The sequence below is a fragment of the Staphylococcus sp. HMSC034C12 genome (assembly GCF_001835895.1).
Taxonomy (GTDB): Bacteria; Bacillota; Bacilli; order Staphylococcales; family Staphylococcaceae; genus Staphylococcus; species Staphylococcus hominis.
In genome coordinates this window covers 115343-173013 of record NZ_KV826331.1, presented here as the reverse complement: position 1 = coordinate 173013, position 57671 = coordinate 115343, and the positions used below count along the sequence as shown (strand labels likewise).

Annotated in this window: 58 protein-coding genes, 1 other RNA gene and 3 other annotated features (2 of these 62 running past the window's edge); of the genes, 55 read left to right on the top strand and 4 right to left on the bottom strand. The window is 31.1% G+C overall.

Annotated features, from left to right (window positions below; genetic code table 11):
- The 16 genes from HMPREF2629_RS07525 to HMPREF2629_RS07450 all read left to right on the top strand — a co-directional run.
- Window positions 1-484, top strand: partial view of an amino acid permease gene (locus tag HMPREF2629_RS07525; protein WP_002448996.1) — the end only. The gene continues 1010 nt to the left of window position 1, outside the view; only the last 484 of its 1494 coding nucleotides appear in the window; the start codon falls outside the window, past its left edge; it ends in the stop codon at window positions 482-484.
- A 62-nt stretch (window positions 485-546) separates the two neighbouring features.
- Window positions 547-674 (top strand) — a sequence feature (ribosomal protein L20 leader region).
- Window positions 675-697: 23 nt separating this feature from the next.
- Window positions 698-1225: a translation initiation factor IF-3 gene (infC, locus tag HMPREF2629_RS07520; RefSeq protein ID WP_029376817.1), complete on the top strand. Its 528-nt coding sequence runs from the start codon at window positions 698-700 to the stop codon at window positions 1223-1225.
- A gap of 27 nt (window positions 1226-1252) precedes the next feature.
- Window positions 1253-1453, top strand: a complete 201-nt coding sequence (gene rpmI, locus HMPREF2629_RS07515; protein ID WP_002448990.1) for a 50S ribosomal protein L35 — start codon at window positions 1253-1255, stop codon at window positions 1451-1453.
- Window positions 1454-1506: 53 nt separating this feature from the next.
- Window positions 1507-1863 (top strand): 50S ribosomal protein L20, encoded by a 357-nt coding sequence (gene rplT / locus HMPREF2629_RS07510; RefSeq protein WP_002448983.1) that lies wholly within the window; start codon window positions 1507-1509, stop codon window positions 1861-1863.
- Window positions 1864-2044: 181 nt separating this feature from the next.
- On the top strand, window positions 2045-2656 hold the full coding sequence (locus HMPREF2629_RS07505) for an NUDIX domain-containing protein (RefSeq protein WP_017176142.1): 612 nt from the start codon (window positions 2045-2047) through the stop codon (window positions 2654-2656).
- A 12-nt stretch (window positions 2657-2668) separates the two neighbouring features.
- Window positions 2669-3586: a hypothetical protein gene (locus HMPREF2629_RS07500; protein WP_017176143.1), complete on the top strand. Its 918-nt coding sequence runs from the start codon at window positions 2669-2671 to the stop codon at window positions 3584-3586.
- Between the two features lie 154 nt (window positions 3587-3740).
- Entirely contained in the window at window positions 3741-5057 is a 1317-nt protein-coding gene (gene tig / locus HMPREF2629_RS07495; RefSeq protein ID WP_048761550.1) for a trigger factor, read from the top strand.
- 156 nt (window positions 5058-5213) lie between these two features.
- Window positions 5214-6476, top strand: coding sequence for an ATP-dependent Clp protease ATP-binding subunit ClpX (gene clpX / locus HMPREF2629_RS07490; protein WP_002448985.1), 1263 nt, complete (start codon window positions 5214-5216; stop codon window positions 6474-6476).
- A gap of 151 nt (window positions 6477-6627) precedes the next feature.
- Window positions 6628-7218 carry a ribosome biogenesis GTP-binding protein YihA/YsxC gene (yihA, locus tag HMPREF2629_RS07485; RefSeq protein WP_002448982.1) on the top strand — a complete coding sequence of 197 codons (591 nt, stop codon included), beginning with the start codon at window positions 6628-6630 and terminating at the stop codon, window positions 7216-7218.
- A gap of 136 nt (window positions 7219-7354) precedes the next feature.
- Window positions 7355-8692, top strand: a complete 1338-nt coding sequence (gene hemA / locus HMPREF2629_RS07480; RefSeq protein WP_002488006.1) for a glutamyl-tRNA reductase — start codon at window positions 7355-7357, stop codon at window positions 8690-8692.
- Window positions 8693-8713: 21 nt separating this feature from the next.
- Window positions 8714-9526 carry a cytochrome c biogenesis protein CcsA gene (ccsA, locus tag HMPREF2629_RS07475; protein ID WP_002448932.1) on the top strand — a complete coding sequence of 271 codons (813 nt, stop codon included), beginning with the start codon at window positions 8714-8716 and terminating at the stop codon, window positions 9524-9526.
- 28 nt (window positions 9527-9554) lie between these two features.
- Complete coding sequence (hemC, locus tag HMPREF2629_RS07470; RefSeq protein WP_017176145.1) at window positions 9555-10487, top strand: hydroxymethylbilane synthase; 933 nt, start codon at window positions 9555-9557, stop codon at window positions 10485-10487.
- Between the two features lie 31 nt (window positions 10488-10518).
- Window positions 10519-11190, top strand: coding sequence for a uroporphyrinogen-III synthase (locus HMPREF2629_RS07465; protein WP_002448958.1), 672 nt, complete (start codon window positions 10519-10521; stop codon window positions 11188-11190).
- Window positions 11190-12164, top strand: a complete 975-nt coding sequence (gene hemB, locus HMPREF2629_RS07460; RefSeq protein WP_054105790.1) for a porphobilinogen synthase — start codon at window positions 11190-11192, stop codon at window positions 12162-12164. The genes HMPREF2629_RS07465 and hemB overlap by 1 nt, the downstream gene beginning before the upstream one ends.
- A 21-nt stretch (window positions 12165-12185) precedes the next feature.
- A complete protein-coding gene (gene hemL, locus HMPREF2629_RS07455; RefSeq protein ID WP_017176147.1) occupies window positions 12186-13469 on the top strand; it encodes a glutamate-1-semialdehyde 2,1-aminomutase in 1284 nt (427 codons plus the stop codon).
- A 103-nt stretch (window positions 13470-13572) separates the two neighbouring features.
- On the top strand, window positions 13573-14643 hold the full coding sequence (locus HMPREF2629_RS07450; RefSeq protein ID WP_070519275.1) for an AbrB family transcriptional regulator: 1071 nt from the start codon (window positions 13573-13575) through the stop codon (window positions 14641-14643).
- 48 nt (window positions 14644-14691) lie between these two features.
- On the opposite strand, the gene HMPREF2629_RS07445 is transcribed toward HMPREF2629_RS07450, so the two are convergent.
- Complete coding sequence (locus tag HMPREF2629_RS07445) at window positions 14692-15249, bottom strand: DNA-3-methyladenine glycosylase I (RefSeq protein WP_002448956.1); 558 nt, start codon at window positions 15247-15249, stop codon at window positions 14692-14694.
- Window positions 15250-15307: 58 nt separating this feature from the next.
- Window positions 15308-15534 (top strand) — a binding site (T-box leader).
- Between the two features lie 39 nt (window positions 15535-15573).
- Here HMPREF2629_RS07445 and HMPREF2629_RS07440 point away from each other — a divergent pair.
- From HMPREF2629_RS07440 to HMPREF2629_RS07425, 5 genes are all read left to right on the top strand, one after another.
- On the top strand, window positions 15574-18204 hold the full coding sequence (locus HMPREF2629_RS07440) for a valine--tRNA ligase (protein WP_054105788.1): 2631 nt from the start codon (window positions 15574-15576) through the stop codon (window positions 18202-18204).
- An 11-nt stretch (window positions 18205-18215) separates the two neighbouring features.
- Window positions 18216-19484, top strand: a complete 1269-nt coding sequence (locus HMPREF2629_RS07435) for a bifunctional folylpolyglutamate synthase/dihydrofolate synthase (protein ID WP_017176149.1) — start codon at window positions 18216-18218, stop codon at window positions 19482-19484.
- Window positions 19485-19733: 249 nt separating this feature from the next.
- A complete protein-coding gene (locus HMPREF2629_RS10915) occupies window positions 19734-20423 on the top strand; it encodes a prepilin peptidase (protein WP_083318392.1) in 690 nt (229 codons plus the stop codon).
- A 23-nt stretch (window positions 20424-20446) separates the two neighbouring features.
- Window positions 20447-21124: a RadC family protein gene (gene radC, locus HMPREF2629_RS07430; protein WP_017176150.1), complete on the top strand. Its 678-nt coding sequence runs from the start codon at window positions 20447-20449 to the stop codon at window positions 21122-21124.
- A gap of 77 nt (window positions 21125-21201) precedes the next feature.
- The gene (locus tag HMPREF2629_RS07425; RefSeq protein WP_017176151.1) at window positions 21202-21483 is read left to right on the top strand and encodes a hypothetical protein; all 282 of its coding nucleotides are present in this window, start codon (window positions 21202-21204) and stop codon (window positions 21481-21483) included.
- Window positions 21484-21573: 90 nt separating this feature from the next.
- Here the strand turns inward: HMPREF2629_RS07425 and HMPREF2629_RS07420 are convergent, their stop codons facing one another.
- Window positions 21574-21753: a hypothetical protein gene (locus tag HMPREF2629_RS07420; RefSeq protein WP_002455241.1), complete on the bottom strand. Its 180-nt coding sequence runs from the start codon at window positions 21751-21753 to the stop codon at window positions 21574-21576.
- A gap of 167 nt (window positions 21754-21920) precedes the next feature.
- Between HMPREF2629_RS07420 and HMPREF2629_RS07415 the strand changes: the two genes are divergently transcribed.
- The 24 genes from HMPREF2629_RS07415 (at window position 21921) to HMPREF2629_RS07305 (ending at window position 45143) form a co-directional block, all read left to right on the top strand.
- Window positions 21921-22391 (top strand): DUF4930 family protein, encoded by a 471-nt coding sequence (locus HMPREF2629_RS07415; protein WP_017176152.1) that lies wholly within the window; start codon window positions 21921-21923, stop codon window positions 22389-22391.
- A gap of 80 nt (window positions 22392-22471) precedes the next feature.
- Complete coding sequence (locus HMPREF2629_RS11305) at window positions 22472-22600, top strand: hypothetical protein (protein ID WP_017176153.1); 129 nt, start codon at window positions 22472-22474, stop codon at window positions 22598-22600.
- Window positions 22601-22768: 168 nt separating this feature from the next.
- The gene (gene mreC, locus HMPREF2629_RS07410; protein ID WP_017176154.1) at window positions 22769-23602 is read left to right on the top strand and encodes a rod shape-determining protein MreC; all 834 of its coding nucleotides are present in this window, start codon (window positions 22769-22771) and stop codon (window positions 23600-23602) included.
- Window positions 23602-24102: a rod shape-determining protein MreD gene (gene mreD, locus HMPREF2629_RS07405; RefSeq protein ID WP_017176155.1), complete on the top strand. Its 501-nt coding sequence runs from the start codon at window positions 23602-23604 to the stop codon at window positions 24100-24102. The genes mreC and mreD overlap by 1 nt, the downstream gene beginning before the upstream one ends.
- Before the next feature lie 54 nt (window positions 24103-24156).
- Window positions 24157-24240 (top strand) — a sequence feature (ribosomal protein L21 leader region).
- A gap of 13 nt (window positions 24241-24253) precedes the next feature.
- Window positions 24254-24562, top strand: a complete 309-nt coding sequence (gene rplU, locus HMPREF2629_RS07400) for a 50S ribosomal protein L21 (protein WP_002448968.1) — start codon at window positions 24254-24256, stop codon at window positions 24560-24562.
- Between the two features lie 2 nt (window positions 24563-24564).
- Window positions 24565-24885 (top strand): ribosomal-processing cysteine protease Prp, encoded by a 321-nt coding sequence (locus HMPREF2629_RS07395; protein WP_017176156.1) that lies wholly within the window; start codon window positions 24565-24567, stop codon window positions 24883-24885.
- 11 nt (window positions 24886-24896) lie between these two features.
- Window positions 24897-25181, top strand: a complete 285-nt coding sequence (gene rpmA, locus HMPREF2629_RS07390; RefSeq protein WP_002449010.1) for a 50S ribosomal protein L27 — start codon at window positions 24897-24899, stop codon at window positions 25179-25181.
- A gap of 143 nt (window positions 25182-25324) precedes the next feature.
- Complete coding sequence (obgE, locus tag HMPREF2629_RS07385; RefSeq protein ID WP_070813252.1) at window positions 25325-26617, top strand: GTPase ObgE; 1293 nt, start codon at window positions 25325-25327, stop codon at window positions 26615-26617.
- Window positions 26618-26629: 12 nt separating this feature from the next.
- Entirely contained in the window at window positions 26630-27085 is a 456-nt protein-coding gene (locus tag HMPREF2629_RS07380; protein ID WP_017176158.1) for an ACT domain-containing protein, read from the top strand.
- Window positions 27086-27096: 11 nt separating this feature from the next.
- A complete protein-coding gene (ruvA, locus tag HMPREF2629_RS07375) occupies window positions 27097-27702 on the top strand; it encodes a Holliday junction branch migration protein RuvA (protein ID WP_070813251.1) in 606 nt (201 codons plus the stop codon).
- A gap of 29 nt (window positions 27703-27731) precedes the next feature.
- Window positions 27732-28727 carry a Holliday junction branch migration DNA helicase RuvB gene (gene ruvB, locus HMPREF2629_RS07370; protein WP_017176160.1) on the top strand — a complete coding sequence of 332 codons (996 nt, stop codon included), beginning with the start codon at window positions 27732-27734 and terminating at the stop codon, window positions 28725-28727.
- Between the two features lie 9 nt (window positions 28728-28736).
- Window positions 28737-29762 carry a tRNA preQ1(34) S-adenosylmethionine ribosyltransferase-isomerase QueA gene (gene queA / locus HMPREF2629_RS07365; protein ID WP_017176161.1) on the top strand — a complete coding sequence of 342 codons (1026 nt, stop codon included), beginning with the start codon at window positions 28737-28739 and terminating at the stop codon, window positions 29760-29762.
- Between the two features lie 19 nt (window positions 29763-29781).
- On the top strand, window positions 29782-30921 hold the full coding sequence (gene tgt / locus HMPREF2629_RS07360) for a tRNA guanosine(34) transglycosylase Tgt (protein ID WP_070813250.1): 1140 nt from the start codon (window positions 29782-29784) through the stop codon (window positions 30919-30921).
- Window positions 30922-30937: 16 nt separating this feature from the next.
- Complete coding sequence (gene yajC / locus HMPREF2629_RS07355; RefSeq protein WP_002448938.1) at window positions 30938-31198, top strand: preprotein translocase subunit YajC; 261 nt, start codon at window positions 30938-30940, stop codon at window positions 31196-31198.
- Window positions 31199-31393: 195 nt separating this feature from the next.
- The gene (secDF, locus tag HMPREF2629_RS07350) at window positions 31394-33679 is read left to right on the top strand and encodes a protein translocase subunit SecDF (protein ID WP_054105787.1); all 2286 of its coding nucleotides are present in this window, start codon (window positions 31394-31396) and stop codon (window positions 33677-33679) included.
- Window positions 33680-33804: 125 nt separating this feature from the next.
- Window positions 33805-36078, top strand: a complete 2274-nt coding sequence (gene recJ, locus HMPREF2629_RS07345; protein ID WP_070813249.1) for a single-stranded-DNA-specific exonuclease RecJ — start codon at window positions 33805-33807, stop codon at window positions 36076-36078.
- Between the two features lie 21 nt (window positions 36079-36099).
- Window positions 36100-36618 (top strand): adenine phosphoribosyltransferase, encoded by a 519-nt coding sequence (locus HMPREF2629_RS07340; protein ID WP_054105785.1) that lies wholly within the window; start codon window positions 36100-36102, stop codon window positions 36616-36618.
- 333 nt (window positions 36619-36951) lie between these two features.
- On the top strand, window positions 36952-39141 hold the full coding sequence (locus HMPREF2629_RS07335) for a RelA/SpoT family protein (RefSeq protein ID WP_049419709.1): 2190 nt from the start codon (window positions 36952-36954) through the stop codon (window positions 39139-39141).
- A gap of 15 nt (window positions 39142-39156) precedes the next feature.
- Window positions 39157-39609 (top strand): D-aminoacyl-tRNA deacylase, encoded by a 453-nt coding sequence (dtd, locus tag HMPREF2629_RS07330; RefSeq protein WP_049414958.1) that lies wholly within the window; start codon window positions 39157-39159, stop codon window positions 39607-39609.
- The gene (locus HMPREF2629_RS07325) at window positions 39606-40481 is read left to right on the top strand and encodes an N-acetylmuramoyl-L-alanine amidase family protein (protein ID WP_017176168.1); all 876 of its coding nucleotides are present in this window, start codon (window positions 39606-39608) and stop codon (window positions 40479-40481) included. Before dtd ends, HMPREF2629_RS07325 begins: the two co-directional genes overlap by 4 nt.
- A 351-nt stretch (window positions 40482-40832) precedes the next feature.
- On the top strand, window positions 40833-42110 hold the full coding sequence (gene hisS, locus HMPREF2629_RS07320; protein WP_019835425.1) for a histidine--tRNA ligase: 1278 nt from the start codon (window positions 40833-40835) through the stop codon (window positions 42108-42110).
- Entirely contained in the window at window positions 42110-43876 is a 1767-nt protein-coding gene (gene aspS / locus HMPREF2629_RS07315; protein WP_017176170.1) for an aspartate--tRNA ligase, read from the top strand. Before hisS ends, aspS begins: the two co-directional genes overlap by 1 nt.
- A gap of 211 nt (window positions 43877-44087) precedes the next feature.
- A non-coding RNA gene (gene ssrS / locus HMPREF2629_RS07310) (6S RNA) lies at window positions 44088-44278 on the top strand.
- An 88-nt stretch (window positions 44279-44366) separates the two neighbouring features.
- Entirely contained in the window at window positions 44367-45143 is a 777-nt protein-coding gene (locus tag HMPREF2629_RS07305) for a tRNA threonylcarbamoyladenosine dehydratase (protein ID WP_061544556.1), read from the top strand.
- Between the two features lie 55 nt (window positions 45144-45198).
- Here the strand turns inward: HMPREF2629_RS07305 and HMPREF2629_RS07300 are convergent, their stop codons facing one another.
- On the bottom strand, window positions 45199-46467 hold the full coding sequence (locus HMPREF2629_RS07300) for a replication-associated recombination protein A (RefSeq protein WP_048681291.1): 1269 nt from the start codon (window positions 46465-46467) through the stop codon (window positions 45199-45201).
- A gap of 83 nt (window positions 46468-46550) precedes the next feature.
- Between HMPREF2629_RS07300 and cymR the strand changes: the two genes are divergently transcribed.
- Window positions 46551-46973, top strand: coding sequence for a cysteine metabolism transcriptional regulator CymR (gene cymR / locus HMPREF2629_RS07295; protein ID WP_070813248.1), 423 nt, complete (start codon window positions 46551-46553; stop codon window positions 46971-46973).
- A gap of 109 nt (window positions 46974-47082) precedes the next feature.
- Window positions 47083-47226, top strand: a complete 144-nt coding sequence (locus HMPREF2629_RS11040) for an SAS049 family protein (RefSeq protein WP_017176172.1) — start codon at window positions 47083-47085, stop codon at window positions 47224-47226.
- Between the two features lie 98 nt (window positions 47227-47324).
- Here HMPREF2629_RS11040 and HMPREF2629_RS07290 read toward each other — a convergent pair whose 3' ends face one another.
- Window positions 47325-48329, bottom strand: a complete 1005-nt coding sequence (locus HMPREF2629_RS07290) for an LLM class flavin-dependent oxidoreductase (RefSeq protein ID WP_070813247.1) — start codon at window positions 48327-48329, stop codon at window positions 47325-47327.
- A gap of 199 nt (window positions 48330-48528) precedes the next feature.
- Between HMPREF2629_RS07290 and HMPREF2629_RS07285 the strand changes: the two genes are divergently transcribed.
- The 8 genes from HMPREF2629_RS07285 to HMPREF2629_RS07250 all read left to right on the top strand — a co-directional run.
- Window positions 48529-49668 carry a cysteine desulfurase family protein gene (locus tag HMPREF2629_RS07285; RefSeq protein WP_017176174.1) on the top strand — a complete coding sequence of 380 codons (1140 nt, stop codon included), beginning with the start codon at window positions 48529-48531 and terminating at the stop codon, window positions 49666-49668.
- A 3-nt stretch (window positions 49669-49671) separates the two neighbouring features.
- Window positions 49672-50784 carry a tRNA 2-thiouridine(34) synthase MnmA gene (gene mnmA, locus HMPREF2629_RS07280; protein WP_017176175.1) on the top strand — a complete coding sequence of 371 codons (1113 nt, stop codon included), beginning with the start codon at window positions 49672-49674 and terminating at the stop codon, window positions 50782-50784.
- 86 nt (window positions 50785-50870) lie between these two features.
- Window positions 50871-51542, top strand: coding sequence for a tetratricopeptide repeat protein (locus tag HMPREF2629_RS07275; RefSeq protein ID WP_017176176.1), 672 nt, complete (start codon window positions 50871-50873; stop codon window positions 51540-51542).
- A 1-nt stretch (window position 51543) separates the two neighbouring features.
- Window positions 51544-53967 (top strand): SF1B family DNA helicase RecD2, encoded by a 2424-nt coding sequence (locus HMPREF2629_RS07270; protein ID WP_061544555.1) that lies wholly within the window; start codon window positions 51544-51546, stop codon window positions 53965-53967.
- 279 nt (window positions 53968-54246) lie between these two features.
- On the top strand, window positions 54247-56877 hold the full coding sequence (gene alaS, locus HMPREF2629_RS07265) for an alanine--tRNA ligase (protein WP_019835422.1): 2631 nt from the start codon (window positions 54247-54249) through the stop codon (window positions 56875-56877).
- A gap of 64 nt (window positions 56878-56941) precedes the next feature.
- On the top strand, window positions 56942-57202 hold the full coding sequence (locus HMPREF2629_RS07260) for an IreB family regulatory phosphoprotein (protein ID WP_002448947.1): 261 nt from the start codon (window positions 56942-56944) through the stop codon (window positions 57200-57202).
- Window positions 57203-57631: a Holliday junction resolvase RuvX gene (ruvX, locus tag HMPREF2629_RS07255; RefSeq protein WP_017176179.1), complete on the top strand. Its 429-nt coding sequence runs from the start codon at window positions 57203-57205 to the stop codon at window positions 57629-57631.
- A 14-nt stretch (window positions 57632-57645) separates the two neighbouring features.
- Window positions 57646-57671, top strand: the start of a protein-coding gene (locus HMPREF2629_RS07250; RefSeq protein ID WP_017176180.1) for a DUF1292 domain-containing protein. 289 nt of this gene lie beyond the right edge of the window; the window shows 26 of its 315 coding nt (coding positions 1-26); its start codon is at window positions 57646-57648; its stop codon lies beyond the right edge, outside the window.

The window sequence follows — 57671 nt, the reverse complement described above, 5'->3', positions numbered from 1 at the left end:
TTCATTTGGTAAAACGAATAAACATGGCGTGCCATATTTATCATTGATTGCTACTGGTGTACTTGTAGTCGTTATTTTCTTAGTACAAAAATTAAGCGGAAATGCTTATGAATATATTGTAGCTGCCAGTGGTATGACAGGGTTTATTGCTTGGGTAGGTATTGCAGTAAGTCATTATCGCTTTAGACGAGCATTTAATGTTCAGCATCATCGTAAATCAGAATTGAAATATAAAGCGAAATGGTTCCCATTCGGTCCAATATTTGCAGGTATATTGTGTGTGATTGTGATTGTTGGACAAGATGTAGATTTCATTAAAACAGGGCACTTTGATCTTAATCGATTTATTATTACGTATATGGGTATTCCAGTATTTTTAGTATTCTTTATTTATCATAAATTAAGATATAAAACTAAAAAAATACCTCTTGAAGAAGTTGATTTAAGCCAAGATGTCTCAATGAATGAAGTAAAACATCACTAATTTTAAAAAACAATTGACATGCTTAATAAAACTTGATATGATTAGTATCGTTGATTACGAAACGAACCAAGTAGAAACACCCGTTTCTCACCTGTAGCGACGCAAAAAGCTGTTGGCAGGTTAATCATGTCACACAATTATTGTGTATGAGTGAAGAGCGGGCAAATATTGTCCGCTCTTTTTGCTTGGGAAAATTTCGTAAAATTTTGGGAGGTGTCAACCATAGCAAAAGATCAAACGCAAGTTAACGAAAAAATTCGCGCAAAAGAATTACGTTTAATTGGCCAAAATGGTGACCAAATTGGTGTTAAATCTAAAAGAGAAGCTCTTGAGATGGCTGAAAGAGTTGAATTAGATTTAGTAGTTGTTGCACCAAATGCTAAACCACCTGTTGCAAGAATTATGGATTATGGTAAATATAAATTCGAACAACAGAAAAAAGAAAAAGAAATGAAGAAAAAACAAAAAGTTATCAATGTTAAAGAAATTCGTTTAAGTCCAACTATTGAGGAACACGATTTCCAAACTAAGTTGAAAAATGGACGTAAATTCTTAACTAAAGGTGACAAATGTAAAGTTTCTATTCGTTTCAGAGGTCGTGCAATTACACACAAAGAAATTGGTCAACGTGTTTTAGAAAAATTTGCAGACGAATGTAAAGATATTGCCACTGTTGAACAAAAACCTAAAATGGAAGGGCGCCAAATGTTTATTATGTTAGCGCCTATAAACGAAAAATAATTTACTTTTATTAGGAGGAAATGAATCATGCCAAAAATGAAAACTCACCGTGGAGCAGCTAAACGTGTTAAAAGAACTGGTTCAGGTCAATTAAAACGTTCTAGAGCTTTCACATCTCACTTATTTGCAAATAAAAATACTAAACAAAAACGTAAATTACGTAAAGCTAAACTAGTATCTAAAAGCGATATGAAACGCGTAAAACAATTATTAGCTTACAAAAAATAATTAATATTACTTTCGAACGATGATAAAGCGATATATTTAAGGAGGAATTTAACATGCCACGAGTTAAAGGTGGAACAGTAACAAGAGCACGTCGTAAAAAAACGATTAAATTAGCTAAAGGTTACTTCGGTTCAAAACATACATTATATAAAGTAGCAAAACAACAAGTGATGAAATCAGGTCAATACGCATTCCGTGACCGTCGTCAACGTAAACGTGATTTCCGTAAATTATGGATTACACGTATTAATGCAGCTGCACGTCAACATGACATCAGCTATTCTCGTTTAATGAACGGCTTGAAAAAGGCTGACATTAACATTAACCGTAAAATGCTTTCTGAAATTGCTATTTCAGACGATAAAGCTTTCGGTGAATTAGTATCAAAAGCTAAAGATGCTTTAAAATAATTAATATTTAAAAGCCAATAAGGTAACTATAAAACCTTATTGGCTTTTTTATTTACTTTTATTCATCAAATATTCTTTAATAGAATTATGATAAGTAAACGAACCAGTTAAATATCATTGTGATTTAAATCATTGGTTTGTTAAACTATTAAAAAAGAATATTAATTTCAAGGAGTTAACTATGTCTAAATTTGATGAACAAATCATCGTCGTATCAAGAGAATTATTATTTGATAATGAAAAAAATGCATTTAATGGATTCTTATCGAAAAACGATGTTCAAGGTGAAGAAATATTTAATACGTTTAAAAACTATGAAGTAAAAAGACGTGGAGATATGGAAGAAGATCCATCTTATAAACAACTTATTTCATATTGTCTTTTAGAAAATGAAAATGATGAAATCTTAGTATATCAACGTTTAAGTGGTGGCGGAGAAGAACGCTTACACGGACAGTCTTCAGTGGGTGTTGGTGGACATATGAATAATGTTGTTGGTGCCGATTCAATTAATGAAGTTTTAAGAGTGAATGCACAAAGAGAACTTAATGAAGAAGTAGGATTATCTGAAGATAGATCTCAAAATATGGAATATATTGGTTTTATTAATGATGATACTAATGCAGTAGGTAAAGTTCATATAGGTGTTGTTTTCAAAATTAAGGTGAAATCTAGTGATGTAGAAGTTAGAGAAACTGACACTTTAAAAATTAATTGGGTATCACAAGATGAAATAAATGATTTAAATCATTTTGAATCATGGAGTGCGTTAATTTTAAAAGATTTAAAATAAAGGGGGCTCAATATGTCTGATATTATCCCTTTTCCTCAATCAAAGCAAAAATTATATCATAATATTTTAAATGCACAACAACAAAATAAATATAAAGAAATGTATCAATTGTTTGATATATATGAAGCCTCATTCGAGTTAGATAATCAATTATCTTTGATTAAATGTGACATGTTAAATGAATTAGGGTTATATTTAGAATTAAGAGAAGAAGCAATTATTTTCTTAAAAAAAGGTATACCTCATTACGACGAATTAATTATTTTCTATATTAAAGCATTAATAGGTTTAAATCAGAATTATGAAGCAATTGAAGTCATTAATCAAATCATTAACGAAGTGAAAGAACATAAAACTAGAATGGCACTCTTTCCATTAAAAGAATATGCCCAATCTAAATTAGATGAAGACAAGAAACTTTCTAGTCAATTATTATCAGAATTTACTAGTTTAGATTTAAATCGTCAAACTAAATTAATGATTAAACTCATTGATAACGGACATTATGAATTCAGAAAGACGGTTGCTTTTTTATTATCTAATCAAGTAGAATCTTATAATTTAAAAAGTCTCATGCTTGAGTATTTACGTTTTTCAAATTATGATAGTGAAATAAAAATTGAGAAGTATGGTTATGAAGTCAACATCCTCCCTACAACATTAAAAGGTTTAGAACACACAGATATGAAAACTACTGTTATTCCCAAAGTTCTCGATAGATTAGAAAATGGAGCTTTGAATATACAAAATGAAGCTCAGTATGTGATGAATAATCATTCAATAAAACTATATCCACTTGATATATTTTCACTTTTTAATGAAGAAGATTGGATAATAGCTTATGATGTTTATTTTAAGTCAATGATTGGTATAGAAGTAAGTGAAGCAAATCAAGAATTATTAACATTAATTTATCAGTTAGATAATTAAATGTGAGCAAATCATTTTAGTTTACTTAAATGATTCTGTAAAGTTGAATTACTATTTAAAATCCCCTATAAAACATTGTTTGTGTCCATATTGGACCTATGATATAATAGGGAAGTTGAAAAAATTAAAAATGTAAGCATGGAGGTATTTATACATGACAGCAACTTGGGAAAAAAAAGAAGGTAACGAAGGTTTATTAAAAGTTACTGTTCCAGCAGAAAAAGTAAATAAAGCATTAGATCAAGCATTTAAAAAAGTGGTTAAACAAATTAACGTGCCTGGTTTCCGTAAAGGTAAAGTGCCTCGTCCAATTTTCGAACAACGTTTTGGCGTTGAAGCATTATATCAAGATGCAGTAGATATTCTTTTACCTGAAGCTTATGGTGAAGCCATTGAAGAAACTAAAATCAATCCAGTCGCTCAACCTGAAATTAATGTAACTCAAATTGAAAAAGGTAAAGATTTCGAATTTGAAGCAACAGTGACTGTTGAACCTGAAGTTAAATTAGGAGATTATAAAGGTCTTGAAATTGAAAAACAAGATTCTGAATTAACTGATCAAGATTTACAAGATGAAATTGATCATAGTTTAGGTCATTTAGCTGATATGGTTGTTAAAGAAGATGGTGCAGTTGAAGAAGGAGACACTGTAAATATTGACTTTGATGGTTATGTAGATGGCGAACAATTTGAAGGTGGCCAAGCTGATGGTTATGATTTAGAAATCGGTTCAGGTTCATTTATTCCAGGATTTGAAGATCAATTAGTAGGCGTTAAAACTGGAGAAGAAAAAGACGTTGTTGTAACATTCCCAGAAGAATATCACGCTGAAGAATTAGCTGGTAAAGAAGCTACATTCAAAACTAAAGTAAATGAAATTAAATACAAAGAAGTACCCGAATTAACTGATGAAATTGCAAATGAATTAGATTCAGATGCTAATTCAGTAGATGAGTATAAAGAAAACTTACGCAAACGTTTATCAGAACAAAAAGCACAAGATGCTGAAAATGTGGAAAAAGAAGAAGCAATTAATAAAGCAACTGAAAATACAACAATTGATATTCCACAAGCTATGATTGACACTGAATTAGATCGTATGGTTCAAGAATTTGGTCAAAGAATCCAACAACAAGGTTTAGACTTACAAACTTACTTCCAAATTTCTGGTCAAGATGAATCTCAATTAAGAGAACAAATGAAAGATGATGCAGAGCAACGTGTTAAAACAAACTTAACATTATCAGCAATTGCAGATGAAGAAAATATCAAAGTCACAGATGAAGATATTGATAAAGAATTAGAAAAAATGAGCAGTCAATTTAATATCTCAGTAGAAGATATTAAACAAACTCTTGGTAATACTGATATCATTAAAAATGATGTACGTATTCAAAAAGTAATTGACTTATTAAGAGACAATGCTAAATATGTTGATTCAGCTAAAGAAGATAAAAAAGAAGACAAATAATAAACTTTTAAATTGATATAAAGTTTAAAAATAAGTAGCAGGTGCATCATTATATGTATCTGCTACTATATGTTTTAAGCATTTTAGTTGTTAACTATCAATTTGCATTGTAGAATGCTATCTAGTATAGTCGTTTAAGGATAGAGGTGTAAATGAATGTTTAAATTTAATGAAGATGAAGAAAATTTAAAATGTTCTTTCTGTGGTAAGGACCAAGATCAAGTTAAAAAATTAGTAGCAGGTAGTGGTGTATACATTTGTAATGAATGTATCGAACTATGTTCTGAAATTGTTGAAGAAGAATTAGCTCAAGCTACTTCAGAAGAATTTACTGAATTACCGACGCCTAAAGAAATTATGGACCATTTAAATGAATATGTTATTGGCCAAGAAAAAGCTAAAAAATCTTTAGCAGTGGCAGTTTACAATCATTACAAACGTATTCAACAATTGGGTCCAAATGAAGATGATGTTGAGTTACAAAAAAGTAATATCGCCTTAATTGGACCAACGGGTAGCGGTAAAACTTTACTTGCACAAACACTTGCTAAAACATTGAATGTACCATTTGCTATTGCAGATGCAACAAGTTTAACTGAAGCAGGTTATGTTGGTGATGATGTTGAAAATATTTTATTACGTTTGATTCAAGCTGCTGATTTTGACATTGATAAAGCAGAAAAAGGAATTATTTATGTAGATGAAATTGATAAAATTGCTAGAAAATCTGAAAATACATCAATTACGCGTGATGTTTCTGGTGAAGGTGTACAACAAGCATTACTTAAAATCTTAGAAGGTACAACAGCAAGTGTACCACCTCAAGGTGGTCGTAAACATCCTAACCAAGAATTGATTCAAATTGACACAACTAATATTCTATTTATATTAGGTGGTGCGTTTGATGGTATTGATGAAGTCATTAAACGCCGTTTAGGTGAAAAAGTTATCGGTTTTGCTAGCAATGAAGCAGATAAGTATGATGAAGAAGCTTTATTAGCACAAATTCGTCCTGAAGATTTACAAGCATATGGTTTAATTCCAGAATTTATTGGACGTGTACCAATAGTTGCTAATTTAGAAACATTAGATGTTGAAGCGCTTAAAAATATTTTAACGCAACCTAAAAACGCGTTAGTTAAGCAATATACAAAAATGTTAGCTCTTGATAACGTTGAATTAGAATTTACTGAAGAAGCTTTGGCAGCAGTCAGTGAAAAAGCAATTGAACGAAAAACTGGAGCACGTGGATTACGATCAATTATAGAAGAATCTTTAATTGATATTATGTATGATGTACCTTCAACAAGTGATGTTGCTAAAGTTGTAGTAACTGCTCAAACAATTAATGAGGAAATCGAGCCTGAAATGTATGATTCAGAAGGTAATTTATTGAACGGTACTAAAACTTCAGCTTAATTATCAACCATATAATAAGGAAGTGGTGATAGAATTCATTTGAGTTCGAAACTGCTTCCTTATTTTTATACATATCATTTTTTTAAAATTTTAGATTTTTAAACATTTATATTATAATAAAGCAGCTATAATAATGAAGAGGTGTTTGAATATGAATATTAACCCAAATAATATAGAATTAATGATTAGTGCAGTGAAAGAAGAACAATATCCTGAAACCAATTTAACTGAAATCGCTTTAAGTGGACGTTCTAATGTGGGTAAGTCCTCTTTTATTAATAGTATGATTGGTAGAAAAAATATGGCTCGTACTTCACAACAGCCTGGAAAAACGCAAACTCTAAACTTCTATAATATTGATGAACAACTTATTTTTGTTGATGTTCCTGGATATGGATATGCAAAAGTAAGTAAATCACAGCGTGAAAAATTTGGGAAAATGATAGAAGAGTATTTAACTAAACGAGAAAATCTAGGTTTAGTCATTCAACTTGTAGATTTACGACATAATCCTACCGAAGATGATGTATTAATGTATAATTATTTAAAACATTTCGATCTGCCAACACTAGTCATTTGTACTAAGGAAGATAAAATTGCGAAAGGTAAAGTTCAAAAACATATAAAAAATATAAAACAAAAATTAGATTTAGATCCAAACGATACAATTATAAGTTACTCTTCTATTCAAAATTCTAAACAGCAATACATTTGGGATATTATTGCTAATTATATAAATTAAAAGAAATATCTTGTAATTAAGTGACGAAATTTTGACTTCACATTAGAATGTTTCTAATTTATTTGAGCATCAAACTTAAATTCATTCTAAAATGTGTTATACTAACGATATTGTTAGTATATGGAGGGCGTTATAAATGCATTTTATTGCTATTAGCATAAATCATCGTACTGCTGATGTAGCTTTAAGAGAGCAAGTTGCTTTTAGAGATGATGCCTTACGATTAGCCAATGAAGATTTATTCGAAACTAAAGCAATTTTAGAAAATGTAATATTATCGACATGTAATCGTACAGAAGTATATGCTGTAGTGGATCAAATTCATACAGGACGATATTATATTCAACGATTTTTAGCTCGTTCATTTGGATTTGAAGTAGATGATATTAAAGCAATGTCTGAAGTTAAAGTGGGGGACGAAGCAGTAGAACATCTATTGCGTGTAACTTCAGGTTTAGATTCAATTGTGTTAGGAGAAACACAAATTTTAGGCCAAATGCGTGATGCATTTTTCTTAGCGCAAGATTTAAAAACAACTGGAACTATCTTTAATCATCTATTTAAACAAGCAATTACTTTTGCTAAAAAAGCACATAATGAAACAGATATCGCAGATAATGCTGTAAGTGTTTCATATGCTGCTGTGGAATTATCAAAAAAAGTATTAGGTAAATTAAAAAATAAACATGCTGTTATTATTGGTGCAGGCGAAATGAGTGAATTGTCGTTATTAAATTTACTCGGCTCAGGCATTAATCATATTACAATTGTAAATCGAACAGAAAGTAAAGCTAGAATTTTAGCTGAAAAACATCAAGTTAGTTATGATAAGCTAGAATCTTTACCTAGTTTATTAACTTCAACTGATATTGTTATTAGTTCTACTAGTTCACCAGATTATATTATTACTAAAAGTATGATTAATCAGGCACTATCATATAGAAAATCTAAATTATTATTATTAGACATTGCAGTACCACGAGATATTGAACCATGTCATAATTTAAGTGATGACGTATTTAATTATGATGTAGATGATTTAAAAGGTTTAGTTGATGCTAATTTAAAAGAACGACAAATGGCGGCTGAAGCTATTTCTAATGAAATTCCTGCTGAAATTAAAGCACATAATGATTGGGTAAATATGTTGGGTGTAGTTCCTGTAATAAGAGCTTTACGTGAAAAAGCAATGACTATTCAAGCTGAAACAATGGATAGTATCGATAGAAAATTACCGAATCTATCTGAACGAGAACGAACAGTCATTTCTAAACATACTAAAAGTATTATTAATCAAATGTTGAAAGATCCAATTAAACAGGCTAAGGAATTGAGTAACGATAAAAAAAGTAATGAAAAATTAGAGCTATTTCAAAATATATTTGATATTGAAGCCGAAGATCCTTATAAAGCAGTGAAAGAACGTAAAAAAGAAAAGGAACTTTCAGTACGACATATCTTTAGTTTTGAATAAGCATATTAAAATGGTGATAATATGCAAGAAACGCTATTTATTAGATTTCATGAAATTATATTAATTGTATATTTAATTAGCATTCTTTGTTATTTTATAGACTTTGTTCGGAAGAGTCATAAGATTAGAGTACTTGGAATTTATGCCTTAGGGATTGTTTGGTTTTTACAAACAATCTCTTTGTCTATGTATATTACTTCGCATAGTGATGTATTGTTTAATTCCATATTTGATGTTTTTTTCTTCTTGTCATGGATGATTATTTCTATTTCTTTAGTTTTAAATATTATTAAAGTTCTAAGTTTTTCTGTGTTTTTTTTGAATGTAATTGGATTTATCTTATTAACGATGAATACATTTAGACCTGAACACTATACAAACAGTATACAAAAAGTACAAGTTATAAATGAATTATTACTTGTACATGTAGGGCTTGCAGTATTGAGTTATGCTTTTTTTGCACTTGCATTTGTAAATGCATTGCTATATATCATTCAATATAAAAACCTTAAAGAAAAAAACTTTAATCAGAAATATTTTAGAATTGGCAGTGTAGCAACTCTTGAAAAAATTATATTTTTTTCAACTTTGGGCGGTTTAGTAATATTAATATTGAGTGTAATTTTAATTGCTCAATGGGGAATCTATGCGGTTGGTATAGCAATATTTAAAGATCCGAAGGTTATGTTGTCTGTCATTATTACGCTTCTTTATACAGTATATATCGTTATGTATTTAAAAAAGAAAATCATCTCAATTAATTTAATTTATTTTAATATTATGATATTTTGCCTATGTATGGTGAATTTATTCTTCACTACTCATTTTAATTAAAAGAAAACTTATGTAGGAGGCCTTGTTTATGCGTAAATTAGTTGTGGGTTCACGTAGAAGTAAACTTGCTTTAACACAAAGTAAACAATTCATTGATAAATTAAAAGCCATTGATCCATCTTTAGAAATCGAAATTAAAGAGATTGTCACAAAGGGAGATCGAATTGTGAATCAACAACTATCTAAAGTTGGAGGAAAAGGCCTATTTGTTAAAGAGATTCAAAATGAACTATTTAACAACGATATCGATATGGCAATACACTCATTAAAAGATGTTCCTAGTATTATTCCAGAAGGTTTAACATTAGGTTGTATTCCTGATAGAGAAATACCATTTGATGCCTATATTGCCAAAAATCACGTACCATTAGAAGAACTTCCTAAGAATAGTATAGTTGGTACAAGTTCATTAAGAAGAGGTGCACAAATATTATCTAAATATCCTCATCTAAAAATTAAATGGATTCGTGGTAATATTGATACACGTTTAAATAAATTAGAAACAGAAGATTATGATGCGATTATTTTAGCAGCAGCAGGACTCAAACGTATGGGTTGGTCTGATGACGTAGTAACAACTTATTTAGATAAAGACACATTACTACCTGCAATCGGTCAAGGTGCTCTTGGCATTGAGTGCCGTAGTAACGATATTGAACTTCTCGAGTTACTTCAAAAAGTTCACAATAATGAAGTTGCAAATTGTGTAACGGCCGAACGAACATTTTTAGCTGCAATGGATGGAAGTTGTCAAGTTCCAATTGGTGGATATGCGAATTATAACAATAACAATGAAATTGAGTTTACAGGCTTAATCATGACACCAGATGGTAAGGAACGTTATGAACATACTGAAGTAGGAACTGACCCTGTAAAATTAGGGAACAGAGTAAGTGAGATACTTAAAGAACAAGGTGCGTATGAAATTATAAGAAAATTAAACGAAGAAGCATCACATTAATACTAAATCTTAGTAGAGGTGTTACAGTTAGATGAAACCAGTGATAGTTATGACGCAAACGAGTAAAGTACAGAGTGATATGGTAGAAGTCATTCATAAGCCATTTATTAAAATTCAATCACTTGAATTTGATACTCAACTCTTGCATGATAATTATGACTGGCTTATTTTTTCTTCAAAAAATGCCGTACATTTATTTTATAAATATTTAGAGTACGTGAATGTAAAACATATTGCAGTAGTAGGCGCTAAAACTGCGCAGTTATGTAAACAATTAGGTATAAATATAGATTTTATACCTAACGATTATTCTCAAGAAGGTTTATTAGAAGGATTAAATCTAGAAAAATCTTCTATTTTAATTCCGAGCAGTGCACAGGCAAGACCAAAATTACAACAAACTCTCGCTGAACATAATAATGTTGTGAAAATTGACTTGTATACACCTATAGCGGATAGAGAGAATATTATTGAAGTTATCAATCTAATTCAACATAATCAAGTTGAAGCATTAACATTTTCAAGTTCATCTGCAGTGCGTTATTATTTTAGTGAGGCATTTCCTAAGCATTTTAAAAATTACTATGCTATAGGTCAACAAACTGCAAATAGCATTAGAGCCTATGGTTATGAACCTTATATTGCAGATAAACAAACTTCTGAAGCATTAATAAACACATTTTTAGAAAGTAGGAATAAATAATGAAATTCGATAGACATAGAAGATTACGCTCTTCAGCTACAATGAGAAGTTTAGTAAGAGAAAATCATGTTAGAAAAGAAGATTTAATTTATCCAATTTTTGTAGTAGAAAAAGATAATGTTAGAAGCGAAATTAAATCGTTACCTGGTGTATATCAAATAAGTTTAAATCTATTAGATGATGAAATTAATGAAGCATATGATTTAGGTATTAGAGCGATTATGTTCTTTGGCGTACCTAATGAAAAAGATGATGTGGGTTCTGGTGCATACGATCATAATGGCATTGTTCAAGAGGCAACACGTAAAGCAAAAAAACTTCATAAAGATTTATTAATCGTTGCTGATACTTGTTTATGTGAATATACGGATCATGGTCATTGCGGTATCATTGATGATCATACGCATGATGTTGATAATGACAAATCTTTACCATTATTAGTTAAAACAGCAATTTCTCAAGTCGAAGCTGGCGCTGACATTATTGCTCCAAGTAATATGATGGATGGTTTTGTTACCGAAATTCGACAAGGTTTAGATGAAGCTGGTTATTATAATATTCCAATTATGAGCTATGGCATTAAATATGCTTCTAGTTTCTTTGGACCATTTAGAGATGCTGCAGATTCAGCTCCTTCATTTGGAGATAGAAAAACGTATCAAATGGATCCAGCTAATCGTTTAGAAGCACTAAGAGAATTAGAAAGTGACTTAAAAGAAGGCGCAGACATGATGATTGTCAAACCAGCTTTAAGTTATTTAGATATTGTTAGAGATGTAAAAAATAACACTAATATTCCTGTTATTGCTTATAATGTTAGTGGTGAATATGCTATGACTAAAGCAGCATCTCAAAATGGTTGGATAGATGAAGAACGTGTGGTTATGGAACAAATGGTATCAATGAAACGTGCGGGCGCAGATATGATTATTACTTATTTCGCGAAAGATATTTGTCGTTACTTAGATAAATAATGGTTAAGGAGGAACAAGTTAATGACTTATGAAAAATCACAAGAAGCAATGCGCATTGCTGAAACACTTATGCCTGGTGGTGTCAATAGCCCTGTAAGAGCATTTAAATCAGTAGATACACCAGCAATTTTTATGGATCATGGTGAAGGTTCGAAGATTTATGATATAGATGGCAATGAATACATTGATTATGTATTAAGTTGGGGACCATTAATTTTAGGTCATAAAAATAAACAAGTCATTAGTAAATTACATGATGCTGTAGATAAAGGCACTAGTTTTGGTGCTTCAACACTAGAAGAAAATAAATTAGCTGAACTTGTTATTGAAAGAGTGCCTTCAATTGAAAAAGTAAGAATGGTTTCTTCAGGTACTGAAGCTACTTTAGCGGCATTAAGACTGGCTAGAGGTTACACTGGTAGAAATAAAATTGTTAAGTTTGAAGGATGCTATCACGGACATAGCGATTCATTGCTTATCAAAGCAGGTTCAGGTGTAGCAACTTTAGGTCTTCCAGATTCACCAGGAGTACCTGAAGGCACAGCTAAAAACACAATTACAGTACCTTATAATGATTTAGATGCGATTAAAGTAGCATTTGAAAATTATGGAGATGATATTGCTGGTGTGATAGTAGAACCAGTTGCAGGAAATATGGGTGTTGTACCCCCTAAAAAAGGTTTCTTAGAAGGATTAAGGGAAGTCACTAAAGAATATGGTTCTTTACTTATCTTTGATGAAGTCATGACAGGTTTCCGTGTAGGGTATAACTGTGCTCAAGGTTATTTTGGTGTGACACCAGATATCACATGCCTAGGAAAAGTGATTGGCGGTGGCTTACCTGTAGGTGCTTTTGGAGGCAAAAAAGAAATTATGGATAAAATTGCTCCAGTAGGTAATATTTATCAAGCGGGAACTCTATCTGGTAATCCTTTAGCAATGACAAGTGGTTATGAAACACTAAGTCAATTAACGCCTGAATCATATGAGTATTTCCAAGAATTAGGCGATATATTAGAAAAAGGACTTAAAGAGGTATTTGCTAAACACAATGTTCCTATTACAGTAAATAGAGCTGGTTCTATGATTGGTTATTTCTTAAATAAAGGACCTGTAACCAACTTTGAAGAAGCGAATCAAAGTGATTTAGAGTTATTTAGTAATATGTATAGAGAAATGGCTAAAGAAGGCATATTTTTACCACCTTCTCAGTTTGAAGGAACATTCTTATCTACCGCACATACCAAAGAAGATATTGAAAAAACGATTCATGCTTTTGATAATGCATTAAGTAGAATTGTTTAATATTTAAAAGTTAATATAATAAAAGTGGAACAAAGATGAGATAATATCATCGTTCCACTTTTTTTAATTTAAATGCTTTTAATCTAGAAAGAAGTGATGATTTTTGAGGCGAATTTGGCTAAATAATATTATATTATTAATAATAGCGATGATCATGAGTTTAATATTAAAATTATCTCATATGCTTTTACCCTTTATGTTTGGGCCCATTATAGCCTCAATTATTGTGGTTAAAGTACTAAAACTAAATATTAAATGGCCTTTTTGGATTAGTCAGATTGGCTTAATATTACTTGGAGTACAAATAGGATCTACGTTTACGTCACAAGTCATTAATGATATCAAAAATGAGTGGTTAACCATTGTGACGGTGACTGTTTTACTCATCACGTTATCATTATTGATTGCTTATTTTTTCAAAAAAATTGCAAGAGTTAATACTGAAACTGCTATCTTGAGTGTAATACCTGGCGCTTTAAGTCAAATGTTAATTATGACTGAAGAAGATAAAAAAGCGAATATCTTAGTAGTAAGTTTAACCCAAACTTCTAGAGTTATTTTTGTAGTCGTACTTGTACCACTTATTTCTTTTTTATTTAGCAATTCATCATCAAGTGAAGAGATGATTCATAAAGCTACACCATTAACAAGAGCTTTAAATGTGCCCCAAATTGCTTTAATTATGATTGCTATAGCTTTTGTTTATTTCTTAATGTCAAAAATAAATTTTCCAACAAAACAATTACTCGCTCCAATTGTCGTTTTAATTGTTTGGAATTTATCAACTCATCTGACTTTTACTTTAGATAATTATATTCTTGCTTTTGCACAAGTGATTTATATGATTAGAATTGGTTTACAAATTGCACATTTATTAGGTGATTTAAAAGGTCGCATTGCTATAGCAATTATGTATCAAAATATAAGTTTAATTTTAGGATCATTTTTGATGGTCTTTATTGTTCATTTGTTTACTCATAATTCATTAAACGAATTATTTTTAGGTGGAGCTCCTGGAGGTATGAGTCAAATTGTACTAGTTGCCATAGCTACTGGTGCAGATGTTGCTAAGATATCAAGTTTTCATATCTTTAGGATATTTTTTATATTATTTTTAGTAGCACCAATAATTAATTACTTTTTAAAACGAAAAAAAAGTGATAATCAATCATAAGGAGTAGAACTACGAATTCAAAATAATCTGTTCTACTCCTTTTAATATTTAATGATTAGGTTTTGAAGGACATCCTTCTAAGTGAGCATCATATAGACCAGCCGCTTCCATAAACGAGAATACAGTCACAGGTCCTAAAAATTTAAAACCATAAGCTTTTAAATCTTTTGAAAGTTGTTTTGCTCTTTCATCAACTGTAATACGTTCTGAGGGAGTTTTATAGTGCAAGTCAATAGGATGTCCATCAACATATGACCATAAAAACTTACTGAAGCTACCATATTCTTTTTCAATTTGTAAATAACCCTTAGCTTGAGATACTATGGCTTCTAATTTCTTTCTATTATGTACGATATTTGGAAAGGTCATTAAAGCATTAATATCTTTCTCTGTCATTTTAGAAATTTTTATAGGATCAAATTGATGAAATGCTTTTTCATAAGCCTCTTTCTTTTTTAATATAGTTAACCAAGATAAACCAGCATGTTGAGATTCAAGTGCAAGTAATTTGAAAAGTGAAAGACTATTAAAATCTGGTTGTCCCCATACTTTATTATGATAATCTAAATAAATAGGGTCTGTAGTTCCAAAGGCACATGCGTTCATAAATATTCCTCCAAAAGATTGACTTATCATTGTTTTCTATTATACTATTAATTAGTAATTAAATATATTTTTTGGGAAGAGTACGTTTGATACTTATCAAAGAGAGCATATGGACGGTGTAAATATGTATAATGATCAAACTGAAGGTAGCCCACAAGTTCTTTTATTGAATACACATATAATAGTAGATAGAAGCGTGTATGAGCGTTAATCATAAATAAGTGCAAGAAGATATGGAGGTATCGTCTTGAATTTAGGTGGTACCACGGAGCATCCGTCCTATATATTAGGAAGGATGCTTTTTTATTTTAGGAGGTTATTTCAATGAAAATGGAATCAAAGTATAATCCTCGTGAAGTTGAAGCGGGGCGTTATGAAGAATGGGTAAAAAATGAATACTTTAAACCTCTAGAAGATGAATCTAGAGAAGCATATACAATTGTTATTCCGCCGCCGAATGTGACTGGTAAATTACATTTAGGACATGCTTGGGATACAACATTACAAGATATTATTACTCGAATGAAACGTATGCAAGGATACGATACGCTTTATTTACCTGGTATGGATCATGCGGGTATTGCAACACAAGCTAAAGTAGATGCTAAATTAAAAGAACAAGGTATTTCTCGTCATGATATAGGACGTGAAAAATTTTTAGAACATGCTTGGTCTTGGAAAGAAGAATATGCATCTTTTATTCGTAAACAATGGGCTAAATTAGGCTTAGGTCTTGATTATAGTAGAGAACGTTTTACTCTTGATGAAGGCTTAAGTAAAGCGGTTAGAAAAGTATTTGTTGATTTATATAATAAAGGAATTATTTATCGTGGAGAGCGAATTATAAATTGGGATCCAGTCGCACGTACAGCATTGTCAGATATAGAAGTGATTCATGAAGATGTGCAAGGTCATTTTTATCATTTTAAATATCCTTATGCTGATGGTAATGGATATATTGAAATTGCCACAACTCGTCCTGAAACAATGTTAGGGGATACTGCTATAGTCGTTAATCCAAATGATGAACGTTATAAAGATGTCATAGGAAAAAAAGTGATTTTACCAATTATAGGTAGAGAATTACCAATTTTAGCAGATGAGTATGTTGATATTGAATTTGGTAGTGGAGCTATGAAAGTTACACCTGCACATGATCCTAATGACTTTGAAATTGGTCAGAGACATCATTTAGAAAACATTATCGTAATGGATGAAAATGGAAAAATGAATGACAATGCATCTCAGTATGCTGGTTTAGACCGTTTCGAATGTCGTAAAAAATTAGTAGAAGATTTAAAAGCTCAAGATTTAGTGATTAAAATTGAAGAACATATGCATTCTGTAGGTCATTCAGAACGTTCTGGTGCAGTAGTAGAACCTTATTTATCTACACAATGGTTTGTAAAAATGAAACCACTTGCGCAACAAGCACTAGATAATCAAAAAACAGATAATCGAATTGATTTTTATCCACCACGTTTTGAAAATACATTTAATCGTTGGATGGAAGAAATTAGAGATTGGACTATTTCTAGACAATTATGGTGGGGTCACCAAATTCCAGCTTGGTATCATAATGAAACAGGTGAAGTATATGTTGGAGAAGAAGCACCTGCTGATATCGAAAATTGGACTCAAGATGAAGATGTGTTAGATACATGGTTCTCAAGTGCGTTATGGCCATTCTCAACTTTAGGTTGGCCTAATGAAGAAGCAAAAGATTATCAACGTTACTATCCAACGAATGTTCTTGTAACCGGTTATGATATTATCTTCTTCTGGGTAGCAAGAATGATTTTCCAAGGATTAGAATTTACTGGTAAACGACCATTTAATGATGTACTTCTTCATGGTTTAGTAAGAGCTGAAGATGGTCGTAAAATGAGTAAATCACTTGGTAATGGTGTAGATCCAATGGATGTCATCGAAAAATACGGAGCAGATAGTTTACGCTACTTCTTAGCAACTGGTTCTTCTCCAGGTAATGACTTACGTTATTCTACCGAAAAAGTTGAATCTGTATGGAACTTTATTAATAAAATTTGGAATGGTGCTCGCTTTAGCTTGATGAATATTGGAGAAGACTTTAAAGTGGAAGACATTGATTTATCTGGTAATTTATCTTTAGCGGATAAATGGATTTTAACACGACTAAATGAAACAATAGAGACCGTTACTAATCTGAGTGAAAAATATGAATTTGGTGAAGTTGGACGTGCTTTATATAACTTTATTTGGGATGAATTCTGTGATTGGTATATTGAAATGAGTAAAATACCAATGAATGGTGAAGATGAAGCTCAAAAACAAACAACACGTTCTGTTCTAAGTTATACACTTGATCAAATAATGAGAATGCTACATCCATTTATGCCATTTGTAACTGAAAAAATTTGGCAAAGTTTACCGCATGAAGGAGAAACAATTGTAAAAGCAGCATGGCCGACAGTTAAAGAAGAGTTTGTGTTTGATGAAAGTAAACAGACAATGGAACAATTAGTTGAAATTATTAAATCTGTGAGACAATCACGCGTAGAAGTAAACACACCACTTTCTAAATCAATCCCTATTCTCATTCAAGCTAAAAATGAAGAAATTAAAACAATCTTAGAAAAAAATGCGGATTATATTCATAGATTTTGTAATCCAAGTGAATTAACCATCGATACAAATGTAGATATTCCTGAAAAAGCGATGACAGCGGTAGTAGTTGCTGGTAAAGTCATTTTACCGTTAGAAGGACTTATTGATATGGATAAAGAAATTGAACGTTTAGAGAAAGAGTTAGACAAACTTCAAAAAGAATTAGACCGTGTTGATAAAAAATTATCAAATGAGAATTTTGTTAATAAAGCACCTGAAAAAATTATAAATGAAGAGCGCGAAAAACAACAAAAATATCAAGAAAAATATAATGGTGTTAAAAACAGAATTGAACAATTAAAAGCATAGGAGAATTGTCAATGAATTACCTAGATAGCTTATATTGGATACATGAGCGCACTAAGTTTGGTATTAAACCTGGTGTTAAAAGAATGGAATGGATGCTTAACCACTTAAATAATCCTCAATTAAATATTCGCGGTATTCATGTGGGTGGAACAAATGGTAAAGGTTCTACAGTAGCTTATTTAAGAGCTGCATTAGTTGAGAATGGATATGAAGTTGGAACATTTACTTCTCCTTTTATTGAAACGTTTAATGAACGAATTAGTTTAAATGGTTATCCGATCTCAAATGACGAAATAGTTGAATTAGTAAAGCGAGTTAAACCAGTAAGTGAAGCGTTAGAACAAGAAACCGAACTCGGTTCTGCAACAGAATTTGAAATTATAACAACAATGATGTTTTTATATTTTGGAGAGATACATCCTGTAGATTTTGTTATTGTAGAAGCGGGACTAGGAATTAAAAATGATTCAACTAATGTGTTTACTCCTATTCTTTCAATTTTGACAAGTATAGGATTAGATCATACTGATATTTTAGGAAGTACGTATTTAGATATCGCAAAAGATAAAGGTGCTATCATAAAACCTAATGTACCCGTCATCTATGCAGTCAAAAATGAGGAAGCTTTAAAATACATTAGAGATTTAGCGGAAAATCAGAATGCAAAGCCAATTGAACTAGATAGAGAAATCATTATTGTATCTGAAGATGATGAATTTACTTATAGATATAAAGATTATGAGTTAGAAACAATCATCTTAGATATGATAGGTGATCATCAAAAAGAAAATGCTTCATTAGCTATTACAGCTTTAATAGAGTTGAACGAAGAAAATATTATTGAATTAGATTTTAATAAAATGATTGATGCTATTGAAAGTGTTTGTTGGACAGGACGTATTGAGCAAGTTAAAGAAAAACCTCTTATTATTATTGACGGAGCACATAATAATGAAAGTGTTGAAGCATTAGTTTCAACAATCAAAAATTATTATGATCTTGAGAAAATGGATGTTTTATTTTCAGCCATTAAAGGTAAACCTGTAAACGAAATGTTAAGTAAATTACAAAATTTAGCTGGTACATTTTATTTTACTGAATTTGATTTTCATAAAGCCTTATCTAAACAAGAATTACTTGAGAGTATAGATGCTGATAACATCGAATATATTGATGATTATGTAGATTTTATAAATCATTATGATGGTGAGGGCTTATTGATTACAGGCAGTTTATATTTTATAAGTGAAGTAAAATCGAAAGTTGAATTTAATTCATAATATATAGTATGTTAAATATCTAAATATAGCTATGAAGAAAGTTACAAATTAAACTTCTTCATAGCTTTTTTATTAGTTATATAATTGATAGATTAAGAGTGGACTGATTATTTTTAATAAAGGTTTTATTCATTTTATTGAATTTAAAATGCTTTAAAGAAGATATATTTATTTATTGAAATGAATTTAATCTAATCCTCGTTATTCCATTTACTTAGACCATATTTTAGTTATAATGAATGATATGAGGTGATCAGTATAATAGTAGTATTAGCATTTACGTGTAGTGTAATATTTAGTTTTTTATATCAATTTTCAAGTATAGAGAAAGTGAATCTTCAATATTTCAAGCGACGATCACAATGTGATTATTGTCATACATCATTAAAGTGGTTTGATACTATACCATTATTAAGTTTCATATTCTTAAAAGGACGCTCGAGATGCTGTTCAAATCCTTTAAAACGCTCCTATATTATAGGTGAAATATTATCGTTTCTTATTGTCCCATATTTAATATTTATCGATATACATATAAATTATTCTCTCTTTATATTAACTTGTTTAATGTTGATAACGATGTCTCTAACCGATATTCAAACATTAACAATCAACAGTAACTTAATCCTCGTTTTTTTCTTTGTCGGTATCTATATTTCTTCATTACATTTGATTTCATTTATATTTATTTTCTTTCTATTACATACATTTTTTCTGTTAAATTCTAAAAGTATAGGGTACGGTGATATTTTATTACTTAGTATACTTTCTATATTTTATACTTATGAATTTATACTTCATCTAATATTATTAACTTGTGCAATTGGTCTTATGTTTTATATCATCTTGTTTCGTTTTAAGATACGTAAAATCCCACTTATTCCTTTTATTTCAATCTCATATATTTTATTAATTAATTTTTCCAACAATATTATGTAACTAATAAAGAAAAGGTGATGTTTTTGAAAATTAAAGATATGGCCAAAAGTGAGCTTCCTAAAGAGAGACTCATTCAATATGGTGAAAAAAGTTTGTCTAACAGTGAATTATTAGCAATTTTAATTAACACTGGACGACAAGGGGTTTCAAGTATTGATATTGCAAATGAAATGATTAATAAAGTAAATAATTTAAAAGAATTAAAATTACTTTCAATACATGATTTGTTAAAAATAAAAGGTATAGGATTGCATAAAGCAGTGACACTAAAAGCCGCTTTCGAATTGGGAGAAAGAATAAATAAACGTAATTCAATTGAAAAAGTAAAGATTAAATCTCCTAAAGATGTCGCAGATATGATGATGTCTAAAATGAAAGATTTAACTCAAGAGCATTTAGTTGCTTTATTTTTAAATACTAAAAATATAGTGATAAAAGAAGAAACTATATTTATAGGAACATTAAACTCTTCAGTGATACACCCAAGAGAAGTCTTTAATGCTGCCATTAGAGCTTCATGTAATGCAGTAATTGTGATTCATAATCATCCATCTGGAGATGTGACGCCTTCAAAAGAAGATATTGCTACTACCATTAGACTTAAAGAATGTGGACAAATTCTTGGCATTGAATTACTTGACCACATTATTATCGGTGATCAAAAATTTACTAGTTTAGTAGAGGAGGGGTATTTCGTATAAAAGATTAAAAATTATTTATAGTCTCATTGTTAAAATTTTAGTATAATAAGCCTTAATTATATATTTAGAGGTGTATGATGACTTTAATTTTAATCATAGGGGTGTTAATACCTATTATTTACATAATGAGATTGAATATTAAACAAAAAACAATTCGTTTAAAAGAAACGCTTAATACCGTGTTATTATCGATTGTTGGTATTACAATTTTTTCTTTTATTGGAGTATTCGTCAACCATACGCATACTCAATTATATATTTTACTCATTAGTGATATAGTAACTGGAACGATATTTGGGTTACTATTAGCAACAATATATAAAATTTATGAATACTTGTCTCAAAGCAATCGTAAATAAAGCTAGTTAACTTTTCATACAATACAATCATAAACGAATTAATAAAGGGTAGATTGTATTAATTACATTGAAAAGTAACTAGCTTTTTCATTATCTTATATAAGCTGAAAGCACATTAAAATTTTCTAAAATCCAAAGAACACCTTGATAGGCTAAATACAGTCCGAGAATAATAAAAGCAGCAGAGATTAAAAATCTTAAAAGTGCAAATCCTACTTTAAAAAGTATAACTGCAAGCAAGATAAGTAAAATAATTGTAAGAATGTTCATTTCTCACACTCCTCTAAATTTATTTTACGAGTGATATTAATTATTATAATATATTTTAAGAAAATGTTAATCAGTCTTAAGAATTTACTTAATTTACTTCTTTAGACCGATGGATAAAATCTATTTTATATTTATAATAATTTAGATTTAAAATTGGAGGGATTTTATTGCGAATGGTTTTTAGTATTTTTAAAAATATAGTAGCAGTTATTGCAATCCTTAGTATTGTTTATTTTGCATTAAAATATGCCCCGTTTTTAAGAGAACAGGACTGGAATCCTATGAATCAACCTCCCAATAACCAATTCGAGCTCTTGCCAAGTAATCAAACATCAACACCAGTGCCTACTAATGGAAAAAGTTATACTATAGAAGAAAATCATTTACTTCAGAATATTCCTGCTAGTCAAACAAAAAATGTGTTTAAATTTATAGATAAAAAAGAATTTATGGAAGTTTCAGGTATAGTTAGAATGGGATATAATGATAATTACATTGTAGGGCAAAGAGATAATGAATTTATCATCTATAAATTCGGAAGTGATACGATTAAAGTCTTTAGTACGGAAATTGAAATGGAACAGGAATTAAATCGCCTAGGACAATCAATCACTTTAAAACCTCAGAATGAGTATTAAAAAATATAATTTGAAAAAAATAAATAAATGCGTTAATGTCTAAAATAGATACAATAATCTTTTGAAGGTTGGTGTAATGTATGTCTGAACAATCTAAAGAAAAACAGGCAAATGAACAAGCAAAAGCACAAAATTTATTTTCTAAATGGAGAAAAGACGAAACGCTCTATGAAGAAGATAAAAAAGATAAGCCGAATAAAGAATCGTAAAATTAAATAAGATGACATTTGATAGGAGCAAGTACTAGAATTCAATGAAGATTCTAACTTGTTCCTTTTTTTCTTTGAAGATAATATTTAATATTATTCTTTATTTCAATCCTAGAGTAATATAAAATAGAATATAATAATTTAAAATAAATAGTAGAGGTGTTATGAGTGTTAAATTTTTTTAAAAATAACAAGTTAATTGTTGTTTTTTGTGCAATAATTATTTTTATTGCATTGATTGGTTTGTCCATTCGTTCACAAACTCAATCACCTCCTGAGCAATATGTGGGGGACTCAGTGTCATTTGGTCAGAGAGTAATTAGTTACCCTGTCAATTTTGTGACTGGAGCTATAGGTAACTTCTTTCAATCTAACAAATCAAATCATAATGAAGTTAATCAATTAAAAGCAAAAAACGAAGCATTAGAAGCGGAAAATAAAAACTTAAAAAAAGAACTTGATATGACTGATGCTTCAAAATACGATGCAATTTCAGGTGCCATCATAGCACGTAATCCAGATCAATGGATGAATACTGTGATTATTGATAAAGGTAAAAAAGCTGGTGTAAGCAATAATATGGCAGTGTTTACTAGTGATGGTTTAATTGGAAGAGTAACTAGAGTGAATCAATTTTCTTCTCAAGTTGATTTACTTTCAACGAATACAAGAGCTGGAAAACTATCAGTCAATATTCAACATCATTCTAAAAATGTTTTTGGATTAATTGATCACTATGATAATAAAACTCAGGAATTAATTATTAGTAATATCAATAATAAGGATAAAATTTCAAAAGGTGACAAAGTAGTAACAAGTGGATTAGCCGATCAATTGCCAAGTGATTTATACATAGGAGAAGTGACGAAGGTAGAAAATGATGAATATGGTTTAGCAAAAGAAGTGAGGGTGAAAACTGGAGCAAATTTATCAGATATTCAACATGTATACATAGCGAAAAAAAGTAATAACACGGATTTCAATGAAAGAGAGACTCGATAATGAAAGCGTTCGTTTATATAATGATCGGTATCATCGTTTTTTATCTTGATACACTTATTGGTTTGGTTATTCCTTTTCATATAGGCAACCTAACATTTATCTTAGTTCCTCATTTAACTCTAATGTATTTATTACTTTTATCAATTTATAGACCATTTATGGTCACATTATTACTAAGCATTTTTTTAGGTATGATAACTGATATCTACTTTGGCAGTGTATATGGTTTATATTTGTTTGGTTATATATTCTTAATAACAATATTTAATAAGTTCTTGAAGATTTTTTACCGAGACTATATTATGGTATATTGGTTCAGTATCATTGGTGTAATGATTCTTGAAATATTTGTAGCAATTATATATTCTGTTATTAGCTATGTAGAATTTGATTTACTAAACTTTATATTACTACGTATTATCCCAACACTTATATTAAATATTATTTTATTAATTATTTTGATGCCTATATTCTTTAAATTCTTTAAAAAGCCAATATAATAGATTGACATTGAATATAAGTAATGGTAAGATGCAATAGTTGAGTAGTTTTATAGCTACATACAACCGCTCAAATACAGGTTTAAGCGTTAAAATGTTATATTTTATCACCTGTATATGGCGTGACTTATAATTATAGGAGGTGCAAGGTATGTTTGCTATTATCGAAACAGGCGGTAAACAAATTAAAGTAGAAGAAGGTCAAGAGATCTTCGTTGAAAAATTAGATGTTAATGAAGGTGATTCATTCACATTTGATAAAGTATTATTTGTAGGTGGAGATTCAGTTAAAGTTGGTGCTCCAACTGTTGAAGGAGCTACAGTAACTGCTACTGTGAACAAACAAGGTCGCGGTAAAAAAATTACTGTTTTCACTTACAAACGTCGTAAAGATTCAAAACGTAAAAAAGGTCATCGTCAGCCTTATACTAAATTAACAATTGATAAAATCAACGCTTAATTATGATTACTGTTGATATTTCAATTAATGATGAAGGTAAAGTAACAGACGTCATCATGGATGGCCATGCTAATCATGGTGATTATGGCTATGATATTGTTTGTGCAGGGGCTTCAGCTGTTCTTTTTGGAAGTGTGAATGCTATTTTAAGTTTAACTTCTGAAAATCCGGATATTGATTATGATGATGACGGTGGTCATTTTCACATTAGATCAGTAGACACTAACAATGAGCAAGCACAATTAATTCTTCAAGCAATGCTTGTGTCTTTACAAACGATTGAAGATGAATATAATGAAAATATAAGATTAAATTATAAGTGAGGTGTATCCCGATGTTAAAATTAAACTTACAATTCTTCGCATCTAAAAAAGGGGTAAGTTCTACAAAAAACGGTCGTGACTCAGAATCAAAACGTTTAGGTGCTAAACGTGCAGACGGTCAATTCGTAACAGGTGGCTCAATTTTATATCGTCAACGCGGTACTAAAATTTATGCTGGTGAAAATGTAGGTCGTGGTGGCGATGATACATTATTCGCTAAAATCGACGGCGTTGTTCGTTTCGAACGTAAAGGTCGCGACAAAAAACAAGTTTCTGTATATGCAGTAGCTGAATAATTTTTGTCTAATTAACACCAGAAGTGAAGACTTCTGGTGTTTTATTTTTGTTTAAAAATGATTATAATAGAATCTAACGTTTTAGAGTTAATGATATAATATTAGCGATGAATTAATAAAATATATAAAAAGAGGTGAGATATATGTTTGTCGATCAAGTAAAAATATCTCTAAAAGCAGGCGATGGAGGTAATGGTATTACTGCTTATCGTAGGGAAAAATATGTACCATTTGGTGGCCCTGCTGGTGGCGATGGAGGTAAAGGTGCTTCAGTCATTTTTGAAGTTGATGAAGGTTTAAGAACACTTTTAGACTTTAGATTTCAACGTCATTTTAAGGCTAAAAAAGGTGAAAATGGTCAAAGTAGTAATATGCATGGTAAAAATGCGGAAGACTTAGTTTTAAAAGTGCCTCCTGGTACCATTATTAAAAGTGTAGAAACTGAAGAAGTTTTAGCAGATTTAGTTGAAGAAGGTCAACGTGCAGTTATTGCTCGTGGAGGTCGTGGAGGTCGTGGAAATTCACGTTTTGCAACCCCTCGCAATCCAGCTCCAGACTTTAGTGAAAATGGAGAACCTGGAGAAGAACTAGATGTTACCTTAGAATTAAAGCTACTTGCTGATGTGGGACTCGTTGGATTCCCAAGTGTAGGGAAATCAACATTGTTATCTATTGTATCTAAGGCAAAACCTAAAATTGGAGCTTATCATTTTACAACAATTAAACCAAATTTAGGTGTGGTTTCAACACCTGATCATAGAAGTTTTGTGATGGCGGATTTACCAGGTTTAATTGAAGGAGCTTCAGAAGGAGTCGGTTTAGGTCATCAATTTTTACGTCATGTTGAAAGAACAAAAGTTATTGTTCATATGATAGATATGAGTGGTTCTGAAGGAAGAAATCCACTTGAAGATTATCAAATCATCAATAATGAACTGATAAATTATAAACAAAGATTAGAAGATAGACCTCAAATTATAGTGGCAAATAAAATGGATATACCGGAATCAAACGATAACCTAGAATTATTTAAAAAAGAAATTGATGAAGATGTAACTATTGTTCCAGTTTCTACAATTACAAGAGATAATATTGATCAATTACTATATACAATTGCTGATAAATTAGAAGAAGTAAAAGATATTGATTTTAGTGTAGAAGAAGACGAAGATGCAGGTGTTAATCGCGTATTATATAAACATACACCATCTCAAGATAAATTTACGATTACAAGAGATGATGATGGTGCCTATGTAGTAAGCGGTAATGCAATCGAACGCATGTTTAAAATGACAGACTTTAATAGTGATCCAGCAGTAAGACGTTTTGCACGTCAAATGCGCTCTATGGGTATTGATGATGCATTAAGAGAACGTGGATGTAGTAATGATGATATTGTTAGAATACTTGGGGGAGAATTTGAATTCGTCGAATAGGAGGGCTTTTTAGTGGACAGCAAAGATTATAAAAAGTTTTATTTAATACGTGAAGACGTTTTACCAGAATCAGTGGTTAAAACGCTTAAAATTAAAGACGCTTTAAAAAATGATGCCACACTGTCCATTTATGAAGCAGTTAAGCAGTTTAATCTATCAAGAAGTGCTTTTTATAAATATAGAGATACTATTTTTCCTGTAGATGAAAAGATTTTTGAACACCGTGAATTCACCTTAATTCTCTATGTTAATGATATAGTAGGAATGCTTGCTCAAGTATTACAAACTATTTCAAAATTAGCGTTATCCGTTTTAACTATTCATCAAAGTGTTCCAATGGAAGAAAAAGCAACGATTACACTCTCTTTGAGTGCAAAAGATCAATCATTATCAATAGAAAAGGTCATGGGCACTTTGAGAAATATTCAACATGTTTATAAAGTTGAATTAATTAGTATGAGTATGTAAGGAAGGTATCTATGTACGCTTATATAAAAGGACATTTATCTCAATTGTTTCCAACACATATTGTTGTAGAAACGTCTAATGGTATCGGTTATGAAATTCAAACTCCAAATTCATATCGATTTCAAAAATATTTAAATCAAGAATGTAAAGTCTTTACTTCACTGATTGTAAGAGAAGACGCACAATTATTATATGGTTTTATTAGCGAAGAAGAAAAAGAGATGTTCTTAAGCTTAATAAAAGTTACAGGTATAGGCCCTAAATCAGCTTTAGCTATTCTAGCAACAAGTACACCTAACGAAGTTAAACGTGCAATTGAAAATGAAAATGATACTTATCTAACTAAATTTCCTGGTATAGGTAAAAAGACTGCACGACAAATTGTATTAGATTTAAAAGGTAAAGTTAAGATTACAGAAGAGACTAGTGAGACCTTATTACAGGTTGAGGGACAAGTTGAAGAAAATGACAATATAATTAAGGAAGCGTTATTAGCGCTTGCAGCTTTAGGATACTCTAAGAGAGAGCTTTCTAAAGTTGGGAAAGTGCTTAATAAAACATCCATCCACTCTGTTGATGAAGCAGTTAAGATTGGTTTAAAAACGCTTATATCTTAATATTATGAACGATAACTGGGGGGATAAATATGGATGATAGAATGGTAGATCAATCATTACACAATGAAGAATCTTCTTTTGAATTCTCACTCAGACCAACTAAATTAAAACAATATATTGGGCAATCATCAATAAAGAATAATTTAGAAGTTTTTATAAAAGCGGCTAAACTAAGGGATGAGCCATTAGATCATGTATTACTTTTTGGTCCTCCAGGATTAGGTAAAACAACACTTTCAAATATTATTGCTAATGAAATGGAAGTCAATATAAGAACTGTATCTGGTCCATCATTAGAGCGACCCGGAGATTTAGCGGCAATTTTATCAGGTTTACAGCCTGGAGATGTTTTATTTATTGATGAAATCCATCGCTTAAGTAGTGTAGTAGAAGAAGTTTTATACTCTGCTATGGAAGATTTTTTCTTAGATATTATTATCGGTAAAGGTGATGAAGCACGTAGTATACGTATTGATTTACCACCTTTTACTCTAGTAGGCGCGACAACACGTGCTGGAAGTCTAACAGGCCCTTTAAGAGATCGATTTGGTGTTCATTTAAGATTAGAGTACTATTCGGAATCAGATTTAAAAGAAATCATTATTCGAACTGCTGAAGTATTAGGTACAAAAATTGATGATGAAAGTGCAGTTGAGCTTGCTAAGCGTTCAAGAGGAACACCTCGTGTTGCAAATCGACTACTAAAAAGAGTAAGAGATTTTCAACAAGTAAATGAAGATGAACAAATTTATATCGAAACAACAAAGCAAGCTCTAAACTTATTACAAGTGGATGATGAAGGCTTAGATTACATTGATCATAAAATGATGAATTGTATTATTAATCAATATAATGGAGGTCCTGTGGGACTGGATACGATAGCAGTGTCAATTGGAGAAGAACGTATTACAATCGAAGATGTCTATGAACCCTTTTTAATACAAAAAGGATTTATAGAACGAACACCAAGAGGTAGAAAAGCGACACCATTTGCCTATGAACATTTCAAAAAAATTAAAGAATGAGGGAATAATATGAACGTTGAGGAGTTTGATTATCATTTACCTGAATCATTGATTGCTCAGACACCTTTAAAAAATAGAGATCAAAGTAGATTACTTGTGCTAGGTAGAAAGACCGGAAATATTGCACATAAACACTTTACAGATATTATGGATTATTTTGAACCTGGAGATACATTAGTATTAAATGATACACGTGTTATGCCAGCACGTTTATTCGGTTTAAAAGAAGAAACAGGTGCAAAGGTAGAAATGTTAATGCTTACTAGAATAGAGGACAATGACTGGGAAGTATTATTAAAACCAGCAAAACGTATTAAAGTAGGTAATACTTTATCATTTGGTAACGGCAAAATCATTGCTGAATGTATAAAAGAATTAGAACAAGGTGGGCGCATTATGCGTTTACATTATGAAGGTATTTTAGAAGAACGCTTAGATGAGTTAGGTGAAATGCCTTTACCACCTTATATTAAAGAACGTTTAGATGATCCGGATAGATATCAAACTGTGTATGCTAAAGAAAATGGTTCCGCTGCAGCGCCTACTGCAGGGTTACATTTTACAGATGAGCTTTTACAGAAAATAAAAGACAAAGGTGTCAATATTGCATTTATTACACTACATGTTGGCCTAGGTACCTTTAGACCAGTAAGTGTGGAGGATATTGATGATCATGAAATGCATAGTGAGTACTATCAAATGACTAAAGAAACGGCAGATATGCTGAATAAAACTAAAGAAAATGGGCATAGAATTATTTCTGTAGGTACGACGTCTACTAGAACGTTAGAAACAATTCGTCGTGATCATGAACAATTTGTCGCTACAAGTGGTTGGACAGATATATTTATTTATCCAGGGTTTGAATATAAAGCAATTGATGGGTTAATTACTAATTTTCATTTACCCAAATCAACATTAGTGATGTTAGTCTCTGCTTTTAGTAGTCGTGAATACATTTTGAATGCTTATAAAGAAGCGGTAAAACTTAAATATAGATTCTTTAGTTTTGGAGATGCAATGTTAATAATTTAATGAATGAGAGGTACAGATTATGCCAGCAGTAACTTATGAGCACATTAAAACATGTAAGCAATCAGGTGCCCGTTTAGGGATTGTTCATACACCCCATGGCTCATTTGAAACACCCATATTTATGCCAGTAGGTACGAAAGCAACAGTTAAAACAATGAGTCCAGAAGAGTTAAGACAAATTGAAGCTAGAATTATATTAGGAAATACGTATCATTTGTGGTTACAACCTGGAAATGATATTATCAAACAAGCTGGGGGCTTACATAAGTTCATGAATTGGGATGGCCCTATTCTTACAGATTCTGGTGGTTTCCAAGTGTTTAGTTTGAGTAATCTTAGAAAAATATCAGAAGAGGGTGTCGAATTTAGACATCATACAAATGGCTCTAAGTTGTTTTTAAGTCCAGAAAAATCAATGCAAATTCAAAATGACTTAGGTTCAGATATTATGATGGCATTTGATGAGTGTCCGCCTATGCCTGCCGAATATAAATACGTAAAAGATTCAATTGAACGTACAACAAGATGGGCTAAACGATGTCTTGAAGCACATCAACGTCCAGAGGACCAAGCATTATTTGGTATTATACAAGGTGGAGAGTACAAAGACTTAAGAGAACAAAGTGCTAAAGAACTTGTATCATTGGATTTTCCTGGATATGCTATTGGTGGTTTATCTGTAGGTGAACCAAAACCAGTGATGTACGATATGGTTGAACATACGGTTCAATTTATGCCAGAAGACAAACCAAGATACTTAATGGGAGTAGGATCACCTGATGCATTAATAGAATGTAGCATTCGCGGTATGGATATGTTTGATTGTGTGTTGCCAACACGCATAGCTAGAAATGGAACATGCATGACATCTCAAGGACGATTGGTTATAAAAAATGCTAAATATGCAGATGATTTTAGTCCTATAGATGCGAATTGTGATTGCTATACTTGTAAGAATTATACACGTGCATATATTAGACATCTAATTAAAGCAGAGGAAACGTTTGGTATCCGTCTTACTACTATTCATAATTTACATTTTCTGCTAAAATTAATGGAAGATATTAGACAGGCCATTCGAGAAGATCGTTTATTAGATTTTAAAGAAGAATTTTTCGAACAATATGGGCTAAATGTAGAGAACCCTAAAAACTTTTAATAAGGAGAACAATATAATGAATGTTTCAGCATTAATCTTGCCTATAATTTTAATTATAGTATTTTATTTCTTTTTAATTAGACCGCAACAAAAACGTGCGAAAGAACATCGTGAAATGATTAGTCGTATCGAAGCAGGTCAAAAAATTACAACTATTGGTGGAATCAAAGGAACTGTTAAAGCTGTGGATGAAACAGCAGTTGTAATCACAGTAAATGGTCATGGTACTGAAATGACATTTGAAAAACCTGCGATTAAACAAGTTGACCCATCATAAATTATAATAACAAGACATTCCAGACAACAAATTGTCGTGGAATGTTTTTTTATTAACTAGCTATCGTGATTACACTAATAAAAAGGTTATGTTAAGATAGATAAGTCTTGTCACATAGATGTAATCTTTAATTCACTTGCACATGGTTTATTAAAAGATTATTCTAATTACATAATTAAATAATGAGGTGTTCATGTGAAAAAAACAAGTAGAATAATTGCATTCATACTCATTGTAGCGCTACTATTTGTAGGTATGGGCTTTACATATAAGAATGTAGTTAAGAATGTAAATCTAGGTTTGGATTTACAAGGTGGTTTTGAAGTATTATATCAAGTTAAACCACTTGGCGGTGATGGTAAAATCGATGATAAGGCTTTACAATCTACTGCTCAAACTTTAGAAAATCGTGTTAATGTATTAGGCGTATCTGAGCCTCATATTCAAGTTGAAGACCCTGATAGAATTAGGGTACAGCTCGCAGGGGTAAAAAATCCTGATGAAGCTCGGAAAATTTTGTCTTCACAAGCAAATCTGACTATACGTGATGCTAATGATCATGTTAAATTAACAGGTAAAGATATTGTACAAGGTTCTGCAAAACAAGAATTTAAACAAGGTACAAACGAACCTGCAGTCACTTTTAAATTAAAAGACCGCGCGAAATTTAAAAAAGTTACAGAAGAAATTTCTAAAAAACAAGAAAACATGATGGTAGTGTGGTTAGATTATAAAAAAGGTGATAGCTATCATAAAGAGTTGGATAAACCTGAAGATAAACGGAAATACGTTTCAGCCGCTTCGGTGGATCAACCTATTAATTCAGACAGTGTAGAAATTTCAGGTGGCTTCCAGGGTCAACAAGGCGTAGAACGTGCTAAGCAAATTGCAGAATTGTTAAATGCAGGTTCATTACCAGTTGATTTAAAAGAAGTTTATTCTAATTCTGTAGGTGCACAATTTGGTCAAGATGCATTAGATAAAACAATCTTTGCATCAATGATTGGTGTTGCAATTATCTATTTATTTATGGTAGGTTTTTACAGATTACCAGGTATTGTGGCAGTGATTGCTTTAACAGTATATGTTTATTTAACATTAGTAGCATTTAACTTTATTTCAGGTGTACTTACATTACCAGGTTTAGCTGCCTTAGTATTAGGTGTAGGTATGGCTGTAGATGCAAATATCATCATGTATGAACGGATTAAAGATGAACTTAGAGTAGGACGAACGCTTAAACAGGCTTATTCTAAAGCAAATAAAAGTTCTTTCTTAACGATTTTTGATTCAAACTTAACAACTGTTATAGCAGCAGCAGTGTTATTCTTCTTTGGTCAAAGTTCAGTTAAAGGATTTGCTACGATGTTATTATTAGGTATTTTAATGATATTCATCACAGCTGTCTTTTTATCAAGAGGACTATTATCACTTTTAGTTTCTTCTAATTACTTTAAGAAGAAATATTGGATGTTTGGTGTAAATAAAAATAATCGCCATGATATCAATGAAGGTGTAGATGTTCATGACTTAAAAACAGCTTTTGAAAAATGGAATTTTGTTAAATTAGCAAAACCATTAATTGGAGTAAGTATTTTAATTTTAGTAATTGGTATAATTATTCTAAGTATATTTAAACTTAACTTAGGTATTGATTTCTCATCTGGTACAAGAGTAGATCTTGATTCTGATACGAAGTTATCTCAAACGAAAGTTGAACGTACGATTAAAGATGTTGGTTTGACACCTGATCAAATTCAAATTAATGGTAATGACAATAAACAAGCAACAGTTCAATTTAAAAATGATTTATCTAAAGATGAAACTTTGAAACTTAATAAAGTCATTAATGATCAATATGGTCATAAACCGACAGTGAACACAGTCTCTCCAATGATTGGTCAAGAGTTAGCTAAAAATGCAATGAAAGCATTAATTTATGCAGCTATTGGTATTATTATCTATGTTTCATTAAGATTCGAATGGAGAATGGGGCTTTCTGCTGTCTTAGCATTACTTCATGACGTATTTATTATCATTGCTTTATTCAGTTTATTAAGACTTGAAGTAGATATTACATTTATCGCTGCAATCTTAACGATTGTAGGTTACTCAATAAATGATACAATTGTTACTTTCGACCGTGTAAGAGAAAATCTTCATAAAATTAAAGTCATAACAGAACCTCATCAAATCGATGATATTGTTAACCGATCTATTAGACAAACGATGACTCGTTCTGTTAATACAGTTCTTACAGTCGTTGTAGTAGTTATCGCCATACTGATCTTTGGTGCATCAAGTCTGTTTAACTTCTCATTAGCATTACTTATTGGATTATTATCTGGTGTATTCTCTTCTATCTTTATTGCAGTTCCACTATGGGGCATCATGAAGAAACATCAGTTGAAAAAATCTGTGAACGGTAAGCTTGTAGTTTATAAAGAGAAAAAATCAAATGATGAAAAAATCTTAGTATAATTAAATACATGATATAAAATTAGTGGAAGAAACAAAAGAATTCTAATTGAATTCAGTGTTTCTTCCTCTTTTTATTTATTCTTTTTTTAGGTATAATTGCTTGTGGAAAAAGGAAGGATAACTTTATGATTCAATCTAAATATAAATGGCTTTATGAAGCACCTAAACAAGATATATCGTCTGAGATTATTAAGGAATTTAATTTATCTCCTATTGTAAGAAAGATTTTAGAAAGTAAATCGATTACACAGTATGATGAGATAAATACATTAATTAATGGTACAAATAAAAAGCATGATTCATGGCTAATGAGTGATATGCGAAAAGCTGTTGATCGAATTAATTTAGCGATTGATAAACATGAAAGAATATTAGTATATGGAGACTATGATGCTGATGGCGTAACATCTACAACGATATTAGTTCAAACACTGCAAAAATTGGGCGCTGAAGTCGGTTGGTATATTCCTAATCGATTTAGCGAAGGTTATGGTCCGAATAAATATGCCTTTCAAAATGCTTACGATGAAGGCGTATCACTTATTATTACAGTTGATAATGGAATACAAGGTCATGAAGAAATTGAAATGGTACAAGCATTGGGAGTCGATGTAATTGTTACAGACCATCATGAAATAGGCCGTACATTACCAAAAGCATATGCCATTATTCATCCTATGCATCCAGAATTTGAATATCCATTTAAATATTTATGTGGAGCTGGTGTCGCATACAAATTATCGCAATGTTTAATAGATCATCCTCCAGAATATTTCATAGCGCTTGCAACTATTGGGACGATTGCAGATTTAGTGTCACTGACTGATGAAAACAGAACGATTGTTCAAGAAGGTCTTAAATATTTAAATCAATCCTGTCCATTTCAAATTCAATCATTATTAAATCAAGCAGGATTTAATGATGAAATAGATGAAGAAACAATTGGTTTCATTATTGGACCTCGTTTAAATGCGGTAGGTAGATTAGAAGATGCGTCATTAGCAGCGGAATTACTGATGGCAGAAGATTCTGAAGAGGCGAATTTTTTAGCTGAACAAGTAGAAGCTTTTAACATTGAACGTAAAGATATTGTCGCTCAAATAACAGAAGAAGCACTATTGATGGCTAATGAAAAAGTTGAAAATGGCGACAAATTTTTACTTTTAGCTAAAGAAGGATGGCATGAGGGAGTATTAGGTATTGTGGCTTCAAAAATTGTAGAAACTTATGCTTTACCCACTCTTATTTTAAATATAGATTTAGAACAACATCATGCAAAAGGTTCAGCTAGAAGTATTGAACAAGTGTCTATGTTCGAAATTTTAAGTGCACATCAAGACTTGATATCTAAATTTGGTGGTCATCATATGGCAGCTGGAATGACGATGGAGATTAATAATATTGATGCATTATCAAAAGGATTAAATGAATGGATGGTTCAGCTTTCTAAACATACTTCTTTAGAACCAACAAAACATATTACGACTAAACTTTCAGAAGATGACATTACTGTATCAAATATTCATGATATTAAAATACTGAAACCGTTTGGTACTGATTTTGAAAAACCTTTATTTGAATTGGATGATACAGAAGTTAATGACGTTAAAGCGATTGGAAAAGATAAAAATCATTTAAAATTAGTAACTGGTCAAGCTAAATTACAACATTTATTTTGGAAAAATGGTGATTTAATGACACAAATAGAATTAGGCCAACCTGTCAATATCATAGGACATTTACAAATAAATAAGTGGAATAACAATCAGACACCTCAAATGATGATACAAGATTTAGCGACTCAAAATGAGCAAATATTAGATTATAGAAGTAAACGTAAACAACTTAACATTGATACGTCATCTAAAAATGTTGCTTTTGTCATTCATTCTAAAAAAGAGAAGCTAGGGGAGAATTATTTCCACTACGGTGAAACAATTGATTCATCATATAATACGATTGTATTTCGTGATTTACCAACTGATTTAGATAGTGTTACACAATCTCTAAAACATTTAGAATACTCACAACTCTATTTAGTATTACACCATCAACATTCAATTTATTTCGAGGGGTTACCGAGTAGTCATCTATTTAAACAAAGTTATAGGGCACTATTTACTAAGAAAGAAATGAACTTAGAAAAAGAAGGGTTACAATTATGTCAATACTTAAATATTAAGCCAAATACTTTAAAGTTTATTTTAAAAGTATTTCTTGACCTAAGTTTTATTTACGAAGAAAATGGTATAATTAAAATAAATGATAATCCAAGTAAACAATCTATTGAGTCGAGTCAAGTTTATAAATCGAGACAGTCAAGAATTGAAGTTGAAAAATTAATGCTTTATGATGACTTTTCACATCTTAAGAATTGGATTAAAGCTCAAAAAGCGTAACGCATAGGAGGAAATTTTTAAATGGATTTAAAGCAATACGTATCTGAAGTACAAGGCTGGCCTAAACCAGGTGTTAGTTTCAAAGATATTACAACTATTATGGATAATGGTGAAGCATACGGTTATGCAACTGATCAAATTGTAAAGTATGCAAAAGATCGTAACGTTGATATTGTTGTAGGCCCTGAAGCAAGAGGATTTATTATTGGCTGTCCAGTTGCGTACTCAATGGGAATTGGATTTGCACCTGTAAGAAAAGAAGGAAAATTACCACGTGAAGTTATTCGCTATGAATACGACTTGGAATATGGGACAAATGTTTTAACAATGCATAAAGATGCAATTAAACCAGGACAACGTGTTTTAATCACTGATGATTTATTAGCGACAGGTGGAACAATCGAAGCGGCTATTAAATTAGTAGAAGAATTAGGTGGTATTGTTGTTGGAATAGCTTTTATTATTGAATTAAAATATTTAAATGGTATGGAAAAAATTAAAGACTATGATGTCATGAGTTTAATTTCTTACGATGAATAGTCATTAATTTAGTAACTAGATTAATATATATTAAAGCGAGTGTAGGAATTCAGATTGAATACTATCTCGCTTTTTTTATTATCGTTGCATCATCATTAATCTAATCACATTTATTTATTTAAAAACTTGTAGTATTATATAACTATTATTTAAACCAAAGTTAATCTTTTAGAGATTTTAATACTTTTGTTAAAATTACATTAATACTCACGCATCTTTAATTAATAGGAGTGGTACTCGGATTAATTAAGTAATGAAAAGAAATTTCTTGATTTTCAATGATTCGGTTATCGGTAGAGTATTTGAAATATTAAAAAGTCGGGGTGTCATATATTGAATAACGAGTATCCATATAGTGCTGATGAAGTACTAAATAAAGCTAAATCCTATTTATCAGCAGATGATTATCAATATGTTTTAAAAAGTTATCATATTGCTTATGAAGCACATCAAGGACAGTTTCGAAAAAATGGGCTACCTTATATCATGCATCCAATTCAAGTAGCAGGTATATTAACAGAAATGCGCTTAGATGGACCAACAATTGTAGCTGGCTTTTTACATGATGTGATAGAGGATACACCATATACATTTGAAGATGTAAAGAATATGTTTAATGAAGAAATTGCACGAATTGTAGATGGTGTAACTAAGTTAAAAAAAGTTAAATACCGTTCTAAAGAGGAACAACAAGCTGAAAATCATAGAAAGTTATTTATTGCGATAGCTAAGGATGTTCGTGTCATATTAGTTAAATTAGCTGACCGCTTACATAATATGAGAACGTTAAAAGCAATGGCTAGAGAAAAACAAATTCGTATTTCAAAAGAAACATTAGAAATCTATGCACCTTTAGCACATCGTCTAGGTATTAATACCATTAAATGGGAATTGGAAGATATTGCATTACGTTATATTGATAGTGTACAGTATTTTAGAATTGTTAATTTAATGAAGAAAAAACGTAGTGAACGTGAAGCATATATTCAAAATGCTATGGATAAAATTCAAACTGAAATGAATAAAATGAATATCCAAGGTGAAATAAGCGGTCGCCCTAAACATATTTACAGTATTTATCGTAAGATGATAAAACAAAAAAAACAATTTGATCAAATATTTGATTTATTAGCTATACGAGTGATTGTGAATTCAATTAATGATTGTTATGCTATTTTAGGCCTGGTTCATACATTATGGAAACCGATGCCAGGTCGTTTTAAAGATTATATCGCTATGCCAAAGCAAAATATGTATCAATCATTACACACTACTGTTGTTGGACCTAATGGTGATCCTTTAGAGATTCAAATTCGAACATTTGAAATGCACGAAATTGCTGAGCATGGGGTGGCAGCGCATTGGGCATATAAAGAAGGTAAAACAATAAATTCTAAAACACAAGATTTCCAAAATAAACTTAACTGGTTAAAAGAACTTGCAGAAACTGACCATACATCTTCAGATGCACAAGAATTTATGGAATCACTTAAATATGATTTACAAAGTGATAAAGTATATGCGTTTACGCCTGCAAGTGATGTGATTGAATTACCTTATGGCGCAGTCCCTATTGATTTTGCTTATGCCATCCATAGCGAAGTGGGTAATAAAATGATTGGCGCAAAAGTCAATGGTAAAATTGTGCCTATTGATTATATGCTTAAGACAGGCGATATTATTGAAATTCGCACAAGTAAACATTCATATGGTCCAAGTAGAGATTGGTTGAAAATTGTTAAATCATCTGGAGCAAAAAGTAAGATAAAAAGTTTCTTTAAAAAGCAAGATCGTTCTTCTAATATAGAAAAAGGTAAATTTATGGTAGAAGCGGAAATTAAAGAACAAGGTTATCGAGTTGATGAGATTCTAACAGAAAAAAATATTGAAGTCGTTAACGAAAAATATCATTTTGCCAATGATGACGATTTATATGCTGCAGTAGGTTTTGGTGGTGTTACTGCTTTACAAGTAGTGAATAAATTAACGGAAAGACAGCGTATACAAGATAAACAAAAAGCATTAAATGAAGCACAAGAAGTCATTAAAACGTCACCAATTAAAGAAGATATCATTACTGATAGTGGGGTTTATGTCGAAGGATTAGAGAATGTTTTAATCAAATTATCTAAATGTTGTAATCCAATTCCTGGTGATGATATTGTTGGATATATCACTAAAGGACATGGTATTAAAGTTCATAGATCAGATTGCCCAAATATTAAAAATGAAAACGAGAGATTAATTAATGTCGAATGGGTTAAATCAAAAGATTCAACACAACGTTATCAAGTAGATTTAGAAGTCAATGCATATGATCGAAATGGGTTACTCAATGAAGTGATTCAAGCCGTAAATTCAACCGTAGGAAGTATTATTAAAATGAATGCACGATCTGATATTGACAAAAATGCAATCATTACAATTAGTGTTATGGTTAAAAATGTAAATGATGTATTTCGTGTAGTTGAAAAACTTAAACAATTGAGTGATATTTATACAGTTTCTAGAGTATGGAATTAAAAGAGGTGCTAAGATATGAAAATAGTTGTACAAAGAGTAAAACGAGCATCTGTCACTAATAAATTTATTCATAACCAAATTGAAAAAGGTTATTGTTTATTAGTAGGTGTTGGGAAAAATTCGACGGAATCTGATATAGAAGTATTAGCGAAGAAAATTGTTAATGCACGTTTGTTTGAAGATGATAACGGAAAATTAAATTTAAATATTCAACAAATTAATGGTGCGATTTTATCTATTTCTCAATTTACACTTTATGCAGAAGTTAAAAAAGGTAATAGACCAGGTTTCTCACAATCCATGCGACCTGAAGATGCCAAAATATTATACGATAAGTTTAACTCTGAACTTCAAAAGTATGATATTGATGTTCAAACTGGTGAATTTGGGACAGATATGGAAGTAGAAATTATTAATGATGGTCCCGTAACGATTATATATGAAAGTCAGGATGGCAAAGTAATATGAATAAATTAGATACATGGTTAACCAAACATGATCTAAAAAATATGTTGACGTTAGTAGTAGTGTTATTATTTATTCTTTTTATAATATTATTATTTTTGTTTATGAATCATAATGATCAAGATAGTAATAGACTAACAATAACAGAAGATGCTGAAATAAGAACAGGACCTAATGCAGGATATCCGGTGATATATAAAGTTGAAAAAGGAGATAGTTTTAAAAAATTAAAGACGTCAGGAAAATGGATTGAAGTCCAAAATGCTAAAGGAGATGAAAAAGGATGGGTTGCTGGTTGGCATACGAGTTTGAATATTAAAGCTGATGTCAGTAAACAGGAAAATCCTTTTAAGAATAAAACTGTGGTGCTTGATCCTGGTCATGGAGGGAGTGATCAGGGAGCCTCAAGTTCCACGGCTCTTAAATCTCTCGAAAAAAACTATACTTTGAAAACAGCACTTGAATTAAAACGTGCATTAGAAAAAGCAGGAGCGCATGTTAAATTGACGAGAACAGATGATAGTTATGTAAGCTTAGATAATAGAAAAGCGACAGGTGATGTATTTATAAGTATTCATAATGATTCATTAGATAGTCATAATGCTAATGGCGCTACTGTATATTGGTATCAAAATAGTCAAGAAACATTAGCAGAAGTATTAAATGCGAATATTCAAAAAAAGTCATTACTTTCTAATCGTGGTGTGCGTCAACAAAATTATCAAGTTTTAAGACAAACGAATAAACCAGCTGTGTTACTTGAATTGGGCTATATAAGTAATCCTACCGATGAAAAAATGATTAGAAATCAATTACATAGACAGGTTGTAGAAGAAGCGGTTGTAGATGGATTAAAACAATATTTTGCTTCATAATACTTGCAAACTTTTCCTAAAATCGGTATCATAATCAGTGAACTTTATAAATAATACCGTTTGTATTCTTGAAAAGACTAATGAAATAGTGAACAATCATATTGATTGTGAAGAGAAGTAATCCTAGGCTGAAAGATTATACTAGTACATTGGTATCTTTGAACACAAGAAAAGGTGCTTTGATAAAATAAAGCCGGTTTGCGTACGTTACACGTGATGAGTGGAGAATATTTTTATTCTCAATTAGGGTGGCAACACGGCATATCGTCCCTTATATAGCATGAAGCTATATAAGGGACTTTTTTATTAAAGAAATTTAATAGTTAACAACAATTTAGAAGGAGTGATTGTATGATTAAGATTCCTAGAGGAACGCAAGATATTTTACCTCAAGAGTCTGCAAAATGGCGATATATTGAAAATAAATTAGATGAATTAATGAAATTATACAATTATAAAGAAATACGTACACCAATATTTGAAAGTACTGACTTATTTGCAAGAGGTGTAGGAGATTCTACTGATGTCGTTCAAAAAGAGATGTATACGTTTAAAGACAAAGGCGATAGAAGTATCACTTTAAGACCTGAAGGAACTGCAGCAGTCGTGCGATCATATATTGAAAATAAAATGCAAGGTGAACCTAATCAACCTATTAAGCTTTACTATAACGGACCAATGTTTAGATACGAACGAAAACAAAAAGGACGTTATCGACAATTTAATCAATTTGGTGTAGAAGCAATAGGAGCAGAAAATCCAAGTATTGATGCAGAAGTATTAGCAATGGTAATGCATATATATGAATCATTTGGTTTAAAACATTTAAAGCTAGTGATTAATAGTATAGGAGATCAAGCATCTCGTAAAGAATATAACGAAGCATTAATTAAGCATTTTGAACCTGTCATTGATACATTTTGTAATGATTGTCAATCACGTTTGCATACAAATCCAATGAGAATCTTAGATTGTAAGGTTGATAGAGACAAAGAAGCAGTTAAACATGCTCCAAGAATTACAGATTACTTAAATGATGAATCAAAGGCATATTATGAAGCGGTTAAACATCATTTAGATCAACTAGGTATCAATTATGTTGAAGATCCTAATTTAGTGCGTGGACTTGATTATTATACTCATACAGCATTTGAACTCATGATGGATAATCCAAATTATGACGGTGCTATTACTACACTATGTGGTGGAGGTCGTTATAATGGACTTCTTGAGTTGTTAGATGGTCCTAAGCAAACAGGAATAGGTTTTGCCCTTAGTATTGAACGATTACTTCTTGCACTTGAAGAAGAAGACATAGAATTGAATGTGGATGAAGATTTCGATTTATTTGTCGTAACGATGGGTGAAAAAGCAGAACAATATAGCGTGAAACTTTTAAATGATTTAAGAAAACATGGCGTGAAAGCTGATAAAGATTACTTAAATCGAAAAATTAAGGGACAAATGAAGCAAGCTGATCGTTTAAATGCTAAATATACGATTGTAATAGGTGACCAAGAGCTAGACAATAATAAAATTGATGTTAAAGAAATGTCTACAGGTGAAACAAAAACAATTCAATTAGATGAAGTAGTTAGTTTCTTTAATAAAGAAAAGGAGAATAAATAATGGGTAAAAGAACAACATATTGTGGTTTAGTAACTGAAGAATTATTAGGTCAGAAAGTAACACTAAAAGGTTGGGTTCATAACCGACGCGATTTAGGTGGCCTTATTTTTGTTGATTTACGTGATAGAGAGGGAATTGTACAAATTGTATTTAATCCAGATTTTTCAAAAGAAGCTCTATCTATTGCTGAAACTGTAAGATCAGAATATGTAGTTGAAGTTGAAGGTTCAGTAACTAAAAGAGACCCAGAAACAGTTAATCCAAAAATTAAAACAGGTCAAGTAGAAGTTCAAGTATCTAATATTCGTATAATTAATAAATCAGCGACACCACCATTTTCAATTAATGAAGAAAATCAAAGTGTTGATGAAAATATTCGTCTTAAATATCGCTATTTAGATTTAAGACGACCAGAATTAGCTCAAACATTTAAAATGAGACATCAAACGACTCGATCAATTCGTCAATATCTTGATAATAATGGTTTCTTTGATATTGAAACACCCGTATTAACAAAATCTACACCAGAAGGTGCGAGAGACTATTTAGTGCCATCGCGTGTACATGAAGGCGAATTTTACGCTTTACCACAATCACCACAGTTATTTAAACAATTATTGATGATTAGTGGTTTTGATAAATACTATCAAATTGTAAAATGTTTCCGTGATGAGGATTTACGTGCTGATCGTCAACCTGAATTCACACAAGTAGATATCGAAATGAGTTTTGTTGATCAAGAAGATATTATTCAAATGGGCGAGGAAATGCTTTCTAAAGTTGTAAAAGATGTAAAAGGTATTGATATTCAAACACCATTCCCTCGTATGACATATGATGAAGCAATGAAACGATATGGTTCTGATAAACCAGATACACGTTTTGGTATGGAATTGCAAGATGTGTCCCAATTAGGAAAAGAAATGGATTTCAAAGTGTTTAAAGATACTGTAGAACACGGCGGAGAAGTTAAAGCAATCGTTGCTGAAGGTGCTGCAGATAACTATACACGTAAAGATATGGATGGATTAACAGAATTTGTAAATATCTATGGTGCTAAGGGTCTAGCTTGGGTGAAAGTTGTAGATGAAGGCTTAAGTGGTCCGATAGCAAGATTCTTTGAAGAAGAGAATGTTAACACATTAAAAGAATTAACAGGTGCTAAACCTGGAGATTTAGTAATGTTTGTTGCAGATAAGCCAAATGTTGTTGCACAAAGTTTAGGTGCACTTCGAATTAAAATTGCAAAAGAATTAAAATTAATTGATGAATCAAAATTAAACTTCTTATGGGTAACAGATTGGCCTTTATTAGAATATGATGAAGATGCTAAACGTTATGTTGCTGCGCATCATCCGTTTACATCACCTAAAGAAGAAGATATTGCTAAACTAGATTCTGAACCTGAAAAAGTTCAAGCAAATGCTTATGACGTTGTATTAAATGGATACGAATTAGGCGGTGGATCAATCAGAATATCTGATGGAGAATTACAAGAAAAAATGTTTGAAGTTTTAGGATTTACTAAAGAACAAGCTAGAGAGCAATTTGGTTTCTTATTAGATGCCTTTAAATACGGCGCACCACCACATGGAGGCATCGCTTTAGGTCTAGATAGACTAGTTATGTTACTCACAAATAGAACTAATTTACGTGATACTATCGCTTTCCCTAAAACTGCTTCTGCAACTTGCTTATTAACGGATGCACCAAGTGAAGTATCAGATAAACAATTAGAAGAATTATCATTAAGAATTCGTCATTAATCTTCATTTTTAAAATAGAATAATTTAGTGCTAAATTGGGACGGGAATTGAGTTTCTGTTCCAATTTTTATATACACTAACTTAAATTTTAAATAACAATAATTATATTATGTAAACTTATATATTTAAAAATATTTTAAAATAAACATCCTCATACAATACTTAAGGATTTATTTAATAAGCTCTTTATGATAAAATATGTCTATAAGATAGTCATCTGTGTTGTTCGTATGTTTGCTTTTTATTTGGGCCTAACACTTTTTGATCAGGGAGCCCAATAGGTTTTCTTGCAGCGCACACGCCTCATTTGGAGGACTTGCAAAACAAGAAACAGGGCACCCACCTGTATATAGCAGGCCGAATGATCAAGCTTTTTATAACTACGGCAACTACGGACTCTATCGGTACGTAAGGCTTTAGGCCTTACGTATTTTTTTTTGCTTTTTTCTGTTAATATAGTATTAATATTTGCTAAGTAAAGGAGTTAATTATGAAACATCAATTTTCTAGAAATGAATTAGCCTATGGACAAGAAGGACTAGATTTACTAAAAGACAAGACAGTAGCGGTCTTAGGGGTAGGTGGAGTTGGTTCATTTGCTGCTGAAGCTTTAGCAAGAACTAACATTGGTCACATTATTCTTATTGATAAAGATGACGTAGATATCACTAATGTAAACCGTCAAATTCATGCATTAACTACTACCATAGGTCAAAGTAAAGTAACATTAATGGAAGAACGAATTAAACTCATCAATCCAAATTGTAAAGTTACACCTCTTCACATGTTTTATACTGAAGAGACATATGAAGATATTTTTAATAATTACAATATTGATTATTTTATCGATGCAAGTGACACGATTATATACAAAGTTCATTTAATGAAAGAATGTTTAGATAGAGGAATCAAGTTGATTTCAAGTATGGGCGCTGCGAATAAAATAGATCCAACACGTTTCAAAATTGCTGATATTTCAAAAACATATATGGATCCAATGGCAAAAATTATTCGTAAAAAGTTGAAAAAACTTGGAATAAAAAAAGGTGTTCCTGTTGTTTTTTCAGATGAGAGTCCAATAGTTATTCGTGAAGATGTTAAGAAAACTGTTGGAGATGCAAATGCAATAAATCGAAAAGGTCAAATGCCTCCATCATCGAATGCATTTGTACCAAGCACAGTAGGTTTAATTTGTGCAAGTTATGTCGTAAATGATATTTTAAAAGATATTCCTGTACGTAGAATTAAAGATAAAGGTAACAACTAACAAAAAACCTATGGAAGAGATGAATGAAGTATTATCATCTTTTCCATAGGTTTTATTAGTTTTTATGATTTAAATTATCATACACTATTTTAAATTGTTGTTCACTTTTAGAAGTTGTTTTTGGTTCATAATATATTTTATTTTTTAAAGCGTCAGGTAAATATTGCTGTTTAATATAACCATTCTCATAATCATGAGGATATTTATAACCGATAGATCGGCCTAAGTCTTTTGCTCCTTGATAGTGACCATCACGTAGGTGATTAGGTATTTGACCAACTTTGCCTTTTCTGATATCACTTAATGCACTATCAATTGCTTTTATAGCTGAATTAGACTTAGGAGATAGTGATAATTCAATTACTGCTTGACTTAGAGGAATTCGTGCTTCAGGCAATCCGAGTCGTTCAGCTGATTGAATAGCTGCTAGTGTTCTTTGACCAGCACTTGGAGAAGCTAAGCCAATATCTTCATAACTAATGACGAGTAAACGTCGTACGATTGTTGGAAGATCACCTGCTTCGATTAGTCTCGCCAAATAATGTAAAGCAGCATTAACGTCACTTCCACGAATAGACTTTTGAAATGCACTCATGACATCATAATGCATGTCACCATCTTTATCACTGATAAAAGCACCTTTTTGTAAACAATCTTTAGCATCTTCTAAAGTAACATGACGTTGATTATTGGAAACTTTAGCACTTAATACTGCTAATTCCAAAGCATTTAAAGCGCTTCTTACATCACCATGACTTTGAGTAGAGAAATATTTTAGTGCATCTTCATCAATTTTTGGTTGATACGATTTTAAACCATTTTGATCATCATTTAATGCTCTAGTTAATGCTTGATATACATCCTTTTCATCAAGTGGATATAATTCAAAAATTTGTACACGTGAGCGAATCGCTGGATTAATTGCATGATAAGGGTTAGAAGTTGTAGCACCAATTAAAATGATTTTACCATTTTCTAAATGTGGTAATAAAAAATCCTGTTTTGCTTTATCTAAGCGGTGAATCTCATCTAATAATAAAATGACTTGTCCTGACATTTTAGCTTCTTCAACTATCATTTGCATATCTTTTTTTGTATTCGTTACTGCATTTAATTGTCTAAATTTATATTCAGTACTGCCAGCAATGGCTTTAGCAATACTAGTTTTTCCAATTCCAGGAGGTCCATAAAAAATCATAGAAGATAATTTTTTAGTTTCTACCATACGTCTTATAATGCCTCTTGAACCAACTAGATGTTGTTGTGAAATAATTTCATTTATATTTGTAGGCCTCATTCTTGAAGCTAAAGGTTCTGTATTCAATTTTTTCACACCTTTCTATTACTATATTAACTGAAAAAATGATAGAATGGGACTATATTATTCGAATTAAGTGAGGTAAAACTATGAAAATATCAACGAAAGGGAGATATGGGTTAACTTTAATGATTTCCCTAGCAAAAAGAGAGGGGCAAGGGTGTGTATCATTAAAAACAATTGCTGAAGAAAATCATTTAAGTGATTTATATTTAGAACAACTCGTGGGTCCTTTAAGAAATGCTGGATTAATTCGAAGTATTCGTGGCGCTAAGGGTGGATATCAATTAAGAGTCCCATCTGAAGAAATTTCAGCTGGCGATATTATTCTCTTATTAGAAGGACCTATTACTATTGTAGAAAGTATAGATTCTGAACCACCAGCACAAAAAGAATTATGGTTGCGAATGAGAGATGCTGTTAGAGAAGTTTTAGATAATACAACATTAAAATATTTAGCTGATTTTGTAGAATCAGATAACGATTTAGATGGTTATATGTTTTACATTTAAAAATTTAAATTTATTATGTTTAAAACTTTTTTGCTGTGGTATTGGATTAATATAAGTAAAAATTATTTATTAAAAATTAAATGCTTAAATTCGAAAGGAGAATTTCAACATGGGATTCATGGATAAAGCAAAAGATGCAGCAGAGAAATTTAAAAATAGCGATAACGAACAAGTAAATAAAGTAAAAGATAAAATTAATGAATATACTGGCGGAAATAATGACAGTAAAGACGACAAAAAAGACAATAAATAATTAAAATTGTGAGTGGTGATTTTGATCATCACTCTTTTTTTATGAAAAATTTAAAACCTGTTGACAATTTATTTATATTCAACAGGTTTTAATCAATATTATTTATTTAATTTTTGAATGACTCGTTTAAAACGCTCATATGATTCAAATTGTCTATCTTGGTCATAAATATAGCTTACGACCATTATTTCATCAATATCACCATATTCCTCTAAAAATGCTTCTAATTTAGCTTTCACTGTTTCTTCAGAACCAATAAGAGAATCATCAAATCTTTGTTTTGCCATTTCATACTCTCTAGGTGTTAAAAGACCTTTTAAATCATCAGTTGGTGGTTGAACTGGTTGCATTCTTCCTCGAGCAATACTAATGAATACTTGTGCTAAAGAACTAGCTAAATATTCTGCTTCTTTATCAGTTTCTGTCACTATAGCATTTAAACATACAATCATATATGGTTTATCTAATGCTTCAGATGGTTCAAATAAGTCGTGATAAATTTCAATTGCTTCTTTCATTTGCTGTGGTGCAAAATGACCTGCAAAAACATAGGGTAGACCTTTTCTAGCTGCTAAATGTGCAGAGTCAGTTGATGATCCGAGTATATACAACGGTACATTTTTATCTACTGCAGGATAAGCCCTTACATAAGCTTGTTTATTTCCTGGACCAAAATAAGTTTGTAATTGTTCTACTTCTTCAGGGAAAGCATACACACCATTATGTTGATCTCGTCTCAATGCACTTGCTGTCATCATATCAGTACCAGGTGCTCTACCTAATCCTAAATCTACACGATTGGGATAAATGGCTTCTAAGGTACCAAATTGCTCAGCAACAACTAAAGGTGCATGGTTTGGAAGCATGATGCCACCTGAACCAACTTTAATATTATGAGTATGTTCAAGCGTATGTTGTATTAACAATGATGTAGCTGAGCTTACTAAATTAGGTGCATTATGATGTTCTGCAATCCAATAACGCTCATAATCTAATTCATCTAATTTCTGAGCTAAAGCCACCATATCATTAATTGCATCTTTATCAGTTTGACCTTCTCGTATAGGAACTAAATTTAATGCAGAAAATTTTATATCAGACATAGACTATTTCTCCTTTTTATCTTTATTATCTAATAGTTTAACAACTTAAAACGATTACAGTTATTAAATTGCTCATACTTAAAATAATTATTGAAAGAAAAATAGTTAATATATTAATTCATAAACAAGAAGGTAGAAAATTTTAGAATGAGGTGCTATTATAGGAACATTGATAATATTGTGAGGAGTGTACTTAATAATGGAAGTATATGCAGATTATGCTGCAACTACACCAGTCAAACCAGAAGTTATAGAAGCAATGATGGATATATATCAATCGCACTACGGCAATCCATCTTCTATTCACACAGTAGGTAGAGATGCTAGACGTTATTTAGATGAATCTAGAAGAAATGTAGCTCAATTACTAGGTGCTAAACCAAGCGAAGTCATTTTTACTAGTGGTGCTACAGAATCAAATAATACTGCTATTAAAGGTTTAGTCTATGCTAATGAGCATTTAGGTAATCATATTATTACTACAAAAATTGAACATCATTCTGTATTACACGTATTCGAGCAACTAGAAAAAGAAGGATATGAAGTCACATATTTAGATGTAGATGATACAGGTAAAGTTGATTTGGATCAATTGGAAGAAGCCTTAACAGATGATACTATCTTAGTATCTATTATGTTTGTCAATAATGAAGTGGGCACAGTAGAACCTATTTACGATATCGAAAACATTGTTTCTAATTCAAATGCTCTATTACATGTGGATGCAGTCCAAGCAATTAGCCATTTAGATATTAAATTTAGTGAGTTTAATATTGATACCATGAGTATTACTGCTCATAAATTTGGTGGACCTAAAGGTGTAGGTATTTTATTAGTAAAAAACAATACACCAATCGAGTATTCTCAATTAGGCGGGGAACAAGAAACTAAACGCCGTGCTGGAACGGAAAGTGTTCCACAAATAGTTGGAATGACAAAAGCTCTAGAAATAGCTACTAAAAATCGAGATCAAAATAATATTCATTTAATGCAATTAAAAGAACTATTTTTAGTAAGTTTGCAAGAACGTGCAATTCCATTTGAAGTCAATGGTTCAATGGTAGAAACGACTGGCCATATACTTAATTTATATTTTCCATTTATAGATGTAGAAACAATGTTAACTTTATTGGATTTAGCAAATATTTATGTTTCGTCTGGTTCTGCATGTACAGCTGGTTCAACAACTCCGTCACATGTACTTGCTGCTATGTATGAAGATGAAGATCGTGCAAAACATTCAGTTAGATTTAGTTTTAATGAACTCACAACCGAACAAGATATAAAATATATTGTTGCTGAAATTCATAAAATATATCATAAATTTAAGGAGGAATAGAACTTGTCAAATAAAGATATACGTGTTGTAGTTGGTATGTCTGGAGGTGTAGATAGTTCAGTCACAGCATATCTTTTAAAGGAACAAGGATATGATGTCATTGGTATCTTCATGAAAAACTGGGACGACACAGATGAAAATGGTGTATGTACAGCTACAGAAGATTATAATGATGTCATAGCTGTATGTAATCAAATTGGTATACCATATTATGCTGTGAATTTTGAAAAAGAATATTGGGATAAAGTATTCACATATTTCTTAGATGAATATAAAAAAGGTCGTACCCCTAACCCAGACGTCATGTGTAATAAAGAAATTAAATTTAAAGCATTTTTAGAACATGCATTAAAATTAGGAGCCGATTATGTGGCTACTGGTCATTATGCACGAATCCGTCGACATGAAGATGGTCGCGTAGAAATGTTACGTGGGGTAGATGATAATAAGGATCAAACATACTTTTTAAATCAATTATCTCAAGAACAATTATCTAAAGTCATGTTTCCAATTGGAGACATAGAAAAAAAAGAAGTTCGTAAAATCGCTGAAGAACAAGACTTAGCAACAGCTAAGAAAAAAGATTCTACAGGTATTTGCTTTATTGGGGAACGTAATTTTAAATCATTCCTTTCTCAATATTTACCGGCACAATCTGGTGAAATGAGAACACTCAATGGTAAAAAAATGGGCATACACAGTGGTTTAATGTATTATACTATTGGCCAACGTCATGGACTAGGTATTGGTGGAGATGGAGATCCATGGTTTGTTGTTGGTAAAAATCTTGAAGATAATATTTTATATGTCGAGCAAGGCTTCCATCATGATGCATTATATAGTGATTATTTAATTGCTTCCGACGCATCATTTGTTAATCCAGTTGATTTAGAAAATGGATTTGAATGTACTGCTAAATTTAGATATCGTCAAAAAGACACTAAAGTATTTGTTCAAAAAGAAGATGAACAATCTATTCGAGTTACTTTCGACGAACCTGTTCGAGCTATTACACCAGGCCAAGCAGTGGTATTCTATAATGGAGAAGTTTGTTTAGGTGGCGCTACTATAGACGATGTATATAAAACAACAGGTCAACTTAGCTATGTTGTTTAATTTTTAGTAAACCGTTAACTCATTGTAAATGAGAATTAGCGGTTTCTTTTTAATTGCAAATTTATGTTAGAAATGGAGACATGGAAATGATTGAACAAGAAACAATATATCAGTGGATGAATAATGGTAATTATGAAGAAGCCATTAAAGCATTATTTAATAACATTGAAGAGAATCCTAACATTATTGAAAATTATATTAATGCTGGTATTATTTTAGCTGATGTTGGTGAGATTGAGAAAGCAGAAAGATTCTTCCAAAAAGCAATAACATTAGATGACAAAAATGGTGCTGTTTACTATAATTTAGCTAATCTATATTATGAACAATCTCGTTTTCAAGAAGCAATAAAACTTTATCAACGAGCTTTAAAGTATAATATGAATCCCATTGATACTAATTATATGATTGGTATGTCTTTTAGCCAACTAGATGCGCAAAGAGAAGCATTACCCTTTTTTATGACTGCTGCTGAATTAGATCAAACTTTGGACACAGAAGTTCAATTTCAATATGGTTTAACCTTATGTCATTTAGAAATGTTTCAAGAAGCCATTAAGCAATTAAACTATGTTTTATCTATTAATCCTAATCACGTAGATGCATTATATAATTTAGGTCTGGCAACGTATATGGAAACTGAGGATGCTGATGAAGCAATTCAGTATTTTGATAAAGCAATTCAAATTGATCCTAAACATTTATTAAGTCAGCATGCTAAACAAACATTTAAATCTCTAAAAAATGAGGAGGAATAATATGTCAAACCCTACACTATTTGATTACTCAATGGTTAAAGGAACAGTTGATACTATTCTATTTCAAAATAAAGATAACTTTTATACTGTTTTAAAAGTAGATTCCATTGAAACTAATGAATCATTTGATAATCTGCCTACAGTTGTAGGGTTTTTTCCTAATATTGTTGAAGGAGATGTCTATACGTTTAAAGGACAAATTGTTCAACATCCTCGTTATGGTAAACAACTTAAAGCTGAAACATTTGAAAAAGAACTGCCTCAAACTAAAGATGCCATAATAAGTTATTTATCTAGTGATTTATTTAAAGGTATTGGTAAAAAGACTGCTCAGAATATTGTAAATACATTAGGAGAAAATGCAATAAATGATATTTTAACTGATCCTTCTGTTCTCGAAAACGTTCCTAGTTTAGCAAAATCGAAACAAAAACAGATTGCAGAACAAATTAGTGCAAATCAAGAGTCAGAAAAAATAATGATTCGCTTACATGACTTAGGTTTTGGTCCAAAATTATCCATGGCGATTTATCAATTTTATCAATCAGAGACTTTAAAAATTCTAGAAAACAATCCATACCAATTAGTTTATGATGTAAAAGGTATTGGTTTTCAAAAAGCTGATACATTAGCTAGAAATAATGGTATTGCTTATAACGATTCAGAACGTTTAAAAGCTGGGTTATTATATACTCTTGAAGAAGAATGTATAAAACAGGGACATACTTATTTAGATGAAAATGCTGTATTAGAAATTACAGAAGATATGCTTTCAGATAAGCATTTAGATGAAACAATTGAACAAGAACAATTAAAACATGTGCTACAAACACTTTTTGAAGAAAAGAAAATTATTTTAGAGAATAGTCATGTTGCGATTCCAAGTTTATACTATTCAGAACTTAAAAGTGTTCAAAATTTGTATCGTATCAACACATACAAAAATCACTTTAAAATAATAGAGCAATCAGATTTACAGATACATATTGGTGAAATAGAAGATCAAAATAATGTTAATTATGCTAAATCACAACAAGAAGCACTTGAAACGGCGATGAATTCGAAAATAATGTTACTAACTGGAGGTCCAGGAACAGGTAAAACAACTGTTATTAAAGGGATTGTAGAATTGTATGCTGAAATTCATGGTCTATCTCTTAAGTATTCCGATTATCAAGAAGATGATTATCCAATCGTATTAGCCGCCCCAACTGGAAGGGCATCAAAACGTATACAAGAATCAACTGGATTAGAAGCAATGACGATTCATCGATTAATAGGATGGAATCAAGATACTCAACCAGAAGATATTCTTGAAAATGAAATTAAAGCTAAGCTCATTATAATTGATGAAATGTCAATGGTTGATTCTTGGTTGTTCCATCAATTTTTAAGTGCCGTTCCACTAGATGCACAAATTATTTTAGTAGGCGATGAAGATCAATTGCCGTCTGTCGGTCCTGGCCAAGTATTTAAGGATTTAATTGAGTCTAAAGCATTTCCAAGAGTTAATTTAACTGAAGTTTATCGCCAACAAGATGGTTCTAGTATTATTGACTTAGCTCATCGCATGAAACATCATGAGTCAATAGATATTACAAAACGTTATCACGATAGAAGTTTTATTCATTGCAATGTAGAACAAATTCCAACCGTAGTGGAGAAAGTAGTATCTAGCGCTGTAAATAAAGGATATGATATGAGTGATATTCAAGTTTTAGCACCTATGTACAAAGGAAGTGCAGGGATAAAAAGACTTAATCAAGTATTACAAAATATTTTAAATCCTAAAGAAAAAGATACAAGAGAAATAGAGTTTGGCGATATAAAGTTTAGAAAAGGAGACAAAGTTTTACAACTAGTTAATCGACCAAATGACAATATTTTTAATGGTGATATTGGCGTCATAGTAGGTATATTTTGGGCTAAAGAAAATGCACTTAATAAAGATGTACTGATTGTCGATTTTGAAGGAAATGAAATTACATTTACTAGACAAGATTTATTAGAACTCACACATGCTTATTGTACCTCAATCCATAAATCACAAGGATCAGAATTCCCAATTGTTATTATGGCTATTGTCAAACAATATTTTAGAATGTTGCAAAGACCTATTTTATATACAGGTCTGACACGTGCAAAACAATCTTTAGTACTATTAGGAGATCCAAAAGCATTTGACATTGCCTTAAATACTCAAGGTCAAGAAAGACATACACAATTAAAAACACTAATTATAAATTATTTTGGTATGAGTCAGGTTAATATAGACGTAGAAGAGAATGATGAACCGATAAATATAGATGATACAGAGGATAATAATGCAGATGAACACATTACTTTAAGTGAAGAAACAATTTATCAAATTAATCCAATGATTAATATGGGAAATGTTTCACCTTACGACTTTGTTGAACATTGACAATTTAAATAAAAATACTTAAAATAAATTTGAATTCGCATAAAGATGAGTAAACTTTTTAACTTAAGTAGAGATGTACTGGTTGGTGAAAAGTACAAGTTAATCTGTTGAACGCTACTTTGTGTTAACGTTAATATGATAATTAAGTGATGAGAAATTAAATATATTTGAAAAATATTTATTTCTTGTAACTAGGGTGGTACCGCGAAAACGTTCGTCCCTTTGTTGGATGAACGTTTTTTTATTTATAAATGTATTAATTATATTAGGAGTGAAAAAATGAAAAAACTTAAAGCAAGTGATATACGTCAAAAATATATTGATTTCTTTGTTGAAAAAGGTCATATGGTAGAACCATCTGCACCACTTGTGCCTATTGACGATGATTCGTTACTTTGGATAAACTCTGGTGTTGCAACTTTAAAAAAATACTTTGATGGACGAGAAACACCTAAAAAGCCTAGAATAGTGAACTCTCAAAAAGCAATCAGAACAAATGATATTGAAAACGTAGGTTTTACTGCGCGTCATCATACTTTCTTTGAAATGCTTGGAAACTTCTCAATTGGTGACTATTTTAAAAAAGAAGCAATTGAATTTGCTTGGGAATTTTTAACTAGTGACAAATGGATGGGGATGGAACCAGAGAAGCTATATGTAACGATTCATCCAGAAGATGTTGAAGCCTATCGTTTATGGCATGAAGATATTGGTTTAGAAGAAAGTCGTATTATTAGAATTGAAGGGAATTTCTGGGATATTGGAGAAGGACCATCAGGACCTAATACCGAAATTTTCTATGATCGTGGTGAAGCATATGGTCAAAATGATCCAGCAGAAGAAATGTATCCTGGCGGTGAAAATGAGAGATATTTAGAAGTATGGAACTTAGTATTTAGTGAATATAACCATAATAAGGATCATACTTATACACCACTTCCAAATAAAAATATTGATACCGGCATGGGATTAGAACGTATGACGTCTATTTCCCAAAATGTTCGTACCAATTATGAAACAGATTTATTTATGCCAATTATTGAAGAAGTAGAGCATATATCAGGAAAAAAATATCTTGAAAATAACGAACAAGATGTAGCATTTAAAGTCATCGCCGATCATATCAGAACAATCTCATTCGCAATCTCTGATGGCGCTTTACCTGCAAATGAAGGGCGCGGTTATGTTTTACGTCGTCTCTTACGTCGTGCTGTACGTTTTAGTCAAACGCTTGGCATTAATGAGCCATTTATGTATAAATTGGTTGATATCGTTGCTGACATTATGGAGCCATATTATCCAAATGTAAAAGAAAAATCGGATTTTATTAAACGTGTTATTAAATCTGAAGAAGAACGTTTCCATGAAACACTTCAAGAGGGTGTATCTATATTAAATCAACTCATTACGCAAGCAAAAGAATCTACACATCAGATTAATGGTTCAGATGCGTTTAAATTATATGATACGTATGGATTCCCAATTGAGTTAACTGAAGAACTAGCAAGTCAAGAAGGTATTACAGTCGACATGGCAACATTTGAAACTGAAATGGAACAACAACGTACTAGAGCGAGAGAAGCTAGACAAAGTTCACAATCTATGCAAGTTCAAAGTGATGTTTTAAAAAATATTAATACTGAAAGTCAATTTGTTGGATATGAAACAACAGAATATCAAACAATTTTAACAGATTTAATTTATAATGGTAAAACTGTTACATCTGCTGAGGCTGGAGAAACAGTTTACTTTATCTTAAAAGAAACACCATTTTATGCAGTAAGTGGTGGACAAGTTGCAGATAAAGGAACAGTAGGAAATGATCATTTCGAAATAGCCGTTCAAGAAGTTACAAAGGCACCAAATGGACAAAATTTACATCAAGGTACAGTTCAATTTGGACAAGTAAGTGTAAATAGTCATGTAGATGCAACTGTAAATAAAGAAGAACGTAAAGATATACAAAAAAATCATAGTGCCACTCACTTACTACATGCTGCATTAAAAGAGATTTTAGGTGAACATGTTAACCAAGCAGGTTCACTCGTTGAAAGTGAACGATTAAGATTTGACTTTTCTCACTTTGGTCCAATGACAGAAGAAGAGATTGATCAAGTTGAAAGAAGAGTAAATGAAGAAATTTGGAAAGGAATTTCAGTTCATATTCAAGAAATGCCTATTCAAGAAGCTAAAGAAATGGGTGCTATGGCTCTATTTGGTGAAAAATATGGTGATATTGTAAGAGTAGTCAATATGGCTCCATTTTCAATTGAATTATGTGGTGGTATTCATGTAGATAATACGGCTGAAATAGGGTTGTTTAAAATTGTAAGCGAATCAGGTACAGGCGCAGGTGTTAGACGTATTGAGGCACTTACCGGTAAAGCTGCATTCTTATATTTTGAAGATATTCAGAATAAATTTAATTCTGTCAAAGAACAACTTAAAGTAAAATCAGATAAACAAGTTTATGATAAAGTTGTTCAAATTCAAGAAAATGAAAAACAATTGAATAAGCAATTAGAGCAACGTAATAAGGAAATTACTTCACTTAAAATGGGTAATATAGAGGATCAAGTAGAAATGATTAATGGATTTAAAGTATTAGCTACAGAGGTAGAAGTATCTAATCCAAAAGAAATCCGTCAAACAATGGATGATTTTAAATCAAAACAACAAGATACAATTATTATTTTAGCAAGTCATGTTGGTGAAAAAGTTTCGTTAATTGCCGCTGTACCTAAAGAGCTTACAAGTCAGGTTAAAGCCGGAGATATCATTAAAAACATGGCTCCAATTGTAGGAGGAAAAGGTGGCGGTCGTCCAGATATGGCACAAGGTGGCGGCACACAACCTGAAAACATCTCAGAATCATTACGCTTTATTAAAGATTATATTAAAAACCTATAACTTTTTAATCAACTGGTGTAAAATTAATATGTAAGTTAATACATGTCAGAGGAGTGTCGCATCTATGGAAAATATTGATAAAACTATGAAATTCGATTATGATGAAATTCCAAAAGAAAATGTCCAAACAGTTTTAAAAAACGTACATCAAACTCTAGAAGAACGAGGCTACAATGCTGTAAATCAAATTGTTGGTTATTTACTTTCAGGAGACCCTGCATACATTCCACGTCAAAATGATGCACGTAATCAAATACGACATATTGATAGAGATGTAATTATGGAAGAACTCGTTTCAAACTACTTAAAAGAGAATAATAAATAAATGTTAAGTCATAAAATTTTAGGATTAGATGTAGGTAGTAGAACTGTAGGTATCGCAATTAGTGATTTGATGGGCTGGACTGCTCAAGGACTAGACACTCTAAGAATAAATGAAGAAAATGAAGAATTTGGTATTGATAGACTGGTTTCAATCATAAAAGACAATAATGTTGGTTCAGTAGTCATAGGATTACCGAAAAACATGAATAATTCTATTGGTTTTCGTGGAGAAGCATCTCTTAAATACAAAGAATTGCTTCAAGAGGCTTTACCAAATATTGAAATTATTATGTGGGATGAACGTTTAAGTACCATGGCTGCTGAGCGCTCATTATTAGAAGCTGATGTCTCAAGACAAAAAAGAAAAAAAGTAATTGATAAAATGGCAGCAGTTTTCATACTGCAAGGCTATTTAGATTCAATTCAATAAAGGAGAATATCATTATGACTGAACATAATCACAATCATAA

Coding starts and splice junctions, on each gene's coding strand:
- HMPREF2629_RS07260 (WP_002448947.1), top strand. CDS start 56,942: ATGGAAAATATTGATAAAACTATGAAATTCGATTATGATGAAATTCCA.
- queA (WP_017176161.1), top strand. CDS start 28,737: ATGAACGTTGAGGAGTTTGATTATCATTTACCTGAATCATTGATTGCT.
- hemL (WP_017176147.1), top strand. CDS start 12,186: ATGACTTATGAAAAATCACAAGAAGCAATGCGCATTGCTGAAACACTT.
- dtd (WP_049414958.1), top strand. CDS start 39,157: ATGAAAATAGTTGTACAAAGAGTAAAACGAGCATCTGTCACTAATAAA.
- HMPREF2629_RS07440 (WP_054105788.1), top strand. CDS start 15,574: ATGAAAATGGAATCAAAGTATAATCCTCGTGAAGTTGAAGCGGGGCGT.
- HMPREF2629_RS07290 (WP_070813247.1), bottom strand. CDS start 48,329: ATGTCTGATATAAAATTTTCTGCATTAAATTTAGTTCCTATACGAGAA.
- recJ (WP_070813249.1), top strand. CDS start 33,805: ATGATTCAATCTAAATATAAATGGCTTTATGAAGCACCTAAACAAGAT.
- yihA (WP_002448982.1), top strand. CDS start 6,628: ATGAATATTAACCCAAATAATATAGAATTAATGATTAGTGCAGTGAAA.
- HMPREF2629_RS07395 (WP_017176156.1), top strand. CDS start 24,565: ATGATTACTGTTGATATTTCAATTAATGATGAAGGTAAAGTAACAGAC.
- HMPREF2629_RS07420 (WP_002455241.1), bottom strand. CDS start 21,753: ATGAACATTCTTACAATTATTTTACTTATCTTGCTTGCAGTTATACTT.
- mreD (WP_017176155.1), top strand. CDS start 23,602: ATGAAAGCGTTCGTTTATATAATGATCGGTATCATCGTTTTTTATCTT.
- HMPREF2629_RS07505 (WP_017176142.1), top strand. CDS start 2,045: ATGTCTAAATTTGATGAACAAATCATCGTCGTATCAAGAGAATTATTA.
- tgt (WP_070813250.1), top strand. CDS start 29,782: ATGCCAGCAGTAACTTATGAGCACATTAAAACATGTAAGCAATCAGGT.
- HMPREF2629_RS07285 (WP_017176174.1), top strand. CDS start 48,529: ATGGAAGTATATGCAGATTATGCTGCAACTACACCAGTCAAACCAGAA.
- ruvX (WP_017176179.1), top strand. CDS start 57,203: ATGTTAAGTCATAAAATTTTAGGATTAGATGTAGGTAGTAGAACTGTA.
- hemA (WP_002488006.1), top strand. CDS start 7,355: ATGCATTTTATTGCTATTAGCATAAATCATCGTACTGCTGATGTAGCT.
- rplT (WP_002448983.1), top strand. CDS start 1,507: ATGCCACGAGTTAAAGGTGGAACAGTAACAAGAGCACGTCGTAAAAAA.
- ruvA (WP_070813251.1), top strand. CDS start 27,097: ATGTACGCTTATATAAAAGGACATTTATCTCAATTGTTTCCAACACAT.
- HMPREF2629_RS07275 (WP_017176176.1), top strand. CDS start 50,871: ATGATTGAACAAGAAACAATATATCAGTGGATGAATAATGGTAATTAT.
- obgE (WP_070813252.1), top strand. CDS start 25,325: ATGTTTGTCGATCAAGTAAAAATATCTCTAAAAGCAGGCGATGGAGGT.
- HMPREF2629_RS11040 (WP_017176172.1), top strand. CDS start 47,083: ATGGGATTCATGGATAAAGCAAAAGATGCAGCAGAGAAATTTAAAAAT.
- HMPREF2629_RS07465 (WP_002448958.1), top strand. CDS start 10,519: ATGAAACCAGTGATAGTTATGACGCAAACGAGTAAAGTACAGAGTGAT.
- rplU (WP_002448968.1), top strand. CDS start 24,254: ATGTTTGCTATTATCGAAACAGGCGGTAAACAAATTAAAGTAGAAGAA.
- rpmI (WP_002448990.1), top strand. CDS start 1,253: ATGCCAAAAATGAAAACTCACCGTGGAGCAGCTAAACGTGTTAAAAGA.
- HMPREF2629_RS07445 (WP_002448956.1), bottom strand. CDS start 15,249: ATGAACGCATGTGCCTTTGGAACTACAGACCCTATTTATTTAGATTAT.
- hisS (WP_019835425.1), top strand. CDS start 40,833: ATGATTAAGATTCCTAGAGGAACGCAAGATATTTTACCTCAAGAGTCT.
- clpX (WP_002448985.1), top strand. CDS start 5,214: ATGTTTAAATTTAATGAAGATGAAGAAAATTTAAAATGTTCTTTCTGT.
- HMPREF2629_RS07500 (WP_017176143.1), top strand. CDS start 2,669: ATGTCTGATATTATCCCTTTTCCTCAATCAAAGCAAAAATTATATCAT.
- tig (WP_048761550.1), top strand. CDS start 3,741: ATGACAGCAACTTGGGAAAAAAAAGAAGGTAACGAAGGTTTATTAAAA.
- aspS (WP_017176170.1), top strand. CDS start 42,110: ATGGGTAAAAGAACAACATATTGTGGTTTAGTAACTGAAGAATTATTA.
- HMPREF2629_RS11305 (WP_017176153.1), top strand. CDS start 22,472: ATGTCTGAACAATCTAAAGAAAAACAGGCAAATGAACAAGCAAAAGCA.
- HMPREF2629_RS07270 (WP_061544555.1), top strand. CDS start 51,544: ATGTCAAACCCTACACTATTTGATTACTCAATGGTTAAAGGAACAGTT.
- rpmA (WP_002449010.1), top strand. CDS start 24,897: ATGTTAAAATTAAACTTACAATTCTTCGCATCTAAAAAAGGGGTAAGT.
- HMPREF2629_RS07425 (WP_017176151.1), top strand. CDS start 21,202: ATGACTTTAATTTTAATCATAGGGGTGTTAATACCTATTATTTACATA.
- ccsA (WP_002448932.1), top strand. CDS start 8,714: ATGCAAGAAACGCTATTTATTAGATTTCATGAAATTATATTAATTGTA.
- ruvB (WP_017176160.1), top strand. CDS start 27,732: ATGGATGATAGAATGGTAGATCAATCATTACACAATGAAGAATCTTCT.
- HMPREF2629_RS07305 (WP_061544556.1), top strand. CDS start 44,367: ATGAAACATCAATTTTCTAGAAATGAATTAGCCTATGGACAAGAAGGA.
- cymR (WP_070813248.1), top strand. CDS start 46,551: ATGAAAATATCAACGAAAGGGAGATATGGGTTAACTTTAATGATTTCC.
- hemB (WP_054105790.1), top strand. CDS start 11,190: ATGAAATTCGATAGACATAGAAGATTACGCTCTTCAGCTACAATGAGA.
- HMPREF2629_RS07325 (WP_017176168.1), top strand. CDS start 39,606: ATGAATAAATTAGATACATGGTTAACCAAACATGATCTAAAAAATATG.
- alaS (WP_019835422.1), top strand. CDS start 54,247: ATGAAAAAACTTAAAGCAAGTGATATACGTCAAAAATATATTGATTTC.
- yajC (WP_002448938.1), top strand. CDS start 30,938: ATGAATGTTTCAGCATTAATCTTGCCTATAATTTTAATTATAGTATTT.
- HMPREF2629_RS07435 (WP_017176149.1), top strand. CDS start 18,216: ATGAATTACCTAGATAGCTTATATTGGATACATGAGCGCACTAAGTTT.
- HMPREF2629_RS07340 (WP_054105785.1), top strand. CDS start 36,100: ATGGATTTAAAGCAATACGTATCTGAAGTACAAGGCTGGCCTAAACCA.
- hemC (WP_017176145.1), top strand. CDS start 9,555: ATGCGTAAATTAGTTGTGGGTTCACGTAGAAGTAAACTTGCTTTAACA.